Source organism: Paenibacillus thermotolerans, from assembly GCF_028745515.1.
Lineage (GTDB): Bacteria > Bacillota > Bacilli > Paenibacillales > YIM-B00363 > Paenibacillus_AE > Paenibacillus_AE thermotolerans.
Genome location: NZ_JAQZSG010000018.1, coordinates 57,672 through 105,282 on the forward strand (window position 1 = coordinate 57,672; position 47,611 = coordinate 105,282).

Annotated in this window: 47 protein-coding genes and 3 riboswitches (1 of these 50 running past the window's edge); of the genes, 8 read left to right on the forward strand and 39 right to left on the reverse strand. The window is 48.6% G+C overall.

What is annotated here, in order from left to right; translation table 11 throughout:
• The 5 genes from PT964_RS15555 to PT964_RS15575 form a co-directional block, all read right to left on the reverse strand.
• Positions 1–407, reverse strand: partial view of a cation:proton antiporter gene (locus PT964_RS15555; RefSeq protein WP_274364282.1) — the start only. The gene continues 811 nt to the left of window position 1, outside the view; only the first 407 of its 1,218 coding nucleotides appear in the window; it begins with the start codon at positions 405–407; the stop codon falls past the left edge of the window.
• A gap of 772 nt (positions 408–1,179) precedes the next feature.
• Entirely contained in the window at positions 1,180–2,166 is a 987-nt protein-coding gene (locus PT964_RS15560) for a Gfo/Idh/MocA family protein (protein WP_274364283.1), read from the reverse strand.
• A gap of 143 nt (positions 2,167–2,309) precedes the next feature.
• Positions 2,310–3,170, reverse strand: coding sequence for a hypothetical protein (locus tag PT964_RS15565; protein WP_274364284.1), 861 nt, complete (start codon positions 3,168–3,170; stop codon positions 2,310–2,312).
• A 65-nt stretch (positions 3,171–3,235) separates the two neighbouring features.
• Entirely contained in the window at positions 3,236–3,844 is a 609-nt protein-coding gene (locus tag PT964_RS15570) for a DUF5052 family protein (protein WP_274364285.1), read from the reverse strand.
• Positions 3,845–3,909: 65 nt separating this feature from the next.
• Entirely contained in the window at positions 3,910–4,506 is a 597-nt protein-coding gene (locus tag PT964_RS15575) for an AAA family ATPase (RefSeq protein ID WP_274364286.1), read from the reverse strand.
• 59 nt (positions 4,507–4,565) lie between these two features.
• Here PT964_RS15575 and PT964_RS15580 point away from each other — a divergent pair, with 59 nt between their 5' ends.
• On the forward strand, positions 4,566–5,231 hold the full coding sequence (locus PT964_RS15580) for an SIMPL domain-containing protein (RefSeq protein ID WP_274364287.1): 666 nt from the start codon (positions 4,566–4,568) through the stop codon (positions 5,229–5,231).
• Here the strand turns inward: PT964_RS15580 and PT964_RS15585 are convergent.
• Positions 5,177–5,791 carry an exopolysaccharide biosynthesis protein gene (locus PT964_RS15585; RefSeq protein WP_274364288.1) on the reverse strand — a complete coding sequence of 205 codons (615 nt, stop codon included), beginning with the start codon at positions 5,789–5,791 and terminating at the stop codon, positions 5,177–5,179. The two genes, PT964_RS15580 and PT964_RS15585, sit on opposite strands and share 55 nt — an antisense overlap.
• 88 nt (positions 5,792–5,879) lie before the next feature.
• A riboswitch (cyclic di-GMP riboswitch) is annotated at positions 5,880–5,964 on the forward strand.
• A gap of 79 nt (positions 5,965–6,043) precedes the next feature.
• On the opposite strand from PT964_RS15585, the gene PT964_RS15590 reads away from it, so the two are divergent.
• Positions 6,044–6,205 (forward strand): hypothetical protein, encoded by a 162-nt coding sequence (locus PT964_RS15590; RefSeq protein WP_274364289.1) that lies wholly within the window; start codon positions 6,044–6,046, stop codon positions 6,203–6,205.
• Between the two features lie 18 nt (positions 6,206–6,223).
• On the opposite strand, the gene PT964_RS15595 is transcribed toward PT964_RS15590, so the two are convergent.
• Complete coding sequence (locus tag PT964_RS15595; RefSeq protein WP_274364290.1) at positions 6,224–8,263, reverse strand: hypothetical protein; 2,040 nt, start codon at positions 8,261–8,263, stop codon at positions 6,224–6,226.
• A gap of 181 nt (positions 8,264–8,444) precedes the next feature.
• Here PT964_RS15595 and PT964_RS15600 point away from each other — a divergent pair, with 181 nt between their 5' ends.
• A complete protein-coding gene (locus PT964_RS15600) occupies positions 8,445–8,642 on the forward strand; it encodes a hypothetical protein (protein WP_274364291.1) in 198 nt (65 codons plus the stop codon).
• On the forward strand, positions 8,639–8,857 hold the full coding sequence (locus PT964_RS15605) for a hypothetical protein (protein ID WP_274364292.1): 219 nt from the start codon (positions 8,639–8,641) through the stop codon (positions 8,855–8,857). Before PT964_RS15600 ends, PT964_RS15605 begins: the two co-directional genes overlap by 4 nt.
• A gap of 28 nt (positions 8,858–8,885) precedes the next feature.
• Here the strand turns inward: PT964_RS15605 and PT964_RS15610 are convergent, their stop codons facing one another.
• The 7 genes from PT964_RS15610 to PT964_RS15640 all read right to left on the reverse strand — a co-directional run bounded on the left by PT964_RS15610 (position 8,886) and on the right by PT964_RS15640 (position 15,993).
• Positions 8,886–9,287, reverse strand: coding sequence for a GtrA family protein (locus PT964_RS15610; protein WP_274364293.1), 402 nt, complete (start codon positions 9,285–9,287; stop codon positions 8,886–8,888).
• 171 nt (positions 9,288–9,458) lie between these two features.
• Positions 9,459–9,617: a hypothetical protein gene (locus PT964_RS15615; RefSeq protein ID WP_274364294.1), complete on the reverse strand. Its 159-nt coding sequence runs from the start codon at positions 9,615–9,617 to the stop codon at positions 9,459–9,461.
• A 22-nt stretch (positions 9,618–9,639) separates the two neighbouring features.
• A complete protein-coding gene (locus tag PT964_RS15620) occupies positions 9,640–10,875 on the reverse strand; it encodes a DUF4129 domain-containing protein (RefSeq protein ID WP_274364295.1) in 1,236 nt (411 codons plus the stop codon).
• Entirely contained in the window at positions 10,872–12,062 is a 1,191-nt protein-coding gene (locus tag PT964_RS15625) for a DUF58 domain-containing protein (RefSeq protein WP_274364296.1), read from the reverse strand. Before PT964_RS15625 ends, PT964_RS15620 begins: the two co-directional genes overlap by 4 nt.
• 11 nt (positions 12,063–12,073) lie before the next feature.
• Positions 12,074–13,039: an AAA family ATPase gene (locus PT964_RS15630; protein ID WP_274364297.1), complete on the reverse strand. Its 966-nt coding sequence runs from the start codon at positions 13,037–13,039 to the stop codon at positions 12,074–12,076.
• 148 nt (positions 13,040–13,187) lie between these two features.
• A complete protein-coding gene (locus PT964_RS15635; RefSeq protein WP_425262744.1) occupies positions 13,188–14,585 on the reverse strand; it encodes a (Fe-S)-binding protein in 1,398 nt (465 codons plus the stop codon).
• The gene (locus PT964_RS15640; RefSeq protein ID WP_274364327.1) at positions 14,578–15,993 is read right to left on the reverse strand and encodes an FAD-linked oxidase C-terminal domain-containing protein; all 1,416 of its coding nucleotides are present in this window, start codon (positions 15,991–15,993) and stop codon (positions 14,578–14,580) included. The genes PT964_RS15635 and PT964_RS15640 overlap by 8 nt, the downstream gene beginning before the upstream one ends.
• Positions 15,994–16,197: 204 nt before the next feature.
• On the opposite strand from PT964_RS15640, the gene PT964_RS15645 reads away from it, so the two are divergent.
• Positions 16,198–16,917, forward strand: coding sequence for a FadR/GntR family transcriptional regulator (locus PT964_RS15645; RefSeq protein WP_274364298.1), 720 nt, complete (start codon positions 16,198–16,200; stop codon positions 16,915–16,917).
• A gap of 15 nt (positions 16,918–16,932) precedes the next feature.
• On the opposite strand, the gene PT964_RS15650 is transcribed toward PT964_RS15645, so the two are convergent.
• The gene (locus PT964_RS15650; RefSeq protein ID WP_274364299.1) at positions 16,933–18,123 is read right to left on the reverse strand and encodes a M14 family metallopeptidase; all 1,191 of its coding nucleotides are present in this window, start codon (positions 18,121–18,123) and stop codon (positions 16,933–16,935) included.
• Between the two features lie 163 nt (positions 18,124–18,286).
• Between PT964_RS15650 and PT964_RS15655 the strand changes: the two genes are divergently transcribed.
• Positions 18,287–18,937, forward strand: coding sequence for a GGDEF domain-containing protein (locus PT964_RS15655; RefSeq protein ID WP_274364300.1), 651 nt, complete (start codon positions 18,287–18,289; stop codon positions 18,935–18,937).
• Between the two features lie 140 nt (positions 18,938–19,077).
• Positions 19,078–19,250: riboswitch (cyclic di-AMP (ydaO/yuaA leader) on the forward strand.
• Positions 19,251–19,254: 4 nt separating this feature from the next.
• Positions 19,255–19,797 carry a C40 family peptidase gene (locus tag PT964_RS15660; RefSeq protein WP_425262746.1) on the forward strand — a complete coding sequence of 181 codons (543 nt, stop codon included), beginning with the start codon at positions 19,255–19,257 and terminating at the stop codon, positions 19,795–19,797.
• 102 nt (positions 19,798–19,899) lie between these two features.
• Here PT964_RS15660 and PT964_RS15665 read toward each other — a convergent pair whose 3' ends face one another.
• The 22 genes from PT964_RS15665 to PT964_RS15770 all read right to left on the reverse strand — a co-directional run bounded on the left by PT964_RS15665 (position 19,900) and on the right by PT964_RS15770 (position 43,809).
• Entirely contained in the window at positions 19,900–21,426 is a 1,527-nt protein-coding gene (locus tag PT964_RS15665) for a flotillin family protein (RefSeq protein WP_274364301.1), read from the reverse strand.
• Between the two features lie 28 nt (positions 21,427–21,454).
• Positions 21,455–21,976 carry an NfeD family membrane protein gene (locus PT964_RS15670; protein ID WP_274364302.1) on the reverse strand — a complete coding sequence of 174 codons (522 nt, stop codon included), beginning with the start codon at positions 21,974–21,976 and terminating at the stop codon, positions 21,455–21,457.
• Between the two features lie 211 nt (positions 21,977–22,187).
• Entirely contained in the window at positions 22,188–22,358 is a 171-nt protein-coding gene (locus PT964_RS15675) for a hypothetical protein (RefSeq protein WP_274364303.1), read from the reverse strand.
• A 72-nt stretch (positions 22,359–22,430) separates the two neighbouring features.
• Positions 22,431–22,513, reverse strand: a riboswitch (cyclic di-GMP riboswitch).
• 116 nt (positions 22,514–22,629) lie between these two features.
• A complete protein-coding gene (locus tag PT964_RS15680) occupies positions 22,630–24,117 on the reverse strand; it encodes a L,D-transpeptidase (RefSeq protein ID WP_274364304.1) in 1,488 nt (495 codons plus the stop codon).
• Positions 24,118–24,369: 252 nt separating this feature from the next.
• Positions 24,370–24,879: a VanZ family protein gene (locus PT964_RS15685; protein WP_274364305.1), complete on the reverse strand. Its 510-nt coding sequence runs from the start codon at positions 24,877–24,879 to the stop codon at positions 24,370–24,372.
• Positions 24,880–24,889: 10 nt separating this feature from the next.
• Positions 24,890–25,834 (reverse strand): hypothetical protein, encoded by a 945-nt coding sequence (locus PT964_RS15690; RefSeq protein ID WP_274364306.1) that lies wholly within the window; start codon positions 25,832–25,834, stop codon positions 24,890–24,892.
• Between the two features lie 431 nt (positions 25,835–26,265).
• A complete protein-coding gene (locus PT964_RS15695; protein WP_274364307.1) occupies positions 26,266–27,648 on the reverse strand; it encodes a sugar phosphate nucleotidyltransferase in 1,383 nt (460 codons plus the stop codon).
• Positions 27,649–27,680: 32 nt separating this feature from the next.
• Complete coding sequence (locus tag PT964_RS15700) at positions 27,681–28,445, reverse strand: sulfite exporter TauE/SafE family protein (protein ID WP_274364308.1); 765 nt, start codon at positions 28,443–28,445, stop codon at positions 27,681–27,683.
• A gap of 19 nt (positions 28,446–28,464) precedes the next feature.
• A complete protein-coding gene (gene cysC, locus PT964_RS15705) occupies positions 28,465–29,121 on the reverse strand; it encodes an adenylyl-sulfate kinase (protein WP_274364309.1) in 657 nt (218 codons plus the stop codon).
• 61 nt (positions 29,122–29,182) lie between these two features.
• On the reverse strand, positions 29,183–30,367 hold the full coding sequence (gene sat, locus PT964_RS15710) for a sulfate adenylyltransferase (protein WP_274364310.1): 1,185 nt from the start codon (positions 30,365–30,367) through the stop codon (positions 29,183–29,185).
• Positions 30,364–31,227, reverse strand: a complete 864-nt coding sequence (locus PT964_RS15715) for a PHP domain-containing protein (RefSeq protein ID WP_274364311.1) — start codon at positions 31,225–31,227, stop codon at positions 30,364–30,366. The genes sat and PT964_RS15715 overlap by 4 nt, the downstream gene beginning before the upstream one ends.
• A 31-nt stretch (positions 31,228–31,258) precedes the next feature.
• Positions 31,259–32,275: a sulfotransferase gene (locus tag PT964_RS15720; RefSeq protein ID WP_274364312.1), complete on the reverse strand. Its 1,017-nt coding sequence runs from the start codon at positions 32,273–32,275 to the stop codon at positions 31,259–31,261.
• Positions 32,276–32,315: 40 nt separating this feature from the next.
• The gene (locus PT964_RS15725; protein WP_274364313.1) at positions 32,316–33,758 is read right to left on the reverse strand and encodes an MATE family efflux transporter; all 1,443 of its coding nucleotides are present in this window, start codon (positions 33,756–33,758) and stop codon (positions 32,316–32,318) included.
• Between the two features lie 106 nt (positions 33,759–33,864).
• Positions 33,865–34,647, reverse strand: a complete 783-nt coding sequence (locus tag PT964_RS15730) for a putative capsular polysaccharide synthesis family protein (protein WP_274364314.1) — start codon at positions 34,645–34,647, stop codon at positions 33,865–33,867.
• Between the two features lie 33 nt (positions 34,648–34,680).
• On the reverse strand, positions 34,681–35,763 hold the full coding sequence (locus PT964_RS15735) for a glycosyltransferase family 4 protein (RefSeq protein WP_274364315.1): 1,083 nt from the start codon (positions 35,761–35,763) through the stop codon (positions 34,681–34,683).
• Positions 35,764–35,788: 25 nt separating this feature from the next.
• Positions 35,789–37,033, reverse strand: a complete 1,245-nt coding sequence (locus tag PT964_RS15740; protein WP_274364316.1) for an O-antigen ligase family protein — start codon at positions 37,031–37,033, stop codon at positions 35,789–35,791.
• A 20-nt stretch (positions 37,034–37,053) separates the two neighbouring features.
• Positions 37,054–37,764 (reverse strand): sugar transferase, encoded by a 711-nt coding sequence (locus PT964_RS15745; protein ID WP_274364317.1) that lies wholly within the window; start codon positions 37,762–37,764, stop codon positions 37,054–37,056.
• A 27-nt stretch (positions 37,765–37,791) separates the two neighbouring features.
• Positions 37,792–38,682 (reverse strand): UTP--glucose-1-phosphate uridylyltransferase GalU, encoded by an 891-nt coding sequence (gene galU, locus PT964_RS15750; RefSeq protein WP_274364318.1) that lies wholly within the window; start codon positions 38,680–38,682, stop codon positions 37,792–37,794.
• A gap of 314 nt (positions 38,683–38,996) precedes the next feature.
• The gene (locus PT964_RS15755; protein ID WP_274364319.1) at positions 38,997–39,695 is read right to left on the reverse strand and encodes a CpsD/CapB family tyrosine-protein kinase; all 699 of its coding nucleotides are present in this window, start codon (positions 39,693–39,695) and stop codon (positions 38,997–38,999) included.
• A complete protein-coding gene (locus PT964_RS15760; protein WP_274364320.1) occupies positions 39,676–40,434 on the reverse strand; it encodes a YveK family protein in 759 nt (252 codons plus the stop codon). The genes PT964_RS15755 and PT964_RS15760 overlap by 20 nt, the downstream gene beginning before the upstream one ends.
• Positions 40,435–40,498: 64 nt before the next feature.
• Positions 40,499–42,943 carry an S-layer homology domain-containing protein gene (locus PT964_RS15765; RefSeq protein WP_274364321.1) on the reverse strand — a complete coding sequence of 815 codons (2,445 nt, stop codon included), beginning with the start codon at positions 42,941–42,943 and terminating at the stop codon, positions 40,499–40,501.
• Between the two features lie 89 nt (positions 42,944–43,032).
• Positions 43,033–43,809, reverse strand: a complete 777-nt coding sequence (locus tag PT964_RS15770; protein ID WP_274364322.1) for a tyrosine-protein phosphatase — start codon at positions 43,807–43,809, stop codon at positions 43,033–43,035.
• A 310-nt stretch (positions 43,810–44,119) separates the two neighbouring features.
• On the opposite strand from PT964_RS15770, the gene PT964_RS15775 reads away from it, so the two are divergent.
• Entirely contained in the window at positions 44,120–44,491 is a 372-nt protein-coding gene (locus tag PT964_RS15775) for a helix-turn-helix domain-containing protein (RefSeq protein ID WP_274364323.1), read from the forward strand.
• A 69-nt stretch (positions 44,492–44,560) separates the two neighbouring features.
• Here the strand turns inward: PT964_RS15775 and PT964_RS15780 are convergent, their stop codons facing one another.
• Both PT964_RS15780 and PT964_RS15785 read right to left on the reverse strand, forming a co-directional pair.
• The gene (locus PT964_RS15780; RefSeq protein WP_274364324.1) at positions 44,561–46,792 is read right to left on the reverse strand and encodes a DUF4434 domain-containing protein; all 2,232 of its coding nucleotides are present in this window, start codon (positions 46,790–46,792) and stop codon (positions 44,561–44,563) included.
• Positions 46,793–47,030: 238 nt separating this feature from the next.
• Positions 47,031–47,381 carry a YkgJ family cysteine cluster protein gene (locus PT964_RS15785; protein WP_274364325.1) on the reverse strand — a complete coding sequence of 117 codons (351 nt, stop codon included), beginning with the start codon at positions 47,379–47,381 and terminating at the stop codon, positions 47,031–47,033.
• Between the last annotated feature and the right edge of the window lie 230 nt (positions 47,382–47,611).

Genomic DNA, 47,611 nt, shown 5'->3' on the forward strand with positions numbered 1-47,611 from the left:
ACGATCGCCGTCGAGGATACGGACAGCATCCCGGCAACGATCAACGCTTCATACAAAGGGAAGTTTACCAGAAAACCATAGACTAGCCCAGCCAAAAAATTGAGCAATACGTAAACGGTTCCCCCGATGACGATGTTGCGCCCGGACTTTACGAGCTTGGAGACGGAAAATTCCAGCCCTATATAAAAGAGTAAAAACAGCACTCCGATTCGTCCGAGGAATGAAATGACTTCTTGGCTCTCAATAAATCGGAAGTCCAAAATGCCGAACGCCGGAGCGTGCGGACCGACCGCCATTCCGAGTACAATAAGAAACGGTATAATGGAAAATTTTAATTTTCCGGCCACTAGCGAAGCGATCGCAATGAGCGCCAGGGCCGTTCCCACCTCAAAAATCATATGATCCATACAATTTGTACCCCTCCCTATTTATTAATTTTTCTTATGACAATTTAATAATACACAAAAAATCGTAAATCACCAACCTAGTTGCGTGGATTTAAGTATTAATTTCGCTAAAAATATAAGCGTTTATTATAACTTGGAACCGCTTCCCATTTTGGCGGCTATTCCATTTATTGTTAACCTTTTTAGCTTTACATATGCCAAAAAAAGAACCGCAATCGCGGTTCTTTTTTATACCGACAGCCATTTTCGTTTAAATTGCGGGGTCGCCTGGTGATGCTAAAAATTGCGTTCCCCATGTTTTGGCGCGAATAGCAACTTGTAGTGTTGCTAGTTTCCCTGGCAGCACCGGCGAAACAAAATAGCATCACTACGAGTTGCTAATGGCCTGTTTTTAGGGCTGCGCGGGAAATTAAGCACACTACGAGTTGCTATTGGCTATGTAACCTCCGCGTCGGGGGCGGAAACTGGGAAATAGCAACTCCTGGTGATGCTAAAAACTCGAGTCCCTTTGTTTTGGCGCGAATAGCAACCTGTAGTGTTGCTAGTTTCCCTGAAGCCGTTCCCGAAACATAGGTTCACCCCAAGCTTCCATACGAACGGCCGGTCATTATTGCCCGGGAAAGCGAGCTCAATGCTACGGACTCGGATAGTTGGATCTTCCTGCACCCGAACCCAAAACTATTCCCGGCCGAAAGCGATATAGCCCCGGGCGCCGGCAACGACCGAGCGAAAAAATAAAGAGGCCGACCGCCTCTTTACGCCGCAGCAACCGTTACGCAAGATCCGCAGGATAGACGATTCCGCACTGTTTTCTCGCTTCGTCCATCAGCTCCATCACCGCCAGCGAGTTGGCGTGGGAGTTCACGGACGACTCCAAGCGCCCTTCCTCTATGAGCCGGATGAACTCCCGAACCTCATACTGCATATTCCGCTCCGCCTGAGGCCGCGTCACCGTCTCGACGCGACCGTCGCGATACCGGATCTCCACCTGCTTCGGCTGGCTCATTTTGTCGAACACGATGCTCCCGTCCTCCCCTTGAATTTCGCAAGGCAAGGAGGATTGGGTTATTTTCGAGTACATAATGACCCCTTCCATCTCGCGATAGCCTGCCAGAACGCTGCCTTCCCCATCCACGCCGGATTCCAGCATGACCGCGTTCGCCCGAACCGTATCCGGTTTGCCGAACAACACGACCATCGGGTAAATGCAGTAAATGCCCAAATCCATCAACGCCCCGTTGGAAAGCGCAGGATTGAACGCGTTCAGCACGGTTCCCGCCTTATACGTATCGTACCTTGAAGAATATTGGCAGAAGCTCGCAAAAAACCGGCGCACCTTGCCGATGTTCGGCAGCGCGTCGCGGATCGCTTCGAAATTCGGAAGCAAAGTCGACTTCAGCGCCTCCATCAGCGCCACGCCGTTTGCATTCGCGGCGTCGATCATCCGCTGCGTCTCTCTCGCATTGGAGGCAATCGGCTTCTCGCACAGCACGTGCTTCCCATGATTCATAAGCAATATCGCCTGCTCGGCGTGCAAAGCGTTCGGGCTTGCAATGTATACCGCATCCAGCTCGCCGCTTGCGGCCATCGTCTCCAAATCCGTAAATACGTGCGGAATGCCGTGCTTTGCCGCGAACTCGCGTCCGCGCTCCGCCGTCCTAGAATAAACGGCTGTCAGCGAAAATTCCGGCACCTCGCGCGCCGCCTCAATAAAGCTGTCCGTAATCCAATTCGTGCCTATGATTCCGAATCTCACCATACCGTTCCTGCGCCTCTTTCACCTATGTACTTAATCGTCACTTCATTGTAGCATTTCGGGTTGCCGCAGGTCTAAATGTGCGAAAAAAAACAAAATCCCCGCCGTAGCCGTAATAGCCTGCAGGGATTTTTCATCGCTCTCGTTCACGGAACGACCTTCACTTGAGAAACCATCCGCTCTGCTGTGCCTAAATCATAGCCGACAAACCAAGCCTGAACCCGAGTGCCCGTTTCAATTTGTTCGACGCTTGCCGGACGGTCGCCTTCCCAATACAAGGTAAACGGCATCAGCCGGAGCTTCTCTCCGCTTACGACCAAATAGCTTTGCCACTGATCTTCTTCGTCGATGCTAATCTCGTCGACCGTCCCCCGGATGTCCTCTTCGCCCGTATCCGAATCCGTAACCTCAAGACGCAGAGCCGTTGTCTGGCCCGGATAGCTTGTCAGCATCATGCCGTCGCTCCATACGTTCACCTGAAATCCGATTCGCAAATCGCCCGCCGCCATCTCGCCCCCGGTGTCGCTATCCACTAGGGCGGTGTCGGAGCTCAAGCTGTACCAAGCCGCGTCAGGCTCTTTGATTTCGGTGCCGATCAGCTTATCACGATCCACAACGAGTACGCGTTTGCCGTCTATTGCCGTAATTTCGCCTTTCATCTCGGGCTCTTCGCTAATGACGAACGACTGAACCTCCAGCGGAAACGTACCGCCGATCGCCTGAAACAGAGCCTTCTTCAGCCGTTCCGTCTCCTCTTCGGTCAAAGCACTCCGGTGGTCCTTCAGCTTCCTAACCTCGAGAAATACCGTTTGCTCATCCGAATATGCCGATTTCGCCTGCACCCCGTGTTCGGCAAACACATCCTTCAGCTTGATCAGATGCTCCGGGACCGATTCCAGCTCGACCGGTCCCGCACCGTGGCCGGAACCCGCTGCCCCGCGCTCGCCGCAGCCCGCCAGCAGCAATACGGCCAGTACGACCATTGCGTAAACCGCTATCTTCTTCATTGCCAAGCCCCCTTCCCCTTTATTACTATAAACGGCCCGAAGAAAAGGAAGGTTGCTTAAAAAAGTCAGCGCAGCAAATCAAGATCGTACACCGTATAATCGCACCGGTATATGAACAAATATTTGCCGTCAATGATGAAGCCCGTCGATTTATCGATGTCCGTAGCAAAATACGAAACGCGGTTTCCGACGAACGATGCGAGCGGCTTGCCGGTTTGCGAGCGTACTAGAATGAGGATGTTTTGTCCCGTAGTTAAATTTTTCACTCCGTTCACCATCTTGTTCAGAAACGGGACGGAGCGGTCGTTGTTGATCATATCGGCTGTCTTGGCGTATTCGTCGAATACGTCGATCAAGCCCTTCTCCCTTAGAATCAAGCTGCTGCCGACGTGCATCATCGTTTTGCCGCCTACGGAAATGTTCAGCACGCTCGATTTCTCTACCGTGTTTCCTTCATTGTCGGTAATTTCAAAGCTTCCGTTAGCGCCGATATCGATCGATTTGCCCTCGATGCGGTCTATGATGCTGCTGTTTTCGTCATACGTCTGAATAATCGCTTCCCGGCCTTTCAGCGCGCTTTTCAGCTTCCCCATTTCATTCGAAAACCAGCTGCAGCCGGACAGCGCGAATATGGAACATGCAAGCAGAATCAATCCTATTTTTTTGCGAATCATTTCATTTCCCCCTGGATGGCTTTCTATAATCGACTCCATCATACGTTGGGAGAACGTTTATGTCACTAACTAAAAAAACGAATTTGCTTGATTTGCACGGCGATCCGGTCGAACCGTTTTTTCAGCTTGCTTCGATCGTCGGGCAGCAGCCGGATATGCAAGGCCGAGGCGATCGTTTCCGCATTTTCCTCAATCGAGGTATGCTCCGTATCCAGATGCTGACGGAACCGGGCGTCGGACAACCCTTCGATGCAGCGGTCGATCTGCTGCGCTGGCCATGAATTTTTGCCGTCGCCTCTGCCGCGCAGTCTCTTTAATAGAACCTCTCTTGAAGCGCACAGGGCAAAATGATTCACAACGACTCCATCCTCCCTTAGCCTTCCAACCATCTCTTCAAAATACAACGGGTTTACCACCGTCATCGGCGCAATGACGATGCCGTCGTAAGTGCGGTCGATGTGCCTGAGCATCGCGTAATTCATTTCCCGCCACATCGGGTAATCTTGGAAGTCCGGCGCTGCGATTTGTTTCGGAACGTTTTTGCGAATGTAATAGCCGGCGTTCTCCGGATCGAAGAGGAATGAGTTCGGAATTCTGCGATGAAGCTCGTTTGCGGTTTGTGTCTTGCCGCTGCCGAACGCGCCGTTAATCCAAATGATCATAGGATAGTCTCCTCGCCAATACATTATTGAATAGCATCGAATGAAAGGATGGTTGCCGCATGGAGTATGCCGCATACCGCATCATGGAAGTGAACGGGGAAGGGACGTCCGCCGCGGCGCCGGATCGATCGGTCGCAATCCTGGGGACCGTCACGAATAACGTCGCCTTAAGCGCCGCTCAGCGGGACAATGCCGCCGCCGTTTCCGGCGTGATCGCTTCCTTGCAGCGATTAGGCATTCCGAAGGAGCATATTCAAACGTATGCGTACAATATCGAGATAAAGTATAAGTTCGAAGACGGGGAGCAGATCTTTATAGGCTATCAAGTAACGCATCTGCTCCGGGTCGAGGTGAACCGCGCCGAGATGACCGGAGCGGTCGTCGACACGGCGGTCGCAAACGGCGCCAACACCGTATCGAGCATCCGGTTTACCGTGTCGCGTCCGGAAGCTTACTATAATCAGGCGTTGGCCATAGCCGTGGGCAACGCCGCAAGCAAAGCGGAGGCCATCGCGAGAGCGCTTGGCGGATCGCTCGCCGGCGGGCCGGTGTACGTTCAGGAGCTGCCTGTAAGCACCGGGCCGATTCCATACCAGGCCGCCCTGCTTGCGGAAAGCGCCGGAACGCCGGTTCAGCCGGGCCGGGTGAACATCGCCGCCTCCGTTAAAGTTCAATATATGTATTTCACACCGAACGCTCCAAGCACATATACGGCGGCAAAATAAGATAAAATGACGCCCAGCATCACATAACCGCCGACGATCAACGCGCCGTCTCTTCGGAGAAGACCGAGAACGGAAAATACGATGCCGTAAGCGGGAATCGTGTTCGAAAACGGCAGCGGAAGCGGCAGCATCATGCAGATCGAATTGACGATGACGGCGATCATATGCGCGTTTATAAGTGCGGAAGTAGAGGTCAGCGGAAGCAGCCTCGGCTTGGACCAGCGCTCCATGCGCATCAGCACGGCGGCGGCACGGTCCGCGATGGCCCGCATGTGTTTTTGGCGGATGCGAATGGAACCGAGACGCCGTGGCAGCCGCAGCGGACCTCGCGTCATCAGGCTGATGCAGATGATGATGATGAGCGTACCGAACGGCGTGCTCGTGCCGGGAATCGATACCGGCAGCAGAAACGGAAACGTTAATACGATCACCGCGACCAGCATGCCCTCCTCGCCGAGCCGTTCGATCATCTCCCCGACTGTTATTCCGCGCTCCGGCGCCTCGGCCGCCATGCTTTTCACGATTTCCGATATGTTCACTGGTTCTTTCGAATATTTCAAAACGTGCTGCTCCTTTAGTTATGTGTCTCAAGTCATATTATATCTCGCCAATACCCTTAAAAATATGTTATCATAATAAAGAATTCTCGCTCGATAACGGCAAACCTAGTGAAAGCCAGGGACGCAAAGCTATAGGGACTAAAGGCTCACGCCTATGTCAGCCAGCTGCCGAAGGCAAGAGGAAATCGACACGAACCTCCCTTTGGCGATCGAACGTTTTTCAATATTGAAGCAAAGCGGAGGGATCGGATTATGTTAGACACTCGGGAAGTTAACGAATTGTTCGGCAAGGAAGCCGCTCACGAAATCATTGAGAGACTTCAGGAATTGTCCGAAGAAGAGCTTGAAGAATTGCGCGCCTCTTTCGGAATCATCATGAACTCCATACGGTACAATACGGAACGGGCCTCTTAACAGAGGACCCGTTTTTTATTATTTCACGCGCGTATAGTTCATATCTCCCCATACGAGCCAATCGGATCCTGCGAGAATTGCGTCGTTGAGGCCGCTTCCGATCGGTTTCTCGCTTCGCTTCCCCGTCGTCAAATCGATCTCGCGATAGACACCCGGCTCCGGTCCGTAAAGGTTCGTCACCCAGGCGTACCTGCTTTGGCCCGGCTCGGACAGCCACATCCCGTTCTCTGCCGCTAGCGTTATAAGCAGCTGCTTGGGATCGACCCAATATAAGCCCCGCCGCGCGGCGTCGAACGTTTGGCCGATGCGGGCAGGTACCGGCTCCTGCAAACGGGCGGCATCCGGTTCGATTCGCAGCTCTTTCTTGCCCCCCGATGCGAGGTGCAGCAACGAATAACTCGAATTGATTATAACAGGGTCGGACTCCGGCTTGCGTTCCAGTTCATATTCATGCAGCAGGACGACGCCGTTCTCCGCTTCAAGCCAACCGGCAAGCTCGATATAACGGCCGGACCCTTGCGCGGTTTGGATCGTGCGTACCGGCTTTCCCTCGCGATCGTAGAATCGGATTCGCTGAGGGGCGAAATCGTCGATTTCGGGACCGTGTTCGACAATGTGGTCCCCGCTTTGGTCTCTCGTATCTTGGAGGGCGGCGTATCGGCTGTCCGGACTCCATAAGAAGGCCGGGTACTTCGCATACCCTTTGCTGAACGGAACGGAAGCAACGAGGAGCCCCGTTTGATCGTGGAGACGGTACTCGCTTTTCGTGTAGTCGGAATACCAGAACCGTTCCCCGTCGGGAGACGGAACCGTCAGATAGAACGGCCAAGAGTGGCTGAACGACTGCTTCGGTCGGACGATTTCACTTGTGGTCAGATCGAATGCCCATAGTCGGCCTTCCCGGTAGCTGTTCAGGACCAGCATATTTTTCTCTTCGTTCATCCAACCCGGCGCAAAATGATCATCCGTCTTCGCATCCGGAATTTCAGAGAATACGACCTCCTTTTCCCCGGTGACGATATTCAGCTTCTCCACCCGGTAATAATAACCGCCCTCCCGGCTCTCGTCGGTAACGGCCGACACGAACAGCAGCTGGCCGTCTTTTAAAAATCCGTACGCTCCGCCGACCGAATCGATTCCGTACATATCGCCCACTGTCACGTCGTACAAAGGGAAAGCGCGAACCTCCTCCGTTTCGGGGTTGACGATTACCGCGTCCTTGCGATAGTGAATGCCTTGCTCGCCTTCGGTATGCGTTCTAACGATATGCACCGCGTACGATACCCCCTCGGTCGCAGGGGAGGCCAGCGTTTGCATCACATAAAACCCATCCGTGTCCGAGTGCGCCACATTGAACCCGTCGGCGGTTTTTTCCGCTTTTAGTTGGAGGCGGAAATTCGTCCCGTCCGTGGGCGTTGGCTTATCCGTGGCGCCGGGCGACAACCCGCAGCCCTCGCACTCCGTCCTGACGAATCCTCCGCCCTGCCACGTGTAGAGCGTTTCCACGTAATCCCCTTTTTCCATGTCGTAGTAGCGGTTTTTGAAGACGGCGGGTCCGACCTTTTCATAGCGTATGGAGTATTCTTGTTCGGCTGTCAGCAAATCCTTGTGAATGACGGCGATCCCTTCGGGCTGAAGCGAGTAAATGTTATAAACGGACCCGTTCGAGGAAAAGCGCTGCCCGATAGCGAAATCCGGATGACCGTCGTCATTGTAATCTTCGAAAGCGATTTGAAAGCTGCGGCTTTGGGAAAATAATAGAGGTCCGCCACCGAAGGAATCGTTCAAATCGAGTGTATGCAGCACCTTGCCGGCTTGATCGAGCAGCTCCAAGGAGAATTCGCCTTCCCAATAGACGCCGGTATAGGCTCCCGGCTCCTTCTCTTCCTTCCATTCTCCTGACACCATCTGGACACGGAGCGTTTCTTCGCTGCCGTTATGGTCATAGTCGATCCGGGCCTCAGCGATGATGTGATCCGTACGTTCGGCGTTCCTGCAAGCAGCAGCCAGCAACGCTACGATGATCCATAGCATTGCCGGAATGAAAAGCTTCTTCACCGCGCATCATCCGTTTCCTTTTTTGTTACTATTAAGACTGTTTTTCGGAGGAAAAAGTTTCAATCCGGGCCTTATTTACGGCGGTGTATTGTCCCCATCGTCACTTTAGATCAGGCGGAAATTTTGTTAGAATCATGTATAAATGCTAGAGAGTATCGGCAGAATTTGAGGAGGTCATCGGATGACGGAGCCGAGAAGGGCGGAGGTCGTGCCTCATTGCCCCGTATGCGGATTTACGATGAAATGGTGGTTCGCCAAATGGAAATGCTTTAACTGCGGGCAATGGAACGGCTGCTGCGGCGACAGCACCGGCGATCCCGGCGGATTGTGGGTCGAGCCGTGTCCGGTTCGGCATCCGGGGGAGGATCAGGGGGAGTGAGAACGAGACGGATGTTCCTGTTCGCTTTCGTTTTACTTGCTGCGCTGGCGATTGCCGCCGGTTGTTCCCGGGTTCAACCCGATCCAATATCGATTTACCGGATGCAGAGCTTTTCCAGTATCAACAAGGATTCTATGGTAACGATCGCCGATCCGGCGGTTGTCGGCCGGGTTGGCGAAGCGATACCCGGTCCGCAGAACAGATGTATCGGGTGATCGGAGAGCATTTCATGAACGAGCCGGGTTAATGGGCTGTTTGGGGAAATACCCAATACCGGCTTCCTATGTAGTTTAGAACAAGGCTGACTCCGGTTGCGAATAGTTTGCAGGTTAAGAGAGGGAGAGGCGAGTGAGTGTACAGCAGCTCCAGCATTGCGGATGCCGCGGCGAGGGAAACCAGGTTTACGACGAGAAACCGGGCGCCCTCGCCTTTGTTTTTCGCTGCTTCCGCTTGCGAGGAGCGGAATGTCCAGCGCTTGTTCCACGCGAAGCTGTTCACGAAGCCGCAGGCGTACGATCCGACCTGTGCAAGTATTGGTGCGGCTCCTGCGGCTGTCAGCGCCGCAAACACGGCGATGTCCACGCCTGTATTCAGCGCTCCGACGATTCCAAACTTGAAGAAGCTGTGTATTCCTCTTTCCCGCACGTGTTTCGTTTACCTCCCTTATCCCGATTGTATAGGAACAATATTCTTCTCCTATTGTTTCCAACATCGTGTTTGGGGAAGCATGCCGCTCGAGCAGCGGTACTTTGTTATCCGTTGCAAAGGGCTTGGTGTGGCGAGCAATGGGAGCTTCTCCATTTGTTTGAGGCAAAATCAAGCTTGGTACGTTAAGGGCTGTTGCTGCTTCGGAATAAAGTTCCGTTCGCGGTGGTCGGTCATGCGGTGCGGCAGCGTGCAACGGAACAACGTTCCGTTGCATCGGCCCAGGCTCGCCTTCTTCAACTGATCTATACGCAGTCCGAAACCGGGCATGCAGCCAGCCATGCTCCTAGCGCTACTTCTCCAAAGTGCGGATCCGCTCCAGCGCCTGCTGCGCCCGGAGCTTCAACGGCTCGGGCTCGAGCTCATGCCCCTCCTTGACGCCGTCGCCTCCATAGCGAACCCGCTCGTAGCAATCGGACAGCGCCCGCATCTCATCTCCGGACGCCGCGGATACCCGCCCCTCGGCGCGAAGGCGTGCCGCATACTCCTTCGCGGTTTCACTCGGCAAAATCGGATGACCTTTCTTCTCGTACCAACGCAGCATTTGCTGATACAGCCTGCGTACGGCGGAATCGGTGCGCACATAGCTCAACGAGCTGTTTTCCGACCACTTGCTTCTGCTGATCCGCACCTGCGCCGCGGAACGAATCGGTTCGGCGCGGCGATTTCGCTTGCGGTGCACGAACGCCATAACGGCAGCCAGCGCCGCCAGCAGCGCAATCGCCCAAACCCAATTCGGAACGGCCGCAGCGGCTGCAGTTGGCTCCATCCCCTGCAACCGTTCGGGGTCAAGCTCCGAAAGCTCCTCCCCCGCCGAAGGCAGCGTCAGCTCCAGCTCAGCCGCACGCTCGCGAAGCCATTCGAACAGCGGCGAAAGCACATACAGCAGCGGGGCGCTCATCCACCCAAGCAGCAAAAACGCATAAGGAAGCGCCGCCACAACGACTAACAGGCCCGCCGTACAAATAATGACCGGCAGCGCCGTCCTGGCCCCGATCAACCGGTCCCCGCGGTAAGTCCGCTGCACCTGCACGAGAACATAGAAGCGAATCGCAAAATAAGCGGCAACGGCCGCGGCCAGCACTGCAGGCGACACAACCCCGTGCTTGAATGCGTAATGAAAGCAAATAACGGAATACATCGGGAACACAACGGACTCCTGAAGAAAAAAGACGCGAAACCGCTCTTCCGCCCTCGCATCCCCGGAAACGATCGACCCGAAACGCAATACGAACACGAACCCGATGAGCGGAAACCAAGTCAGAAACGCCGTTCCCCCCAGGCGGGAAATGATCCAGACGGCGCCGATTGCGAGCGGCAAAGCTCCCGCGGCGGCAGACCACTTGACGAGTCCGAGCCGATGTGCCGCATACACTGCAGCAGCCCCGACCGCCAACAGCAACGGTACGGCCAAAAGGAACATCAGCTCCTCAACCCGCTCAACGAGTCCCGACAGCAGCACGATCCAAGCCAGAGCCACAAAGCCCTCCAGCGCGCCGAACCATAGCTGACGCTTTTCAAGCCTCATACCGCCGCCTCCTTTACGGGACCGGGTATCGAATCATCCGGCGCAGACTCAGGCAGGAAGCGCTCAACCGTCGAAGGAATCCCATACAGCGGCGGCGCCGAATCGTCCCAATACAAGTTATACACGAACACTTGCTTCAATTTCCGGTGCAGCTCGTACAATGCGCGAATGCCGTCCTCATCCCAATACGAGGTCAAAACGACCACCGTATCCCCCATCGCCGCGACCTTCGCGGCAGAGTGAATCAAATCCGCAAAGGACGACATCGGATGCCGCGAGATCGAGCCCATCCGATTCGCAAGACGTTCCATTTGGTAAGACGCGGAGGAGGGCGGCTCGTAATAAGAAAGCGAAACGCCGTCATATAAATTGGTCAGCATGCCGACCGTGGCGCCGTTCTCCGCCAGCTTCTCGGCCACCTGCACGAATCGCCGGCACATCGTGTCGAGACGGTCCCCGCTCATCACTTTCCAATACGGCTCGGCAACTTGACCATTAAACAATATCAACGCTTTGGACGCGGTCGTATAGCCGAACTGCTTCACCATCAACCCGCTCAAACCGCCGCCGCTCCACCCGGTATTGCTTCTCGCCGTCGCATACCATGAAATTTGCCGAAGCGGATCGCCGGCTATATACGGCCGGACGCCGGTGAACAAGCTCGGATCCTCATTGTAATACCGCTTTGTCCGGATGTCTCCAAGCAATTCGGTGAATCGTCCGGCAACCTCCAGCGGCTGTCCCCGCTTCGGACGCACGATGGTCCGGGCTTCCACATACACCGTTCGAAAATGCTTCCATAACCCGAGCGCATCGGTAAACACCAAATACGCTTCCTTCCAATCGGCCACCCCGCGCCGCGCGGCATACACGGTAAAGGTCGCCTCCGCCTGCTGCCGCGGCATTAAATAGGTGACGATGCTGACCGTCCCTCCGCCTTCCCGCCCCTCCGCATCGCCCCGAAGCTGTTCCGGCAAAGCCCAAGAGAGCTGCACCCGCGGGCACGGGAGTCTCGTCGGATTGATCAGACGGCAGCGAAAGACGACCGCATCGTCCACTTCAGCCAAGCCGTCGAGCGCTTCCGCCTCCACCCGAATCCGCGGATACACATGGCGCTCCCAATACCGCGGGGCGGCCCATATCGATACGATCGCAGCCACCATGACCAGCCATAAAATCCCCCACATGGCGCCGACCATTAATGCGAGGAAGACTGAAGCTCGACGGGGACCGGAATTTGCCCAAGCAAATCCTGAAGCGCCGACGTTTCGGTCTCGCCCTTGGCGCGGCGCTCGGGCGGCAGCTGCACGCGATGGGACAGCACGGGAACGACGCCGCGCTTAATGTCGTCGGGCGTTACGAAATCGCGGCCGTCAAGCCATGCGAGCGATTGCGAAAGCGCCAGCAGCGCCAACGCCGCCCGCGGACTTGCCCCGGTAAGGAACGCTTTCGGTTCCCTCGTTTTCCGGACGAGCTCCAGCAAATAGGTTTCCACGTCCTTCGATACGCGGACCGATCTGCAAAGCTGCCGCATTTCCCGAAGCTGCTCCGGCGAAATGACCGGCTGCGGCTGCTCCGGACGCTCCCCCGACCGAAACCGGCGCAAAATGCCGGCCTCCTCCTCAAGCGACGGAAAGCCGAGACTCACTTTTACTAAAAAACGGTCCAGCTGCGCCTCGGGCAGCGGAAACACCCCTTGCGATTCGATCGGATTTTGCGTAGCAATGACAAAGAACGGTGCCGGCAGCGATTCCGTGCGGCCGTCGATGCTGACTTGACCCTCGGCCATCGCCTCAAGCAGCGCCGATGCGGTGCGCGGCGTTGCCCGGTTAATTTCGTCGAACAATAAAAATTGAGTGAAGATCGGGCCTTTGCGCAGCTCGAATTCGCCCGTCTGCGGACGATAGATCATGGCGCCGAGCAAATCTTGCGGCAATAAATCCGGCGTCGCCTGCACGCGGCTGAATTCCGCCTGAAACGCTTGGGAAAGCGCTTTGGCCATCGTCGTTTTACCCGTTCCCGGCACATCCTCCAGCAATACATGCCCTTGGGCGAGCAGCGCGGCCGTAATCAGCAGCAGCGCTTCCTCCTGGCCGACGACCTGCTTGCGAACCTCTGAAAACAGCTTCCTCTTAAACTCGTTCGGTATCCCGTTCGTAGTCATATGCGTCTCCTTTTATACAGAAAAAATGCCTCTTTCATCCAAGTCTACAAAATCGTATCACGTAAGGCGGGGGGCACTCAACATTTTATCAATTATAAAAAAAGGAACCCCGAAATCAACGAGGCTCCTCCCCTTATCACCTAGCAACCTATTTATGCTCCGTCATTCGCTCATAAAGAAAATCCACTACATGCAGCGCCCGCATTTGCCCGGACATGCCGTGCTTTTCGATGCCGTGCTTCATCTGCAGCAGGCAGCCCGGATTGCTCGTCAGCAGTACGTGAGCTTCTGTCCGTTTGACGTTCTCCATCTTATGCTCCAAAATTTGTCCGGCCATCTCGGGCTGGGTGATGTTGTAAATGCCGGCCGAGCCGCAGCACCGGTCAGCTTCGTGCAGCTCGCAAAACTCAGCTCCCGCGACTCTCCGCATTAAATTTCTCGGAGCGTCGGAGCTGCGCATGACGTTCCGCAAATGGCACGAATCTTGGTACGTAATGCGCACCTTGCCACCGTCTTCCGTCCCCTCGCCGATCACAGCGGGGAACCTGCCGCTTTCCGCCAGCAGCTTGCTGACGTCCGCCGTCCTCGTTGCGAACCATTTCGCGGCCTCCGCCCACTGCGGGTCGTCGTGAAGCAGATGATCGTATTCCACGAGCAGCGCGCCGCAGCCGCCGGCATTGGAGGCGATATAGTCGACACCCGCTTCCCGGAAGGCGCGAATGTTCCGCTTCGCCAGCTCCGCCGCTTGCGCCTTCTCGCCGCTGTGCGCATGCAGCGCGCCGCAGCAATTTTGCGATTCGGGGATGACGACGTCGTACCCCGCTTCCGTCAGCAGACGAACCGTATTCATATTCGTTTCGGTAAACAGCACATCCATGATGCAGCCGCGGAACAAGCCGACCGTTCCGATTTTTTCGCCGACCGCCCTGTGCCGGGAGCCGATCCTCTCGACGACGCCCTCATAGGAGGCTTCCGGCAAAATCCGCTCCATATCCCTTAGATGCTCTGGAAACAGCTTCATCATACCGGTGCGTCGGGCAAGGCTGCGCAATCCCGAGCGCTGATAAAAGCGGAGCGCTCCGCCCACGAGGCGAACCCGCTTCTGGTAAGGAAATACGCCTTGAAACGCAGCCTTGCGGGCAAGCTTCACCCACCAACGGTGGCTGTCCGTATGATCCTCAATCGCATCGCGCGCTTGCTCGATCAACTGGCCGTACTTCACGTCGGCCGGACAAACCGGCTCGCAGGCGCGGCAGCCCAAACAGTGGTTCATCTGCTCCTCGAAAGCGCGGTCCGGATCCATCAAGCCGTCCGCCACCGCCTTCATGAGCGCGATGCGGCCGCGCGGCGACTCCGCCTCGATGCCGGTTTCCCGGAACGTCGGACACGCCGGCAAGCAAAAGCCGCAGCGCATGCAATTCGTCAGCTGATCGTAATCGAGCGACAGCTTGAGCCCTGCAGCCATCGGGCTGCATGCGGCAGCGCCGCCGGCGGCGCCGGATCCGGGCTCGGCATTCGTCTGAATCCACGAGTTTGCATTAGCCACGCTCGATCACCACTCTTTTCCTTGCCGCTTTAGCGAACACTTTCCCCGGATTCAGGATGTTGTCCGGGTCGAACGCATGCTTGATCGCTTTCATAACCTCGATCCCCGCGGGACCGACCTTCCACTCCAGGTAAGGCGCCTTCACCAATCCGACGCCGTGCTCTCCGGTAATCGTTCCGCCAAGCTTAATGGCGGCCTCGAATATTTCGGCGAACGCCTCCTCCACCCGGTGAATCTCGTCCGGATCGCGCGCATCGGTCGTTGCCGTCGGGTGCAGGTTGCCGTCGCCCGCGTGCCCGAACGTGCAAATTTGCACCCGGTGCTTCTCGGCGATTCGGTTAATTTCGAGCACCATATCGGCAATCTTCGAGCGAGGTACGGTCGCGTCCTCCAGAATCGTCGTCGGCCTTAATCTGGCCAATGCGGTGAAGGCGCTCCGCCGCGCCGTCAGCAGCTTCAGCGCCTCTTCCGCCGTCTCGGCGACCTGCACCCGAGCTGCCTGCTCTCCCCGGCATATCGACTCGATCACCGCGATATCCCGCTCCACAGACTCCATATCTCCGTCCTGCTCGATCAGCAAAATTGCGGCCATATCCAGCGGCAAGCCCAGCTTGGCAAAATCGTCGACGACGCGGATCGTCGGATTGTCCATGATTTCGAGCGTCGCCGGAATAATGCGGCTTTCGATAATTTTCGAAACGGTCCGCGCCGCGCCGTAGATGTCCTTGTACATCGCCAGCATCGTCTTCTTATACTTCGGCGGCGGAATCAGCTTTAACGTCGCTTCCGTAATCACCGCAAGCGTCCCTTCCGAGCCGACCAGCAGCTTCGTCAAATCGTAGCCCGCGACGTCTTTCGTCAGCTTGCCGCCGGTGCGTATTATTTCGCCGTTCGCCAAGACGGCCTCCAAGCCAAGCACATAATCCTTCGTCGTGCCGTATTTCAAGCCGCGCAAGCCGCCCGAGCATTCGGCGATGTTTCCGCCGATCGTCGAGATCGTCATGCTGCTCGGGTCCGGCGGGTAAAACAAGCCGAGCCCTTCCACATGCGTAATAAACTGCTTCGTGTTGAGTCCCGGCTGAACGGTCGCCGTCAAGTTTTCCAGATCGACCTCGAGAATCCGGTTCATCCGGTGCATCACCATCACGACGCCGCCTTGAACCGGGACGGTGCCGCCGCACAGGTTCGTTCCGGAGCCGCGGCTGACGAGCGGAATGCGGCTGCGTTGCAGCACCTTCATCACGTCGGACACCTGCTGCGTGTTTTCCGGATAAACGACCGCGTCCGGCATCGATTGAAGCATCGGAGTTCCGTCATAGGAATGCGTCACAAGCGACTGAGGGTCGTCCTTCACCCAGTTCTCGCCGACAATGGCGATCAGCTCTTGCTTCACCTCGTTCGAAAGCATCGGGTACATCACTCTTTTCTCCAAAATTATGAATTAATCAGGTCATCAGATGACTCATCGTTATTATCGGTTATTGTATCATACGCCTCCGGATTGGTGAATACATTAATCAGGTCATCAGATGACTTTTGCGCTGGATTATTGTATGATCTCGATAACGATATCGAAGCTTTCTTTTTTCGATGTAAGGGAGTGTTATGCAGAATGCCGCAGCGGCCGTTAAAAGGGTACGAATGGGTATCGAAGGAATTAATCGGTCATATTTCCGAGGGCCGTTACAAGCCGGGAGACAAGCTTCCTTCCGTCGTCGATCTGGCGGTTCAATACGGCGTGGGCCGGTCGACCGTCCGCGAAGCGCTCAGCGCGCTGAAGGCGAAAGGGCTCATCGATATCAGGCAAGGCGGGGGAACGTACGTCCTGGCGGAGCCGGCGGGGGATGACGCGTCGTTTACTAAAGAAGACTGGACCGCCAGAGCCGAATCGCTCCGCCATATCGTGGAGGTGCGCAAGGTGCTTGAGACCGGCTGTGCATCGCTCGCCGCGAAGCATCGGACGGCGGAGGACCTGGCGGCCATGCGCGCGAATTTGAAAGAGACGGAAAGCCGTTTGAACGATGAGGCGTTTTGCGTACAGGCGGACATTGAGCTCCACAGCCGGATTGCGGAGGCGACCAACAATCCGGCTCTCGTAGAGATGATGGCTTCCTTGTCTCATCTGCTGCAGGAAAGTATGAAGGACACTCGGGCGCTATGGTTTTATGCGGAGCGCGAATCGGCGGAACGGCTGCTTGCGGAGCATGCCTCGATCGTCGACGCGATCGAATCGGGCGACGAAACGCTCGCCGCCGCGGCCATGGCGAATCATTTGAATAAGGTGGAGCAAGTCTTGAAAGAAAAGACGGGAAGCCGCAATTTGGACGTTTAATCCGGGCTTGCAGAGCTATAAGTACAAGCTGGCCAAAAAAATTCCCAATCCCTGCTGATAAATTTCATTGAATTGACTAAGCGGAAGCGGATTTTGCCCCTGCCCCATTTCAATGGTGAATCCGGGGCGTCTCCACTCTTGAATAAACCAATCCTTATAGCCGGCCCAGCTTTCCACGGTCCGCTCCGGCACGTAGCCGCTGACCCGCGCGAACTCTGCGGCCATCGTTCGGGCGGCGGGCGGCTCCATATTTTCATACCCCCAGTAAATGACCCTTCCTTGCGTATGAAGCGCAAGCACACGGGCAAAATCGCTCTGCCTCGTCAACTCCGCCATAGCGATCGCTTCCGGCTCCGTTAGGGGCGCCGTTCCGGAATAATCTCTCGGGCCCGGCTTCTTTTCTCCTCTTGCCGCTTCGTCCTCCCATCTTGCCGGAAATTGATTGTTGAGATCGACTCCTCGAATGTTCGCCTTCCAGCCCGAAAAATCGCGGCTTCCCCCGTTCATTTCCAGCACGCTTTCCCGATAAGGCTCCTGTGCGGGCAAGCCGTTAACGACAAGATCGACGCCGTCCGGATTGACCATAGGCACCGTGGACAGCGTGGCGCTTGCATAGTACGGAGCGACATTCAAGCCACGAATCGGCATTCCGTTCGTCAAAGCGAGCAAATAATCGTTGATGAACGTAACGAGGACCGGAGTCGTTATCCATTCGTTGGCATGAAAAGAGGCGTTGATGTGCACCCTTTTGGCTCCGCCCCCAATCCGAAGCTCGTGAATCGGCTTGCCCATCACGCTTCTACCGATCTCTCTTCTTCTTAAAAAAGGATACACCTCAATCAACCGGGCCGTATCCTCGCTTAGCGCCGCCGTGTTGTACCGCCGATTGCCCGCCGCCACCCTCCATGTGACCCGAAGCGGCACGCGGATGACAACGCCGGCTTGCAAGTTTTGCGGCTCGACGTTCGGGTTCATGCTTAGCAGCGCTTCCACCGGAACCCCTCGCGCTTTGGCAATGCTCCAGAAGGTGTCGCCGGCGCGTATCGTATAGTTGGCGCGCAAATAGCCGGGGATTTGAACGCGGTCCCCGACGTTCAGCCTCCCGTCGGCCAGGTCCGGATTGGAGTCCAGCACTAACTGAAACGGAATCCGGAACCATTGGCTGTAGTTCCACAGCGTATCGCCCGGCCTTACATATATCTCCATTGCAAAAACATCCTCTCATAAGGTAATCGCCTACTTCTATGTGTATGTTTTTGCAGAAATAATGTGAGTTCAAGAAAATAGATTGACAAACTATGGAAAAGGCATTACATTTTTATCATAAGTTATTTTATATATATCATTATATATAAGAAGTGATAATTACATGAACGTAAAACATCGCAACGACTCGCTGACCCATTTGCCGACGCGGGAGCAGCTCGAGATCGACTCGGCGGCTGCGATTTCCAGGGAGGATGGAGTCGCTCTGGCATTGATTGACGTGGATCACTTCATGGAGATTAACGACAACTACGATCATGAAACCGGCGACCATGTGCTCGCCACTTTTGCTAAGCTTCTTAACGAAGCGTTCCCGAAACAAGCCTACCGTGTGTCCGGCGACGAATTCGCCGTCTTGCTATCGGGGAGCAGCTTGGAGCAAGCGTTTCTCCAGATGGAGGAGTTCCGGAAGTCTCTTGCCGCCGTCCAGGCGCAGTTCCAAGCTCATGCCGAGCGCCCGTTTGAAATTACAATTACCGCAGGCGTCGCACAATATCCCCGCGATGCGAAGGATGCGCCGTCTCTTTTTCGAACGGCCGATGCAGCGTTAGGATCCGCGAAAGAAAACGGGCGCAATCAAGTCGCTCTTCCGCCCAACGAAGAAATGGTAATGAAATCCTGCTACTACCCTTCCAGCCTTGTACGCCGATTAAAATCGTTATCCGACAAGCTGAAAAAGAAGGAATCGATCCTTCTTCGGGAAGCGCTAAGCGATTTGTTACGAAAATATGACCGTGTGGAAGAGCAAGTATAGAATTACGGATATCTCAATAGGAAAGCCGCTTACGGTAAATGTAAGCGGCTTCTTTTTATCCAAACATCCCCAACCTATTGCCATATGTAGACATCGGTACCAGTAATTAAATATTTATCTGCTGTAAGAAGCTGTGTTAGGGTTTTAGTAGGCCGAAACTTCAAAACAAAACCATTGAAGTGCGGGGGACTTTTCTCATAGCCGCGCCTCTTTATTGTGGCGAGCTATTCGGGGTGAATCGCTAAATGGCGTAGGGTTGTATCCTCAATCCGAACCCGACAACTAACCTCGCAGGCGAATAAAAGGAGGAAGTTCAATTGAATATCAAAAAGACTATTGCCGTAATGTTGGCTTCGTCCGTCATTGCAGGCGCCGGCTTTGCCGTGCCTTATAACGGACAAGCCTCTGCCGCCGTTTCTTATACGACAACCGCGCAAAAAGTTATCAATGCCGGTTTGAAATATTTAGGAACTCCGTACGAATTCGGTTCCAGCCGTTACAACACACGGACGTTCGACTGCTCCGACTTTACTCGTCAAGCGTTCAAGGACGGAGCCCGAATCACGCTGCCGAGCGACTCCAGATCCCAAGCGGCCTATGTGAAGCGGATCGGGGACACGCACACGAACTGGAGAAATTTGAGTAAGGGCGATCTCATGTTCTTTATGTCTTACAGAGGGACAAGCAAATCGGCTTACTCCGGAATTAACAAGTACAATCAGCGCATCACGCATGTAGGCATCTATATCGGTAACGGCAAAATTCTTCACACGTACGGGGCCGGCGGCGTAAAAATCAGTAAAATCGCCGGAACGCATTGGGAATACCGTTTTATTTTCGGCGGTCGGGCACTTAAATAAGCAGCATTGTTAGCATGTCATGTTTTTGCGGAAATATACGTTTCGAATATAAATGCGGCTGGGGCTGCTGCGAATGTAGCAGCCCGCAAGCCGTTTTTTCTTCTATTCTTCGCTATTCTTCTCGCTGGCCGCAGCAACCAGCGGATCGGCTTCGATGAAAGGTGCCGGCTCCCGCTTCGGCGCGCGCGCCGTCAATCCGTGAATGAGCTGCTCGACATCGATGCCCGACACGTTCTTCAGCATTTCCGGAGCGGTCGCCATCAACGACGTTACATAATTGCTGACTCTGGCCGCACCTTCGCCGTGGCCGGTGTCGACCACCGTCAGCTTATCGATTGCGCTGATCGGCGCTGCCACCTTGCCCGCCAATTCCGGCAGCATCTTGACGATAATATCGAGCACCGCCGCTTCGCCGAACTTCGCGAACGCCTCGGCGAGCTTCTCCTTCGCTTCCGCCTCCGCCAAGCCCCGAAGCCGGATCACTTCCGCTTCGGCCGTACCTTTCGCCCGCTCGGCGTCCGCTACCGCCAAACCTTCAAGCCGCTTCTGTTCCGCAAGCGCCTTCGCCTCCGCCTCGATGCGGTACTGCTGCGCCTCCGCCTCGCGAATAGTGCGGCTCTTTTCCGCCTCGGCCGATTGCTCGATCGCGTACCGGTCGGCATCCGCCTTCTTCTTGACTTCCGCGTCATACTGCTTTTCGCGGCGCAAAATTTCCTTCTCCTCGATATCGATTTCCCGTTCCTTGCGGACGAGCTCGACCTTCATTTGCTCCTCGATGACGTGCTGCTTCGATCTCGCTTCTTGGATATGATACGCTTGATCCGCTTCCGCCTTGGCCATATCTTGATCGCGTTTGAAGGAAGCAACCTTCAATTCCTTCTCTTTCGCCGCTTCCGCGACGTTCGTATCTCTCAAAAGCTCGGCTTTCATACCCTCTTCGTCCGCGCGAGCCTTCTGAATCCGGGCGTCGCGAATCGCTTCGGCTTCGGCGATGTCCGCGTCCCGTTTGACCGCCGCAATCCGCGGCTTACCGAGAGCATCCAAATAGCCGTGCTTATCGCGAACGTCTTTAATGGTGAACGACACGATTTGCAAGCCCATCTTCTTCAAGTCTCTGGCGGCGACGCCTTGCACCTCTTGCGCAAACTTATCGCGATTCCGGTAAACCTCTTCCACCGTCATCGTCCCCAGAATCGCCCGAAGATGGCCTTCCAGAACTTCCTGCGCTTCCGATTTCAAAGCTTCCGTCGGCTTGCCCATGAATTGCTCCGCCGCCGTAGCGACATCCTCAACGGAGCCGCCGATTTTAATAATGGCGACGCCGTCCGCGAGAACGGGCACCCCCTGCTCGGTGTAAACCTCCGGCGTCGAGACGTCCAGCTTGTGAGAAAGCAAAGATAAAAATTGGGCTTTCTGGAAGACCGGCCAAATAAAAGCGCCTCCGCCGCGGACGATTTTAATTTTTCTCCCCGATTCGTCGGTTAGCGTATTTTTGCTGCCGAGCATCGAGCCGGTGACGACCATCGCCTCATCCGGGCTTACTGTTTTGTATCTTGCCCAAAATGCCAAACCAAGCAAAATAATAACGCCGACAATGACCACAGGTACCGTCAAGTAAGCTTCAATCATTGTTACACTTCGCCTCCTTAATATGTAGTTACATCGATTCCGTCCATCTGCACACTCTAACGACTTGATCCTTCACGTCGATGGCCAGCACCTTTTCTCCGGCCGAAAGCTCGGTTTGCTCCGCGCTCTCGGCAATCGCATATACGTTGCCGTGCCCGAACGTAAACGCTGCCTCTCCGTACCCTTGCTTAGGAATCGGAATCGTGACCTCGCCGATTTTTCCGGGGAGCTCCGTGATGGAATAAGCTATCGAGCTTTCCGCCTCGCTCATCGGCTTTACGTAGAAGAAAAACAACACAATCGAAACAAAAACTGCCGAAAGAAGGGAAAGCGCCGCAACAAGTACGGATTGGAGCGAGCTGTATTGCGTAAGAAGAATGCCTGCGCCTCCGAATACGACAATGCCGCTCATTACCGAAGTCGGGTTTAAGAAGTCGGGAAGGAAATCCAGCAAACCGTCAATCCATCCTCCCGCCACATTGTCGATCAATACAAACGCAACGGCGGTTACGGCCCCGGCAATAAAGCAAAACCAGTACAGCTCGATCATGCTGATTTCTCACGCTCCCTCTCATCGATCGGTTATGCGTCGTTCCTCCTATCTTCATATACGAGCGGGACGGGAATAACGTTGCGCCGGATTTGCAACAATTTTTCCCATAACGAATAAAAAGACAAACACGAAAAAAGCCCTCCCCCGGCAGAAATAAGGAGGAGGGCTCTATACATGCCTGCCATTAACAATTATTCGTGGAGGACGATCAATTCGCCGCTTTCGTTTGTGGAGGAAGAACCGCTTTGGATAATTGCAACGTTTCGATCTGGGATGCCGAGTCGTAACGATTGTTAAACGTGATCCATTTGTTATAATCAACGCCTAAATAAGCTAAAAGCTTCTCCACCTCTAGTACGACTTTTCCTTCGGAACGCATACAAACACCCTTCCCCCACCACGTTTTTCCTTATTCGGTGAAAAAGAAAGACCGTTCCAACTATCGCGCATAGTCGGAAAGGCCGGTTGCACCACTAGCTCCTCGCGTCCCAGGTGCCCAAATACGGAACGCAATTCAACGCTTCCATTTCTTAGTCTTATTATAATAAGGCTTGTCACCCAATGTCTGTCGGAACATGTAAGCGTTAATCAAAAATTCATAGGAGCTTTTGGTGCTCCTTGTCGAATAAACCAATATTTTCTAACTATTCTCAACCTAACCAGGAAAACTTATAAAGTTCGGCCCTTTCTTTATGATTCGGCAACACTACCGGTTGGATCGCACTAATATGAGATAATATGCCGTACGTCTCGGGTATATTCGACTGTTTTTCCGAAATGTGAACCAATGTTCCTTTCGGCACCAGCGGGAATAGTTCCGCGACGTCCTCGTTAAGCAAGCGCACGCATCCCAAGGACCGGTTTTCTCCTACCGAACTTGGATCCCCCGTCCCATGCAGAGCGAAGTTGCCGAAAGCAAGACCTGCCTTTCCGTATACCCCCGGCTTTTTGCCTTCCGGATCGAGGACGCGCGTATCAATCGAAAATTCGCCGTCCGGTGTGCTGTTATTGCGGCCTAAACCTACTTTCTTCTCGCTTGCGATGTAGGACCCGTTAACTAAATATAAAGAATGCTCACTCTTATCCACTACAATTTCAATCGGATAATAAGGAACTTGCTCAGGCAAATTCGGGCGGAATACGTCGGCGATTTGCGCTGCACTCGGTTCGTATACCCAGCCGCCCGTTCCGTCATATGAATAGATAACACCGGAGTTACCGGTAATCGGCTCCATAGGAATGAAGCTCAAATAATTGGCCGGAAAATCGTCCAGGAGCTCCTGAACTTGGTCCGGGAGCTCCCCGTGATCGTTTTTATATTGTAAAAGGGCCGTTCTCACTATGTTTGCTCCAAGTTGAATATAAGGTGCGAGGTGGTCTATTTGCGGATTCCCGGCGGCATTTTGATCCATAAATCGAATTTTGACGCTCGAGTCGGTGTCCGCATGATATTCGGCGAGGACGAACGCTTTCTTTTTGAGGGCTTGGTTTTTTAGGGGCAAGGGTTCCGCAGAAGCTACATTCGATGACGAGTACAAGCCGTAAAGTTGAATATGTAACTTCGGGTTATCGGAACCGAGGGCAAGCGCTTTAGCGTAGAGCAGTTTCTCGACTTCCGGGGCAGGCGTATCGTAAGGGATATAAATCAAAAAAGGTTTATCGGTGGTTTCGTACACGACGTCCATATCGACCGAAGACGGCAGTTGTTTGATAAGTAGGGTGCGGATCGGTGTGTCGAACAACATGAACAGCAATGCGATAATCGAAACCAGTAATGCGACGGACATAATGATGAGTGCCGCCTTCCGATCGGACGGCGAAATATGCCCCGAATTCGGCGCGGAGGCGGTCTGCTCAGACTGCAGTCGTCTCAACTCCGACTTCGCCTTGTAGTAGTAAGGTGAATCCGTTCGCATGCACTCTATAAAATGGTAAGACGCCTTTTGCTTATTGTTCATTTTCATATATTTAAGCGCGATGTTGTAGTGTGCCTCCGGGGATTTCCGATCCATGTACTGAATAATTTTTTCGTAGTACAGCGGATCGTCCGGATTGATGTACAAGTTATTTTTGAGCGGGACGATCTGCTTTTTCACATGGCTTTTGAATCTTTCGCCTTTGGCACTCATTGGCTTCATACTTCCCCCCATTCGGCACTAGATGGGAAACCGATAAGCTCTCAGCTCGGCTGCTTCTGCTCATCCGTGTATGCTGCCGCGGATTCCGCGCATTTTTCACCGCATTCCCTGCATGTTCCCAGGCGGTACGAGTACTTATAATAACCGGTTTTGAAGCATTTGCCGCCATCCTCGTTGTTCATTAATTTTTTGCAGCAAATACAATACATGTATTTGTTCATTACATTTCGTATTCTCCCTGTACTATTATTTTTAAAACTTTATTTTATGACTGATGTTTTTAGTAATGAGCAAACCGACTGCCAGTCCGATGCAAGCTCCCGTCAAGTCTACTCCTACGTCCAGGATCGTTCCCATGCGTCCGGAGGACGCGGATTGATTCCACTCGTCCAGCATGGCAATCAACGCTACGAACAAAAGAATAATGAGAACTTTCCAGATCCATTTTTCTTTGTAAGGCAGCAACGCGATTGCAGCCAGGAAAGCCAGTGTCGCGTACGTGAATATGTGCGCCGATTTCCTTATTAAAAATTCCAGGAAGCGATAAGGCTCTTCTTTCGCTCTGATATGGATCGTTTGATAATGGATCGTTATGTCCGGCAATGATTGTTTGACGCTTTTCTCCGACAGGCGCGTTGAGAGGAAAGGGATCAATGTTTGTTCCTGGTAAGGCTGCGAAGAGAAATAAAAGATGATGCCGATCCATAGAAGGACCGGCAGAATGAAAAGTATGCTCATGTATTTTACACGTTGTTTTCTCATAAATGTCCTTTCAGCTGTGGTTCATGATCCGGTTGAACGCGTTAGTCCTTGCTTCGCTTTTTTTCTTTTCGTACTGTTTCTTCCATGCCGCGAGTTCCTTTTGTCCCTTCAGCTTTTCATCGGCAAGCTCCTTTTTCGCCTGGTCGACAATCTCTTGGAAAGAACCGTCGCAAGCCGTTTCCGCCTCAATAATTTTATTTTGCAGCTTTTCGTCGATTACTTTGGGGGTCAGCGGTTTGTTTTCCCGATTCGCTTGGTCGATCGCTTCGATGACTTCGTCGGTTAGGCGATCCACCTTGGCCTTGCAGCTGTTGTGCAAAGCCGTTAAGCGGTCCTGGTATTTGGCGAGGATCTCCGTTTTTTGTTTGGTTTGTTCATCGGTTCCAGCGGGTTCTGCGCTTGCAGGCGCTTCTTCGTCCTCGTTAGGAGTGCCGGACACCGGCTCTGCGACGTTTTGTCCCTTCTCGGCCAACTCTTTCTTTATTTTTTCTCTTTCTTTGGGATCTGACACCCCAACAAGCTCAATCGGATAGTCGGGATTAAGAATAACTAAGTTTTTACCGTATTTTGTAGTAATGGATCTCAACGCCGAAATCTCATCTTCAGACAATTTCTCTAATAGAAGGTCACGTATTTCCTGTTTCTCTTCTACGGACATCTTAGTTTCAGATTGACCTGTTAGATAAGATATTTCTCGGAAGCTTAGACCGGAATTAAGCAGGATCGAAGCGGCATCCAGCGCATCTTGAGCGTCAACCGGCTTTCCCGCTATACGGCTTGCTTTATCGATCGTTCCTTTAATAATTGAGGGAGCATCTTCCGTAGTATTCTCTTTGCCTTGCTGCCGTTCCACAATATCTGACAATTTAGCCGATTTTATTGTATAGTAGACGTACCCTGCTCCGCCTAATAATAATATGAAAACCGCTAAACTTGTCCATCCAATCCATTTCAAAACCCTTTTTCTCCTGTTACCGTTCGGTTTACGTTTTTGTTTTGTCATTATTTCTCCCATTCCTTTGGATAATTTTGCGCTTCAAATAGTTCCTGCGATTGTATTCTTTCACCTTCTCTTTATTTTTGGCCCGCCAAAATCGGTAGTACTTTGACTTTTCCTTGCTATTTTTTTCTTCCCGATGTTCTACCCGCACAACCATGAGACCTATAAGAGATGAGTTTAAACGAATGAGCAGGTCATACGCCTTCTTTTTCCCGTATATAAATAGGTAGTTTTTCCCCCTATAGCTAATCGCCCATTTAGAATTGTATTTTTTATTTGGCAAAACAATGAATCAACTCCCCGACAAGCACATACGTCTTTGTATTAAATTGAGAGCGGGCAAAATTGATGCCCGCCACGGCTGGAAAACCTTCAATTATATTGTATTAGTAGGATGTCGCTAATTTCCGCATAATTTCTTCCCAAGAAGTTTCTAATCGGACAATATCATCTTCAACCAATTCGCTTCCTTGTTGAACTTCTATTAACTCAAGATCTTCATCAGCTCGTATACTATGTCTGGCGCCGGCTGGAATGTGTAAAACATCTCCCATCTTTACAGGATACAGCTTTTCATCCAACATCAACTCGCCCGAACCTGAAATGATCGTCCATACTTCATTTCGTTTCACATGATATTGGTAACTTAAATTTTTTCCCGCATAAATGCAGATTCTTTTAGTTAGAACTTCTCCGCCATGGTGGATCTTACTGTAATCAAGCACTTTATACCAACCCCACCGGCGTTCCTCATACATCGGACGTTGCTCGATTTGCTTATTGACTTCCTTTATTCTAGGGCTCGCATCCCTGTCAGAAACCAGTATTCCGTCAGGGCTACTTGCAATTATCACATTGGATAATCCGATAACCGTCACGGGAATTTCCAATTCATTTATTAAATAAGTATTATTGCAATCATTAGCAATAATACCTTTACCGATATGGTGATTCGTCATTTCGTCCGTTAATGTGTTCCATGTCCCAAGATCCTTCCAATAGCCGTTATAAGGTAAAGCCACAATCCGTTCCGATTTCTCAACTACAGCATAATCGAAGCTAATCTTGGGCAATCGTGTGTATTGCTTCAGCATTTCTTCATATTGAATCGGCAGCCCTTGACTGATTAGATGATTAATTAGGAAATCGAGTTTAAACGCAAAAACCCCGCAGTTCCAAAGCGCTTGTTGCTCAATCAGTTCCATCGCTTTGTCTTCGCGGGGTTTTTCAGTGAAGTGGCTAACTTCAATATACGGTTCTTGTTGACGATCCACCTCAAAATGTTGGGGTACGATGTATCCGTATTTCTCCGATGGGTATGTCGGTTTTACGCCTACCAGCGCCAAATCAGCGCCGGAACCGTATACCACCGACTTCAACTGTTTAATCTTTTCAAAAAAACGATCCTCCACGTAAGGATCTACAGGGAGGATCGCAATCACTTCATTTAGGCTTACACCCAAAATGGAGTACAAATACGTTGCAGCTAACGCGATGGCCGGATACGTATCACGCCTTTCGGGTTCGATGATCGTCGGAACATCGAATCCTAGTTGACTTTGCAAGATGTCAACTTGTCCCGAACCCGTTGCAATGTATGAATTATTTAGTAAACCTGCCATCCTCAATTGACGCCACACACGCTGTACCATTGATTCCGGTTCATTATCAGGGGAAGTCAGTACTTTTAAAAATTGTTTGGAACGGCAATCATTCGAAAGAGGCCATAACCGTTTGCCTGACCCTCCGGAGAGTAGTACAAGTTTCACGCGATCACTCCTATACGCAAATTGCTTTACCGCTATATAAGTTTAATGCCGCTTATGAGTATGAGCGCTGCCATAACCGTGCGAAGCGGTCTTGAAGGAACTTTGGCGCTTAAAGTACTTCCCAAGAGAACACCAGGAATGGAACCGATGAGCAAATTAAATGCTAGAGCGTAGTTCACATGGCCAAGAGTCGCGTGCAGAAAACCTGCGACTGTAACAAGAAAAAATGCGTGAGCGATATCGGTACCTACCACTTCGGAAGAACGCATCCGGAATAAATAAATGATTGCCAAGGCAAACAATGATCCGGATCCGATTGATGTCAAGCCGACCATAAACCCAAGCATAACGCCTATGCCAATCACAACCCATTTCTTTTCTTCTAAAGATTTATTCCGCCAATAGTTTCCTAGGGTTCCTCGCTTAATGAATTGCTTCACTAAAATCGAGGAAGCCACAATAACCAACATGATTCCAAGAGCCGTTCGAATAACATGTTCTTGACTGTCGAAAAAAACTTTAAAGATTTTTAGGAGACCTACGGCAACCGCTGCCCCAGGAATGCTGCCGATTCCAAGATACAGGACAAGTTTCCATTGAATTGTTTTTTGCCGCCAATGTTGAAACACTCCGAAAAGTTTTGTAACCGAATTGTAAAATAAATCCGTGCCGACAGCGATTGTCGGTTGAATCCCGATAATGATAAGCACAGGCGTAAGAAGAGCGGCACCGCCCACACCGGTTAATCCGACAAGAAATCCGACTAACAGACCGATAATCGATATAGTAATATCCATTCGATATCCTCAACTGCGGTTAAACGTTTTGCACTTTTTTCAGCAACAGTTTTTCCGGTTGATTCGTGCCCGTTTCCAAATAACCGTTTTCTTCCAAAAAATTCATAACCATCTGTACAGAATAGCTTAACGGCTGCTTATCGGACTCAATGATGAGCTCGGGACTTACCGGCGGCTCATATGGGGAGGAAATTCCCGTGAATTCTTTGATTTTTCCTTCTCTTGCTTTTTTATATAAGCCTTTCGGGTCACGTCTCTCACACTCTTCAAGTGAACATTTTACGTATATCTCTATAAACTCATGCTGATCAACCATATTTCTGGCCAGCTCTCTGTCTTCCCTGAATGGAGAGATAAAAGCCGTAATTGCAAAAAGCCCCGCGTCAACAAACAACTTTGCCACTTCGCCGATTCTGCGGATGTTCTCTTTCCGATCTTCGGGACCAAAACCTAAGTTTTTGTTTAATCCATGTCTAATATTATCTCCGTCTAACACATACGACCTAATGTTATGGTTGTAAAGCTCTTTTTCGACCGCGTTAGCTAAGGTAGATTTTCCGGCACCGGAAAGTCCCGTAAACCATAACACGCAGCTTTTATGTAAGTTTTTAAGTTGTCTGTCAGCTTTCGTAATATTTGTTTCATGCCAAACAATATTTGTCGCTTTCAATTCCATATATCCCGCTCCTCTAATTTTCATAATAAAAGACCCGCCTAATTAGGCAGGTCTTAAATTTCTATTCATCTCTCATTCCCCGGATCAACACTTCGGCGACTTCTGGCCTTGTAAATTCAGCCGGGGGGACTTTACCGCTCCGTAACATTTCCCTTACTTTCGTACCGCTTAATACTAATCTATCCTCCATACCATGAGGACATGTTTTTGTAGAAGCCATGTTACCGCATTTCGTGCAATAAAAACTATGCTCAAAAAACAGAGGTGTAATCCCAAGTTCTTCTTTAGTAAAGTTGCTAAAGATCTTTTGGGCGTCGTATGTACCATAGTAATTGCCTACACCGGCATGATCCCTACCTACAATAAAATGTGTACAGCCATAATTTTTCCGAACTAATGCGTGAAAAATTGCCTCCCTTGGTCCTGCGTAACGCATAGCCGCAGGAAATATCACCAATCTTGTGCGGTCTTGCGGATAGTAATTTTTAAGAAGAACTTGGTAGCTTTCCATACGAATTTCAGCTGGAATATCGTCCGATTTCGTTTCTCCTACAAGCGGGTTCAGCAGCAAACCATCGACGATTTCCATTGCTGTTTTTTGAATATATTCATGCGCGCGGTGAACGGGATTTCTTGTTTGAAAGCCGACAACGGATCTCCACCCTAGCTTCGAAAACATCTTTCTTGTTTCTGCAGGATCCATGTAGTAATCATCGAAAGGATGATGCGATGGCCGATTCAACATATACACAGGACCCGCTAAATAAACTTCGCCTTTTTCAAACACTTTTTGTACTCCGGGATGAGCCGGGTCTGTTGTGCCGTAAACGTTCATTGCTTCAAACTCTTTATCGTAAGCATATTTGTCAGTGAGAAGCATGATTCCGTAAATGTTATCGTTGCAGTCGACGAGTGCAACCTCCTGCCCGATATTCAGCGTATCGGCCTCTTCTATCGTCACAGGCAAGGTGATCGGCAAACTCCAAACGGTCCGATTTGATAACCGCATTTCTTTAACAACGCAAAGATAATCTTTCTCCTCCATAAATCCGGTTAGAGGACTGAATGCGCCTATTGCGATTAACTCAAGATCGGATAAACTCCACGGCGTTAATTGCACGAAAGGCAGATGTTTGGCCAACTCCAGCAACCGTTGACGTTCATAACCTTGGGGCACCCTGTTTATCAAATGTCCTCCGTGCGGTTCAATCGTTGAACTTACCTTTTCTTGAATATTTGTATTCATCCTACACATTCCTCCATTTTTTCGAATCCAAAAACTCCAAGCTGATGTTCGTCGTTGTGAAAGTCGGAACCACCTGTCATAATCAAATCAAACTCTTTAGCCATTTTTTTATAACGTTCGTTATCTTCTTTCGTTTGCTTTCTATGCCATACTTCGATGCCATCAAAATTAAAATTGCTTAGCAATTCTCTAATAAAGTCATCATCACCTGTTAAAATGGGATGGGCCAGCACGGCGATTCCACCTGACTGGTGGATAAGGTCTATTCCTTCTTGAGGGGAAATAATTACTTTTTCAATTGCGCATGGCTTCCCATCCGCAAGATAGTTATCAAAAACCGATTGATAGTCGGATATATAGCCCTTTTTTACGATTGCCTTGGCAATATGAGGGCGTGCTATTACGCCGCCTTGGCTAAATTCTCTGATATCATCCATTGTAATCGGCATTTTGATTTCAGTGAATTTCTTTATGATTCGAAGAGCCCGATCCTCTCTGCCATCGCGCAATCCGATTAGCACATCATTAAGAGTATCGTTGGCAGAAACATTATAGCCGAGAATGTCTACACTTTTCCCATCGTATTTGGTACTTAATTCGACTCCCGGGATTACTCGCACCCCAAATTTTTCTCCTGTTCTTTGTGCTTCTTCTATTCCAGCAAGGGTATCATGATCAGTAATTGCTATGGTTTTAATTCCAGCTTCACTTGCTTTACGTACCATTTCGGCGGGCGAATAGATTCCGTCCGATGCGTAAGTATGTAAATGAAGATCAAACGGTTTAAGCTCCGTTAACAGAGTCATTTTATTACCTCCCTTAAGTAATTTAGCAGGCTCAGTTATCACAGCATTAGTCATTATCTTTCATCCTCACAATTTAGAGCTAAATTCAATCGACTTCCCACGTTTGGTCATCATAATATTTTTTGCTTAACTCATAAGTTTTAGATTTTATATGGTTAATCTCCTCGACTGTTAATCTATTCTTCCATTCCTTAACTAATTTTTTGCTATCTCTTCTTAGTTGGTGAGTTTGATTGTTTTTTGCTTTTACCGGATTGTTTTCGTTTGTTAACTTTATTATTTTTCTTTCAATTTTTTCATTAAAGTTCATTCCGAGTTTTTCATACAACATTCTAAAAGTTTCAACAGGCTGGTTACTTAGGTCTTCGTGCTTTACGATAATAATATTTTCATGCTCCTCTGCGTATCTGAATAAGATCTTATATATACATAGCCAAAGTAACGTTCCTTGTTCTATAATGGATGCGTTTTTATAATGATTTATTCTCGCTAATTCTTCTTCAAATTCTTCTAAATGATCTTTTAACAAGTCATGTTGATCCAAAAGATTACGGAAATTAAAGTTCCATCCTAATCTTTTTAGACTAGAAACAAAACCCAAGGGATGCCTTATCGTTACAATTATCTCCATGTTAAAAGTCTCATGAAGATATTTACTGGATAAACATGCGATAGGATCTTTAATTAACAATCTTTTTATACTCGGATTGAATTTTGCTAAATAGAACAGAAATTGCCCTCTTGATTTAAATAGCAGCTTAAATATACTTATCGGTAAAATCTTCATACTAAAGTTTTTTATTAAAAATTTTATTACTTCAAAACGATTTTTAACCGGTACTTTTCCTTTAGGGGTCTTAAATGGCGTTATTTTATAGTTAGCGGTTTTTAAACTTAAAATGTTCGAAAACACTTTGTCATATATTTCTTTTTTTCTATTACGTATTGTTACATATTCAAATTCCCGTTCAAACACCCTAAGGCCACATTCACTATTAAATGGTTCTTGGATATAAGCTGTCCTTTTGTCGAAACTTAATACTTTTCCAATGAAAGTTGTTCCGGACCTATGTATACCCGTAACTAATACCGCTCTTTTCAACTTAATACCTCCTGCAGCAAAAAAATCCCATACGTTATATTTATAAATTTGCTTTGACCCTTGAACTCAGGAATATTCTTCTCACCTTATTTAACCTGCTTAACATATAGTTCTTATCGGTCATATTTGGCGAAAAGACAAACTGTAAAACAATCGATACCCCGGCTATTAACATTATTAGTAAGTATTTTATAAATACTGCTATGACTAACAAATAAACAATTTGATAAACTAGGAAAAGTGCGATTGACCAAAAAAGAATATAAAGCAATTCTTTAAAGGAATATGGGTAGAAATTAAAGTGCTTTTTTATTTGCAACAATCTTAAAGCATTGACTGATATTGTTGTAATTAAAAGCGTTATTGGCAGTATCAGTGCCCCAGCATTTAAAGAATGCAACAGAAGGGTCATTATCAAAAATAAGAATAGGGAGAAAATTAAATTTTTGAATTCCAATTTTTCTTTTTTTACCATTTGCAGAAAATTGCTATTAGGTCCGGCAACTACATCAAAAAATGTTGCAATAGCTGTTATTACTATTACAATTGAAGCATTGATGTAATCTTCCCCAAAAATCAAAATAACAATTTCCGGGTAACTAACTATCATCAAAAAGGCAGGCATAATAAGGAACATTTGCCACCTTGTTGCATTCTTGTACGTTTCACTTAATTTTTGATTATCGCCGATACTAGAATATTTAACGAAATGGGAAAAAAAGAGTTTATTTGTCGGTCCTGCAAAGAAAAAAAGCATTTGTCTAACTAACAAAGCTATATTCAGATAGCCGGCTTGTATGGCCCCAAAGAATATATATTGTAGAACTTTCGGAATATTAGTATATATATTGGATGAAATTTCAATGAGCTGGAATGTAAACAATTCTGTATAGACTGGTCTTTCTTTATGGTAATTTTGTGCTTTAAGATCCTTCCATTTTTTTTTGACTGCCAATTGAAAAGCAATACTTAATAAAAATCCCAAAAAATAAGTTGCAAGGATAAACATTAAATCGAACTTCTTAAATATAAAAAATCCGGCCATCACTATTATTAAAATCGATATTCTAAACACAATATATTCTGCAAGCAAAGCGTATATCGTCTTTTCGATCCCATACAAGACAGCGTTTAAGTCCATAAATAAGAACATCAACAAGGAGAAAACAGCAATATAAATTATATTCCCATCATCGCTAATATAACCGAAACCTAACAATAATACAGATGTTGGAATTGCATAGAAAAAGAGATATTTTTTATTAAAATTATTTAAATCAAACCCTAAAGATGTGTATTTAACCGAATGCTTAATTTTCCCTCCAAATAAAACAAAAAACAGTAATGACCCGAAACTTACCACAAAGGTTAATTCTCCATATATTTCGCTTCCCAATTTTCTTGCTATAAAACCGTTAAAGATCACTTCCGACAGTGCCCCAAAAATTTTAATGAATGCTGCGTAAATAAACTGACCTAACATGAAAGTGCCTCCAAATAACAAGAGTCAATATCAAGAGCATGGAACCACTAAAAAAGTGCCAATTTAGTTTGGCACTTCAAGGAGGACACATGGTTATTATCTTTATTCATGATATTTTCAGCTTTAGTACATTTTCTTCAATCTCTTTATCAGAATAAAAGTGTTTGGTAAATTTTGAATTGTATATTTTATCAACGAAATCTTTTTCGAAAATAATCTTGCTCTTAAAATCCTTATATAGGTCATGATATTGCTTTTCATTGGCTTCATTTCTATTCACAAGGACACTAATCTTAAGATTCATAAATTTATTTAAAGCCTCAATACCTATTTCTTTAATTTTCTCCATTTTAAATACTAAGATCTCAACATTATCAGCCTTGCTAATTATGTAACCCTTCTCTTTATCGAAGTTAGAATTATAAACATCATAACCAAACACCGCTTTTAATTCTTTATCAAACCATGTCAATGGATAGTCATGCATGTAGTTCTCAAAGAAATGACGAATTAAAAAATTTACGTCATTGTTTCCTTTATTAAGTATGTCGCGGTCATGTTTGTCGATTATTTGAAAAAACGACGACATATTCCTTTGTATGGGATCTCGAACAACTGTTATTATTTTTATTTTTTTATTCTTTCTAGCCATTTTTAGAAAAAGTGAAATGATGTACGACTTGATATCATATAAAGATTTTTTCTTTCTATCATTTTCCCTTTTAAAATTTAGTTGGTGAATATGAATGACCGGAGAAACACTATGAGCTTCTAACGTTGCTTCGATTGTAGTTGTCCCGACCTTTCCCATTGTATAAACTAATACAATTTCTTTTTTCAGTAATACCCCCAGTAATTCTTTAATTGATTTTATAATTTTATATACCATGGTTCATCAAGCCTCCAGATTAATATTTAGTTTTTAGCTGCCAAGCACGTTTGTATATATATGCATTAACTCTTTTGCCATTTGCTTCGGTGTATACTCACGGGAATACTTACTTAGACTTGCATCAGCCAGATTATTTAATTTTTCGTCATTCCGATAAATCTCTAATATCCTTTCTCCCATAGAAATATAGTCTTCCGGTTGAACTAAATAACCTGTGACCCCATGTTCCACCATTTCCGACAGACAACCTACATCTGTGGTGATCACGGGCCTCCCATAAGAATACACTTCTGGAATTACCCCGCTTTGTGAAGCGAATGTATAAGGCAATAAAACAACTTTTGAATTAATAATAAGATCTCTAATCTCATCATCCTCAATAAATCGGTTCATAATTACCAAATTGGGGAGATCCAAAGGACCATTATAGTACTTAGAAATATCCCCTGAACCTGCTAAAACAAACTTTATATTTTTATTTCTTTTATAAACATATTCCGCCGTTTTAATAAAATACGGTATACCCTTATATCTTCTTATTCTGCCATATAATAAAACAAAACCTTCCGGATTAATTTCATATGGTTTAGTTGCGTGTTGCTTAAACTCACCAAGCCTTATATTGCTCACATTATAGACTTTTTTTTGCTCAAGCATGTTTTTATGGCCTTTTCCGAAAACAACAAGATGATCAGATAAACGATTAATAATTAAATTAACATTTGCTTGTTGAATTTTTGTTACCTTCTCGCCTGGTTGAGTAATCGGATCGTGTATTGAATATATTATTTTTATCTTTTTTTTGAATAACATCGCAATAACGTTGTGCCATGGATGATGAGTAGAAGTGAAATGAATAATATCGGGATTGATTTCGTTAATCCTTTTGATAATTCTAAAAAGATTGAGAAGATCGAAAGTTCTTATTTCAATTAACGGTCTTTTAGTTTTGCAAAAATTGTATAACATATAATTGTCTTGCTCTTGATTTTTTTTATAAAGATGATTCCCGAATAAGTGAACTTGATGCGAATCCATTAGCTCTTCCGCAAGATGAACAGCATGTTTTCTTAATGAAGGAGCATCAGTTAAGGATATTAAAACAATTTTCATAATGTATCCTTCTCCAGTTCAAATATTATGTGCTTATTTTAATATTTTTTTCGTTATCAAAATTTACCCCTTGGTTTATTACCCAGGCTAAAATCAACATTTCAAGGCACCCTCTAAAAAGCGTCTCTCTATAAATAAAGCAAAGTGCAAGAGAAACAACATAAATAAGAAGTGCAAATTTATAAATTGTATTAAATTTTGTTTTAAACACTTGAACAACTAAAAAAACAAAGAAAGATAAATACATAACAATTCCAAAATAACCAAGTGAGAAAAGAACAGTCAGCCATACATTGTGAAATCCAGTAACGTCATTTGTTTTACTATACATATACGGAGTTGTATCAAAATTAAATATAAAGTCATTTACTGGTATTATACTTTGAGCCCTTGCACCAAACCCATAACCAAACATTTGATTTGAGATACTGCTCTGAGATAGAAGTTGTGCAACGTATGCATTTTCAAAACTTCTTCTTCCCAATGATTCTTCAAGACGTAGCAGCTCACTTATCGAAGCAGTAATGTATCCATAGTTAACCCATATTACAAATAGGCAAAAACTAAATATAAATGCCATTGCAGAAAATCTTAAAAGCATGTTTCTTTTTTTCAGGTAAATGGTCAGCCCAAGAACTGATATTACAGAAAAATAAACCATCATGTAGCCTCTAGTGCCGGAAAGCAAAACGCTGATAATAGTGAGTGAAATTATCAGGAAAAAAAACAACACATATAATTTATGCTTCTTTAATCTGTTTAATACTAAAATAAATAATGGAATAATTGGAATTATAAGACCCGCTCCGATCGGATGAAAATTTAATATCGCTCGTCCGTTATTGCTGCTATAAAGAAAGACCGACATTAAAATATCAAACAGAATCGCCGCTAAAATTATCCAAATTATGGCTTTGATACTTACTTCAGCAATAAAATTACGATTGATCGCAAAATAAAATAAAGGAAAAACAAAAAATAAAATAAAAGTGGAAAGAACTTTGAATGGATCATAAGTAAAAAAGCTAACAACGAGTACGGATACTAAATATAAAAAGAAAAAATAATGAAATTTATTAGTGATTATTTTTCCTTTATTGAGAAAGATCAGTACGACGCAAACGAAGAGATAAGCTGGAAAAGGTACATCATATTGTTTATAAATATATAGATTTACAGTAAATACAACTGAAGCTGCCAGTACTGGAAGAATAAGACCCCTTTTTAAAAAATAAACTCCAAAAGGCACTAGATAAAGTAAGAGAAACATCTTATCCTCCGATATAAGTTTTAATAAGCACCTTGACGTTTTATCACCTGAATAATTGTTTTCAAAATTATTTTAATATCAAAGATGAAAGACTGATTAGATACATAAAATATTTCTAAATCTACTCGCTCCGGATAACCTACCCCGCTCCTACCGCACACTTGCCAATACCCTGTTATTCCGGGTTTTACAGAAAGAAATTGGGAAGTCTTTTCCTTGTACTCCTCTAGTTCTTCACGCACTACTGGCCTTGGCCCGACCAAGCTCATCTCGCCCTTTAATACATTGAATAATTGCGGCAATTCATCGAGACTCGTTCTTCGAAGGAATCTGCCAATTTTCGTTATTCGTGGATCCTCACTTGGCTCCAGTTTATAATTGTTTTCCACATATTTTTTATATAGTTCCGGATCAGATAAAAGCCTCTCTTCTGCGTTTGACACCATAGTACGAAACTTGTAAATCTTGAACATTTTTCCTTTTAGCCCTATACGATTTTGAGAAAAAAAAACTGGCCCGCCGAGGTCTGAGAATATAATCATAATAGAAAGTGCCAGAAGAATCGGAGAAAATATTATTAAACCAAATAAAGATCCTACAATATCAATTGCTCTCTTGGAAAATAAATAACTGTACTCGGCGTACGGACTTCGATTCGTCTCTACAGGCAACTGATTGATCTGACTTATCGCAATAGCATTTCCATTGTCTTTAACACTAGGAAGACTCATCGAAAATATCTCCTGCCCTTCCTTCGATTACCCGATTTCCCTATGCACTATATTCCGGTACACATAAGATTCCATTGCCCGCAGCAAGTCGCTGCGCAGCTCATCATCCCTCATCGCAAAATCAAGCGTCGTCAAAATAAATCCGAGTTTCTCCCCAACGTCATAGCGAATCCCCTCGAAGTGATATGCATTGACGCCTTGCAGATCATTGAGCTTCTGAATTGCATCCGTAAGCTGGATTTCGCCGCCTGCGCCTTGCTCTTGGGTTGCAAGAATTTCAAATATAGCCGAATCCAATATGTATCTACCCATGATCGCCAGATTCGAAGGCGCAGTCCCTGGGGCCGGCTTTTCAACAAAACTATTCACCTGATAGAGGCGACCGTTCTTATTCAGCGGATCGATAATCCCATAACGCACCGTTTCCTGCTCAGGTACCGGCTGCACGCCGATGACCGACTTACCTGTCGGCTCATACTGGCGCATCAATTGCTGCAGCGCCGGTATCTCCGCATGGACAATATCGTCACCCAACAGCACCGCGAACGGCTCGTCGCCAATAAACCTTCTTGCGCACCATACGGCGTGGCCTAATCCTTTCGGCTCCTTTTGGCGAATATAATGAATATCGACGGAGGCAGGCCGCCGTACTTCCTCCAGAAGCTTCAGCTTCCCTTTTTCGAACAAATTCGTCTCAAGCTCGAAAGCGTTGTCAAAGTGATCCTCAATCGCTCGCTTCCCCTTTCCGGTGACGATAATAATATCTTCAATTCCAGCCGCTACCGCCTCCTCGACGATGTACTGAATGGTAGGTTTGTTGATGATCGGCAGCATCTCCTTGGGCATTGCCTTCGTTGCCGGCAAAAATCTCGTACCTAACCCGGCCGCTGGTATGATTGCTTTTCTGACCCTTTTCAACCGAAATAACCTCCTATAAATAAAACTCATAAAAATTTAAAGTTTAGATGAAATCTCCAGATCTAACGGCTTCGCAAGAAACCGCCACATCTCGAGCTTTTATCAACATCAGCTGTAAAAGCTGCGGGGCATCAAACCCCACCTCACGCCACACCACCGACGATCAACGTCTAAGGTCACGAGAACCCACAGCATGGCCGAGTGCCTACAGTGATAAAGGTACAGTAGACATTACCTATTACATCACAAAATATTATAGGTATTTCCTATAAAATATGACTATGAAGCTCCATTTCGAAGTTGTTCCCTCGAAATTAGTTGCTTTCTTGTTGCTTGCTTTCGTAATAGTAATACTGGGCGTCAGTTTTTCTGCGCTTCACGTTGTTTAGTACGACACCTAGCAATCTGGCTTTCACATGATCTAATCCTGTCTTTACTTTCATAGCCGCTTGACGCTTTACTTTCCCTGTTTTCACAACCATTAATACTCCGTCGCACTTGGCGGCCACAATCAGAGCGTCAGCCACCACAAGCGACGGCGGCGTATCGATAATGACAATGTCGAACTTCTCTTTTAAGTCGACAATGAGTTGGGCCATGCGGTTGGAAGCCAACATCTCCGCCGGGTTCGGCGGTATCGGTCCCGATGTAAGAACCGATAAGTTTTCGATATGCGTATCTGCTACCACTTCAGAGAGGACTGTACGGTTTGCAAGAAGATTCGTTAAACCGTAACGATTATCTTTATTAAAAATGCGATGAATCGTCGGTTTGCGAAGATCGGCATCTACCAGAACGACTTTCTTCTCGACCTGGGCAAATGCCGCGGCCAAATTCACGGCTGTCGTCGTTTTCCCTTCTTCCGGTTGGGAAGAGGTAATCATTATCGCCTTAATTTCTTGATCGACGGAAGAGAACTCGATATTCGTTCGCAGCGTCCTATACGCCTCGGATATCGGAGATCTCGGGTTAATATCCATGATCAACGGACGTTCAATGATTGACCGTGGCATACGGCACCTCCCCTACTTTCCGATCGGAAGCTTTCACTTTTCTCGGATGTATATCCTTTTGCTTCATTACAGCGATTACCGCTAACGTCGGGACGCCGAGAAGTGCCCCGATATCTTCTTCCGATTTGATCGTATCGTCCAAATATTCAATGAGAAACACGACGCCTATCGAGAACATGAATGCTGCGACGAAACTTATGATGATGTTTAAAACCGGATTCGGCTTTACCGGTTTCGGGTTTTTTATCATTTTCGCTTCATTTAATATTTTCACATTATCGACTTTCATGATCGTCGGAATGGATTGCTTAAATACCTTAGAAACCGCGTTGGCAATATTCACAGCCTTTTTGTACGAATAATCCTCAACCGTTATCGTCATTACCTGGGTATTGTTTACGGAACTCACCTTTACTTTGTCTATGAGTTTCTCAGCCGTGAGCTTAAACTCCGGATGCTGCTCTACAACCTTATCCATAATGGCGGTTGTTCTAATGATTTCTTTATAAGTTGAAATTAAAAGGATATTTGCGTTCATTTCACTTACATTTAACTGCTGGATGATTCCGGCGTTATCGTCCGATTTGTTCACAATAATCTTCGTCGAAGCTTGATAAACGGGCTGCATAAAGTAATAACTTACAATTGCTGTGGCAGTGCATGAAACAATAACGACAAGAGCGATGAGCCAAAGCCATTTCTTAAGGATCCTGCCGTAATCCTTTAATTCGAGTTCCATCAGTTACCTCCATTGCCCCGATTAGGGGATCCTCCTCCGGTAGGAGGAGGATCATCGCGTATGATTATTTGCTGTTCAATACACGGTACATGAGAACGGCCGCTTGAGCTCTTGTCGCATAGCTGTTCGGATCGAACACCCCGCTGCGAACTCCTTGCATCAGTTCTTCCTTCACCATGAGCGCCGCCCCCGCTTTGAGGCTCTTCGGAATTTTATCCGCATCTCGGAACGCGCCCAACGTCTGGTCAATGTTCTTCGCGTCATGGAAATCTTTAACGCTCTTAAGGGCGCGTGCCGTCATTGTCGCCATCTCCGCACGAGTGATCGGCGAATTCGGATCGAACGTTTCGGCGGAGCGGCCGGTTACGACACCGGCCTTAACGGCAGCCGCAACATAAGGTGTAAACCAGTCGCTATCATTTACATCTTTGAACCGATGAGTAGCTTTGGCGTCCTCCAAATGGAACATTACGACAAGCATCTTTGCGAATTCGGCGCGAGTCACGTTCTCATTAGGGGCGAATTGCCCTGCGGACCGTCCGTTAAATACGCCTTTCGCAGCCGTTACTTCGATCGCCCGGCCTGCCCAAGCCGCCACCGAGCCGACATCGTCGAACGTCACTTTATTTTCGATGACAACGTACGTGGACAGACTGTTCCTTTCTACTTCAACATATCCGCCGCTGCTGTCGAACATTCCGCCCACAACCTGCGGTTTGCCGTCTACGATCTTGACCGCAACAAGCCGTTCTTGATCGAACCCGTTCGGATTTTTCACCGGCATCCGAAGCAGCAGAGGCTTGCTGAATGAGGTGATCAGTTCGCCGTTCTCTCTCACTTCCAAATCGTATACATCCGAGCCAATTGCAAACGATGTGGCGTTGGAAGCAACGGAAGGGTCGAGCTTGCTAATGGACAGCGACACATCGCCGGTGAACCCGCCTGACGTATCCAAGGACAAACCGACTCCGTTGAAGACACCGGTTATTCTTCCGATCCCATAGGACGCTGCAGCGCTCATCATATCCTTCGGAATCGTCAATTCCGAGGCGTCTCCTTCGCCGATATACAATGTCATCTCAACAACCGCAGGTTTCATACTCGGGTCGATGGATGCCAGCATATCATTTAACATTTTCGCCTGCTCCTGGATCGTCTTCATCAATTCCACAAATTGCTGCTTATCTTGTTCGCTGAACTTGAGCACTTTCTTGCCGTTCTCTTCTTTAACTAAGCCGGAGAGATCGACGGTCGCAAGCTTTCGGATTTCGGCGGCAACGAGATCTCTTGCCTCTCTTGCGGCTTTCTCCGCCAGATGAGCCTTCTGATCTTCCGAGAGCCCCGACGTGTTTTGCTCGAATTGTTTCTTCAGATCGCTTATTTTTCCTTGCAAATTCGTGATGGTTTCCGGAGGAATCGTCGGAAGCTCTATTTTAGGTTGAGTCGGCGTTGGAGTCGGAGCTGTAGTCGACGGCGAAGTCGGTGTCGGGGTCGGCGTAACGCCTCCACCGCTGTTGGCCGTTAAGGTTACATCGTGCTCCAATATTTTTTTCACGATAAACTTCGTTTCCACTTTGACCCTAATCGATGCCGTTGTATTGCCGCTCTTAAGAATGAAATTGCCGTTGGAATCGACGGTCACCTTGGAGCTTTCCCCGCTAACGATCGACCAAGTTAACACGCTGTTCGGCACAAGCTTCTCTAAAATCGTCAGCTTTGGAGTCACCGTCCGGCCGTCGCCGCTAACATCGTATGAAAACCGCGCTTGCGTTTTAATATAAGCGATGGCAAATGCGTCTCGCGCTTTTTGCTGCGGATCGGTATATCCCCCCAGACTGTTCTTGGCGGAAATTACATCTCCGGCGGTAATGCCGAGCCCGTTCAAAATTTTAGCGAAGGTTAAGGATTGGCCGATTGTGCCGCTCATCACCTCTTCAACCGATTCGTTAATCAATGTGGAAACTTTGGATCGATTCAGGCCAATGGCTAATAGTTCATCGCTGTTCATCGATTGGAGCTTTCCTTTGAAGCTATTCTCAACCGCCGTGTAAAAATCGATGATGTCGTTGAAGCCGATTTCGTTCAACCCGCCTGACACTCCGCCCAGCTGGGCCAGTTGATTCATCAGCTTCCGGTAATCCGCATTCGTGCGGATCGCTTCCAGCTTGCTTAAATCGGAATCGTAGACGATTCCGAATTTCGAAATAAATTCGGCGATCTTAGCTTCCGTAACCATGTCGTACTGGGCCGGATCCGACGCCTCGTTTTTCTTGCTCGAAATTTTCGACCAAATGTTTTGGATTAATTCGGGATGGCCTGCTACTTGGACCCACTTGTCTCTTGCAGCCCGTACGTCGGCGGCGTCCGCCGGATCCTCCAGAAGCTTGCCGTGAATTTCTTGCAGCTTCGCAATAAACGGAGCGGCTGCTCCCGGCAACGCTGCAGCGTACGCTGTGCCTGCGAAGCGCAAGCCCGATATCCCGGATGTATTCCATCCGTTCAGCGGCACTGCCGCTACGCTCCCTAATACCAAACTTGCTGCTAAAGTTGATACTGCGACCTTCTTTTTCAACACGCTGATTCCACCTCAACTATTTATTAACTCTTTATTGCAAAAAATCGGGAGAAATGAATTCCGGACAGTCTGACCGGCTGCATTTTTTCGATCGACCGGTTTGCGACCAAACACTCGGCATTATGTATGTAGTAATTGCTGTACTGATTGCCTAGGGAATCACGGATCATTTCATAGGCTTCTTTTAATTGAAAGCCTCTGCTTGCCGCATGATGTGCATCCGATGCTACAAAATGAATCAAGTTCTGCTTGCATAACCGGAACGAAAGCTTTTGCAGCTTTTTGCCGAAATAACCGGTTATGCTATGCGCTGTTAACTGGCATAACGCTCCTCGCTCTACCAAATCGAATAAAAGATCCGGCTTCTTGACAAAAGCGGCGTTTCGTTCCGGATGCGCGATGACGGGCGTCAGCCCCATGACCTGCATTTCATAAAACAGATCGAAGATCGGTTCCGCCAGCTGATGCTGTGAAATCTCGATCAACACGTATTGGCTGCCGGAAAGAGGGACCAATCTGCCTTCCAAGTAATCCTCAACAAATTTGCTGTACATTCTAATTTCTTGGCCGGCCAATACGGTGAGAGGAATGCCGGCAGTTTGCAGCGTGGCGTTTAGGCTTCTGACCGCATGATGCACAAAGTACGAATCGTTATGGTAGAAACCGTCCGCGTGATGAGGCGTTGCAATGATCGTGCGGATCCCTTGATCCACTGCATGCCGGGCCATGTCCAGAGCCTCCTGCTCGTTGCCCGCACCGTCGTCAAGCCCCGGCAAAATATGACAATGGATGTCAATCATCACTGCCCTCCTTATTTCTAATCGTCAGTGCATTTTGATGTAAAATGATGTATGATTAAAATTGTTTGGTTATGCTTCGCGCCGAGAGGTAGTCGCTAGAGAGGCAGAACATGGAGCAAGCGTACCGGAACAAAGGCACACAATTTTTAGAATACTGAATTCTTTTTATGGTACTTTGATACTATTTGTATCATTTATTTTCACTTCCTTCATCCTATGATACACTTTGTATCATGTCAAGTATATTTTTTTTAGTTTTGTCGTTTTTCCTCAGATTGTTGAAAAGTAAAGAATTATGAAAGGAGCCACTATGAACACTAGCGGAGAGCGGATATCTGCTTTGAGGGAAAAGCTGAAGCTGACGCAAGGAGAGCTCGCTAAGCAGCTTGATATTACCCGCGCTTCCTTGTCCCATTACGAGAATAATAGACGAGTACCGGATTATGATACACTCCGCAAATTTGCCGATTTTTTTAACGTTTCGGTAGATTATTTAGTGGGACGTGAGGAGCAACCCAATCAAACAACCGACGCGGTAGTTAAAGAGTTCACGGAAAGCCTGGAGCTGTCAGACGACAAACTGTTGGAAAAGTTTACGTTGACGGTAGATGGGAGGGAATTAACACCTGAGGAGGCAAGAAGGTTCATTGCCTTTATACGAGCGGAGCGTTCGCTGAATTAAGGGAAATCTTCTAACGACATGAGGGATATGCTCACAAGCATATCCCTCATGACTACACTTTATTGATTTCTATTGCACAATCCATAATTCGTCAATCAGCGACCACCGCCGCGGCGTATCTACCGTCACCTTCACATACCGTCCGGTAACCGGCACGCCGCTTTCCAGACGATATACGCTTCGGCTCTCGTACGTTTCCGCCGGTGCCGCCGACGTGCCGACCGGGGTAAATGCAGCCCCGTCGTCAGAAACGGCGTAGGATACGGAAGTCGGAAGCGTGGCGGCCTCCCATTCGCCGTTATAGAACGAAGCCGCAAATTCGCGCATCGAACGCTTCGAGCCGAGGTCCACGACGAACGAGTACGAGGCGACTCCGACTCTTCCCTGCCACGCCTCATCCGAAGCATCCGCAGTTGCAACCGCGCCGTCGGTAAGCTCGGTCCCGCCCGCATCCGGAACAGGCGCGCGCGCTTCCGTCGATGACGCGTACGTCTTGTTCAACGCCAGATTCACCTGCGAATATTGCTCGATTTTCAGTTCGTCGGTAAACGTCCATGCGTAAGTCGACGACGTGATCAACATCTTGACGTACTGCGCCTCCACGGGCTCGTTCAACAGCAAGCCATAAGGCGCGGATGCAAGATCCGGAGCCGCCGGGCCGAAATTCAGCAGGCGAAACGGCGACTTCCCGAGAGACCTAAAGTTCACGTTATCGTCCGACACAAAAAACTCGACGGATTGCGGAAGCTTGATCGCCGACTGGAGGTCCTGGAAAAAATCGATGGACATGCCGTCGATTCGCTGCTTGGATCCGAGATCGACCGTGTATGAATATACAAGCGCCGTCCCCTCCGTCGAACGCCCCTGCCATTGCGGGTCCCAGAAATAATCGGCTCCGTAAATTCCGTTCGTCATTTCCTTGCCGTCCGTATCCGGGTAACTGGGACTCGCCGGCGACGAAACGGTGTAAGACTTATGCAACGCCAAGTTTACGGAGGAAGGCGCCGTTGTGACTTGCAGACTCTCCGACAATGCGGAACCGTATCCCGATGCGCCGAATGCCGCCACTTGGTATGTATAGGTCGTTCCCGACGTTAACGAATAATCCTGGAATCCGGGAGTATACGTTCTGCCTGCGGGGACTCCGTCGCGATAGATGATATAATAGAACGTATCGGGAGAAGCATCCCACGCAAGCGAGATCATATCGGTTCCTTGCTTCGGCGAAACTAACCCTAGAGGTATCGCCGGGCCCGAAGGATCGACGGTGCCGGTCTCGTAATAATGCTTGAACGCTTCATGGAAAATCGAGCTGTTTCTCAGCTTCGGCGCTTGATAGTGGTCGTAGGAGAAGGTCACGATGTTATCGACATAAGGCTTCAGCCGTGTCATATGATCGACGATATCCTTCGTCGTCATCGGTTCGGCCACCCATGGAGAAGTGTTGATCGTATGAAACGTCTCGACATCGACCCAAAGCCGCGTAGCCGGATGCTTGTCGACAACCTCCTTCGTCAGCCGAAACCATTCGACGACCTCTTCGGTCGTATGATAGGCGCCTCCCAATCCGTCTTGAGGAATCAAATAGTCGATGCTTGCGCCGCCGAGAATTCCGTCCCACGTCTTAATCCAAGCCGCGCTGTTTTGCTCGAACGTTTGCCCGCAATTTCTTTCGTTCCAAATCGCCGGCGCCAGCGACAGCGTCGTCCCCGTGTAGGTGTGGACCAGATCGGCCAAGGAAGCGTACCTTTCCGTCAAGTTCGCAATCGAAACGTCATCCTGATAGCTGCAGTTTTCCATCTCGTTCGGGAAGTAAAACCCGGCCAACGAGGCGTGCCGGCCGTAATTGTCCCAAAGCTCCATAACCATAAGCTCGCTGTAACGGAACAATTCATCCAGCCATGGCTCGTTCAGCGCATGATGCTGATACCAATCGTCGTTCACATTCGTGCCGAGCCATACTTGCATCCCTAACGAATCGGCGGCCGTGAGCAAGTTTTCAACAGGATCGCCCGCATAATTCCCTTCCTGCGTCAATCCGGGAATGGACGTCGGGTAAATCGTCTGCTTGCTTCTCGTATCGGCGGTCCATTGCAGAATCAGCAGCTCGTTCCCTACTTCTTTTAAATACCCCAGTTCTTCCTTCCAATCCTCTACCGTCCATTGATAGGATACATAAGGCTGAATAAAGCTGCCGTACGGAACCGCCGTAGCGTTCGCGTTTACGCGAGGCGCCGCTGAAGGCGCGGCAGCCAGGACGAGTATAACGGCAAGCAAGCCCAGCAACGCTTTCTTCATCATTCGTGAGACTCCTCTCCTATTACATTGAGTACGATTCGCTCACTCCACCCGACGTTGCGCTATCTCTTTCGGCTATAAGACGAAATCACCTCCTTATTTAGGAAAAATATTCCTCTATACATCTAAAGAATAAAAAATATATCCATTCATATCAATGAGAACAAAGACCTAGATTGAATGAAATAAGACGCCCCGCAGCCTATTGACACGACTGCAGCGACGTCTTGAAGAAACCCGTTTATTCGAAATGCTTCCACGTAAAATCGATCGATAATATGCCCGCCGGCTTCTCCGGCCTCCGATGCTCCATCGGCTTTACCGCCGCCTCCGGTTTGCGGAAGCAAGCCATTCCTTGGTAAAGGCCGAACATTTTGCAAACCTCGGGTCTTGCCGCATAAATTCCGCAGCGGTCCCGTTCCAAATCGAAAAATATGCAGGTGCCGGGGAACCGCTCTTGCTCCTTCAGCTGTTGCCGTTTCTTATCGGGCATCGCTTTCACGCTCTTCTTAATTCTCTTGTATTCTTGTTCGGTTACCGGTACCGGGCCGCAGCACAAGCCTCGGCAGCCTTGACAGGGAAGTGTGTTCATTGTTCCTGGTCGCCACCTCATCATCCGTAATTGGCATCAAACCCACTTGACACCTGTAAGAAAATATGATATAATGAACTTCGATTTTTCGCCATTCAAATTTACCATAATTACCGGATGAGGACAACTTTTTTTTCATAGATTTCGGAACGCAAGCGAGCAGGCTGACCACAGCCTGCTCGCTCTTTATGTACGCCCAGCATGGGCGTCATCTCTAGGGTGAAAGTCCC

Coding starts and splice junctions, on each gene's coding strand:
- PT964_RS15780 (WP_274364324.1), bottom strand. CDS start 46,792: ATGATGAAGAAAGCGTTGCTGGGCTTGCTTGCCGTTATACTCGTCCTG.
- PT964_RS15785 (WP_274364325.1), bottom strand. CDS start 47,381: ATGAACACACTTCCCTGTCAAGGCTGCCGAGGCTTGTGCTGCGGCCCG.
- PT964_RS15715 (WP_274364311.1), bottom strand. CDS start 31,227: ATGACTAATGCTGTGATAACTGAGCCTGCTAAATTACTTAAGGGAGGT.
- PT964_RS15685 (WP_274364305.1), bottom strand. CDS start 24,879: ATGAGAAAACAACGTGTAAAATACATGAGCATACTTTTCATTCTGCCG.
- PT964_RS15725 (WP_274364313.1), bottom strand. CDS start 33,758: ATGTTAGGTCAGTTTATTTACGCAGCATTCATTAAAATTTTTGGGGCA.
- PT964_RS15570 (WP_274364285.1), bottom strand. CDS start 3,844: ATGATTCGCAAAAAAATAGGATTGATTCTGCTTGCATGTTCCATATTC.
- PT964_RS15760 (WP_274364320.1), bottom strand. CDS start 40,434: ATGGAACTCGAATTAAAGGATTACGGCAGGATCCTTAAGAAATGGCTT.
- PT964_RS15625 (WP_274364296.1), bottom strand. CDS start 12,062: ATGTGGGGGATTTTATGGCTGGTCATGGTGGCTGCGATCGTATCGATA.
- PT964_RS15770 (WP_274364322.1), bottom strand. CDS start 43,809: ATGATTGACATCCATTGTCATATTTTGCCGGGGCTTGACGACGGTGCG.
- PT964_RS15590 (WP_274364289.1), top strand. CDS start 6,044: ATGTTAGACACTCGGGAAGTTAACGAATTGTTCGGCAAGGAAGCCGCT.
- PT964_RS15650 (WP_274364299.1), bottom strand. CDS start 18,123: ATGGAGATATATGTAAGGCCGGGCGATACGCTGTGGAACTACAGCCAA.
- PT964_RS15640 (WP_274364327.1), bottom strand. CDS start 15,993: ATGCTTTCGAACGAGGTGAAGCAAGAGCTGATCGCCATTGTCGGCGAG.
- PT964_RS15755 (WP_274364319.1), bottom strand. CDS start 39,695: ATGCCACGGTCAATCATTGAACGTCCGTTGATCATGGATATTAACCCG.
- PT964_RS15630 (WP_274364297.1), bottom strand. CDS start 13,039: ATGACTACGAACGGGATACCGAACGAGTTTAAGAGGAAGCTGTTTTCA.
- PT964_RS15580 (WP_274364287.1), top strand. CDS start 4,566: ATGGAGTATGCCGCATACCGCATCATGGAAGTGAACGGGGAAGGGACG.
- PT964_RS15730 (WP_274364314.1), bottom strand. CDS start 34,647: ATGGTATATAAAATTATAAAATCAATTAAAGAATTACTGGGGGTATTA.
- sat (WP_274364310.1), bottom strand. CDS start 30,367: ATGAATACAAATATTCAAGAAAAGGTAAGTTCAACGATTGAACCGCAC.
- PT964_RS15670 (WP_274364302.1), bottom strand. CDS start 21,976: ATGATCGAGCTGTACTGGTTTTGCTTTATTGCCGGGGCCGTAACCGCC.
- PT964_RS15740 (WP_274364316.1), bottom strand. CDS start 37,033: ATGTTTCTCTTACTTTATCTAGTGCCTTTTGGAGTTTATTTTTTAAAA.
- PT964_RS15655 (WP_274364300.1), top strand. CDS start 18,287: ATGAACGTAAAACATCGCAACGACTCGCTGACCCATTTGCCGACGCGG.
- PT964_RS15565 (WP_274364284.1), bottom strand. CDS start 3,170: ATGAAGAAGATAGCGGTTTACGCAATGGTCGTACTGGCCGTATTGCTG.
- PT964_RS15620 (WP_274364295.1), bottom strand. CDS start 10,875: ATGAGGCTTGAAAAGCGTCAGCTATGGTTCGGCGCGCTGGAGGGCTTT.
- PT964_RS15575 (WP_274364286.1), bottom strand. CDS start 4,506: ATGATCATTTGGATTAACGGCGCGTTCGGCAGCGGCAAGACACAAACC.
- PT964_RS15560 (WP_274364283.1), bottom strand. CDS start 2,166: ATGGTGAGATTCGGAATCATAGGCACGAATTGGATTACGGACAGCTTT.
- PT964_RS15600 (WP_274364291.1), top strand. CDS start 8,445: ATGACGGAGCCGAGAAGGGCGGAGGTCGTGCCTCATTGCCCCGTATGC.
- PT964_RS15775 (WP_274364323.1), top strand. CDS start 44,120: ATGAACACTAGCGGAGAGCGGATATCTGCTTTGAGGGAAAAGCTGAAG.
- PT964_RS15680 (WP_274364304.1), bottom strand. CDS start 24,117: ATGAAGCCAATGAGTGCCAAAGGCGAAAGATTCAAAAGCCATGTGAAA.
- PT964_RS15675 (WP_274364303.1), bottom strand. CDS start 22,358: ATGCGTTCCGAAGGAAAAGTCGTACTAGAGGTGGAGAAGCTTTTAGCT.
- PT964_RS15665 (WP_274364301.1), bottom strand. CDS start 21,426: ATGATTGAAGCTTACTTGACGGTACCTGTGGTCATTGTCGGCGTTATT.
- PT964_RS15615 (WP_274364294.1), bottom strand. CDS start 9,617: ATGCCCGGTTTCGGACTGCGTATAGATCAGTTGAAGAAGGCGAGCCTG.
- PT964_RS15745 (WP_274364317.1), bottom strand. CDS start 37,764: ATGAGTCTTCCTAGTGTTAAAGACAATGGAAATGCTATTGCGATAAGT.
- cysC (WP_274364309.1), bottom strand. CDS start 29,121: ATGGAATTGAAAGCGACAAATATTGTTTGGCATGAAACAAATATTACG.
- PT964_RS15700 (WP_274364308.1), bottom strand. CDS start 28,445: ATGGATATTACTATATCGATTATCGGTCTGTTAGTCGGATTTCTTGTC.
- PT964_RS15735 (WP_274364315.1), bottom strand. CDS start 35,763: ATGAAAATTGTTTTAATATCCTTAACTGATGCTCCTTCATTAAGAAAA.
- PT964_RS15645 (WP_274364298.1), top strand. CDS start 16,198: ATGCCGCAGCGGCCGTTAAAAGGGTACGAATGGGTATCGAAGGAATTA.